We start from the raw sequence: 54406 nt of genomic DNA, 5'->3' as shown, positions 1-54406 counted from the left end.
CTGCGCCTCGCTCGCCGCGACCACCGCGTCGCGCGCCAGTCCACCCGACAGCGCCGTTCCCAGCGCCGCCTCGAGCAGGTCGCGCGCGGGGGCCTTCCCCGGCCCGGTCGCGTAATCGATCAGCACCAGCCACGGATGCCGCCCCGCCAGCGGCGCGCGCGTGCCCGGGATATGCTTGAGCACCAGATCGAGGATCCCGCCCGGGACCAGCTCGAAACTCTCGATCGCGTCGCCCGAGCGCGCCTCGAGCGACCGCAGGAGCGCGAGCGCCGCCTGCGGGCTGTCGACCGCGATCCACCCGGTCGCGCGATCCGCCGCAATCGGCACCAGCCGCAGCGTCGCCGCGGTCACCACGCCGAGCGTCCCCTCCGCGCCGACCAGCAACTGCGTCAAATCATAGCCGCGATTGTCCTTCTTGAGCGCCGACAGACCGTCCTGGATTTGCCCGTCGGGCAGCACGATCTCGAGACCCGCGACGAGCGACCGCATCGTCCCGAACCGCAGCACCTGCGTGCCCCCCGCGTTGGTCGAGACCAGCCCGCCGACGGTCGCGCTCCCGCGCGCGCCGAGCGTCAGCGGGAAGCGCATCCCCTGCGCTTCCGCCGCGTCGTGCAGGTCGGCGAGGATCACCCCCGCCTCGGCGACCGCAAGACCCGCGTCCGCGTCGATCCGGCGCATCCGGTTCATCCGCCGCAGCGACAGGATCAGCGCCGAACCGTCCGCAGGGGGCGTCGCGCCGCCGACCATCGAGGTGTTCCCGCCCTGCGGCACCAGCGGCACGCCCTGCTCGCTCGCGAGCCGCACGATCGTCGCGACGCCTGCGGTGCTGTCGGGCGACAGGATCGCCGCGCTCGCGCCGTGATAGCGCTTGCGCCAATCCTCGAGCCACGGCGCAATGTCGGTGGGATCGGTCGTCACCGCTTTCGGCCCCAACAGGGCGCGGACGGAGTCGATCAGGCGGGTCTGGGCTGGGGTCATCGTCACGCGCTTCGTTTAGCGCGATCCGGCGCAAGGGGAATTGGCTTGCGTCGGCAAAACACGGGGCGATCCTGTGCGACGCCATCGTCGCACAGGATCGCTGCGCCATTACATCGGCGGGGTCAGGCCATCCTTGCCCATCGCGACGAACTTGGCGCCCGGGGCATCGACGGTCTTCACGATGAAGACCTTCTGCCCCTTGGCCAGCATCGACCGCTGGGTCGGCTCGAACCGCACGATCGGCGTACCGGCGGGCACGAGCACCTTGGCGGTACCGCCCTTGTAGCCGATCGTCAGGCTGGTCTCGCCCGCCGTGCCGGCGGTCGAGCTGACCGTGCCGTTGGTCATCCCGCTCTGTTCCTGGACGGTGCCGTTGGTCATTCCGCTCGCGTTCTGGCCGCTCGCGTTCTGGCCGCTCTGCTGCTGAACCGTACCGTTGGTCATCCCGCTCTGATTCTGCACGGTACCGTTGGTCATGCCGCTAGCGCCACCGCCGCCGTTACCGCCGCTTGCCGCGACCACGCCTGGGACGTCCCAGCCATAATGTCCCTCGCCCGACCCACGCATCGCCTCTGGGAAGATCACCAGTTCGACCGCCCGCAGCGCGCTGTCCGGCCCGGACGTCGCGGTGCCGATGAAGTCGCCGGTCTTGAGCGTCGACAGGCTCGACCCGACGACCCAGGCGAAGCCGGTCTTGCCGTCGATCGGAACGGTGGTGGTCTTGCCGTCATAGCCCTGGATCGTCACGCCGTTGGTATCGACCGACTGGACCACGCCGCGCACCCGCGTCGCCGCCGGGGCCGCGCTGGTCGTCGTCGCGGCGGTGTCGGTCGCGGTCTTGGTCCCGCAGCCGGCGAGCAAAGTGGTCGCTCCGGCGAGCAGCACCAGTGTCTTGTTGATCATCGGGTCGGATCCTTGGCAAATCGAAGGGACGCAAGCGCACTCCATACGAGGACCGCGCCCGGCCGGTGGAAGGACTGCAACACGCCGCGCAGGCGCGCAGTGCGCGCCCGTTCGTCCGTCTTCCCGGGCCACCCCCAGCCTTTTGGTAACGCGCGATTTCCGAAAAACGTTGCGTTCCCCTGCGGACACGTCACCCCGCGCCCCAAAAGCTGCCGTCATGCTGAACTTGTTTCAGCATCCACCGCGCAACAGGCATGGTCCGGACTCGTGGAGGGCTGGATCCTGAAACGAGTTCAGGATGACGGACGTATGTGCGGCGTTCTCGCGGAGGGGGTATCCGCCTCCGAACAAAAGATTGCCTACCTCGCCCCAAAGCATCCTTGAATTGCCGTTCGTGCTGGTCCAGCCCATCTGACAGCGATGGCAACCCTCCTCGATCCCACCGCCCGCGGGCGAGTCATCCTTGTCGGCGCGGGCCCGGGCGACCCGGGCCTGCTCACCGTCCGCGCGGTCGAGGCGCTCCAGCAGGCGGATGTCGTCGTCCATGACGGGCTGATCGACCCGCGCGTGCTCGATCTCGCCCCCGCCCATGCCCAGCGCATCTCGGTCGCCAAGAAGCGCGCGCGCCACACGCTGCCGCAGGAGGCGATCAACGCGCTGATCATCGCGCATGTGAAGACCGGCAGCGTCGTCGTGCGGTTGAAGGGCGGCGATCCGTTCATCTTCGGGCGCGGCGGCGAAGAGGTCGAGGAAGTGCGTGCGGCGGGCCTGCCGGTCGAGGTCATTCCTGGCGTATCGGCGGCGCTCGGTTGCGCGGCAGAAGCGATGCTCCCCCTCACGCACCGCGATTATTCGAGCGCCGTCAGCTTTGTCGCGGGCCAGTGCAAGGGGCTGACCGACCAGGACTGGTCGGGGCTCGCGGGCAAGGGCCGGACGCTGGTGATCTACATGGGGATCGCAACCGCCACCGACATTGCCGACAAGCTGATACGTGATGGCGTCGCCCCGGAAATGCCGGTCGCGGTACTCGAGCGCGGGACGCTCGACGGGCATCGCGCGATCAAGACGCTGCTCGCCGACCTCGGTCCGATGGTCGAGCGCGAACAGGTCGCGTCGCCCGCGATCATCGTCGTCGGTGAGGTCGTCGAGTTGTCCGACGCGGAAGACAAATTGGGGTCCTGGGCGCGCATCGCCGGGACATTGGCGGAGACTGTCGCGTGAAATTGCTGACCGGAAACGATTTGCCGACGGGCGATGTGATCTGGTGGACCGGCAACGGCTGGTCGCGCCATATCGAGGATGCGGGCGACGTCACCGACCAGGGTGAGAGCATCGCGCGCGCGCAGGAAGGCGCGCAGCGCGTGACCGGCCCCTATGTGATCGACGCGACGGTGACGCCCGAAGGCCCCCGCCCCGCGCACATCAAGGACCGCGTCCGCGCGCTCGGGCCGACTGTGCGGCCGGACCTGACGCTCAAGCCTGCCGACCCGAATGCGGGGAGTTGGGTGATATGATGATTGATCACGCAAAGACGCAAAGCCGCAAAGGCTTCCTTTCGCGCCTGCCCGCAAACCGATCGTCTTCCTTCTTCGCGGCTTCGCGCTTTTGCGTGAAAACCCCTTCTGCGATCCTGCCCGGAATTGCCCATGTATAAATATGACCAGTACGACCAGTCGATCGTCGATTCCCGCGTCGAGGAATTCCGCGACCAGGTGAAGCGCCGCCTCGCCGGCCAGATCACCGAGGACCAGTTCAAGCCGCTCCGGCTGATGAACGGCCTGTATCTCCAGCTGCACGCCTATATGCTGCGCGTTGCCATCCCCTATGGCACGCTCGACGGGCGGCAGATGCGGATGCTCGGGCACATCGCGCGCAAATATGACCGCGGCTACGGCCATTTCACCACGCGCCAGAACATCCAGTACAACTGGATCAAGCTGTCCGAAGCGCCCGACATCCTCGCCGAGCTGGCGACGGTCGAGATGCATGCGATCCAGACCAGCGGCAATTGCATCCGCAACATCTCGTCCGACCAGTTCGCCGGTGCCGCGGCGGACGAAGTCGCGGATCCGCGCATCTGGGCCGAATTGCTTCGTCAGTGGAGCACCTTCCACCCCGAGTTCAGCTATCTGCCGCGCAAGTTCAAGATCGCGGTGATCGCGGCGGACGAAGACCGCGCGGCGATGCGGCTCCACGACATCGGCATCCAGCTGGTGGAGCGGGACGGTGTCCTCGGCGGGCGAATCTTCGTCGGCGGCGGCATGGGCCGCACCCCGATGATCGCGCCCGAAATCAAGGACTTCATCACCGCGGACGACCTGCTGAGCTATGTCGAGGCGTGCCTGCGCGTCTACAATCGCTACGGCCGCCGCGACAATATCTACAAGGCGCGGATCAAGATCCTGATCCACGAGCTCGGCGCGGACGAATATCGCCGCCAGGTCGAGGAGGAATTTGCGCACGTAAAATCGCTCGGGCTCGATCCGCCCAAGGCCGAATTCGACCGAATCACCGAGATGTTCGCGCCCCCCGCGTTCGTCGCGGTCGGTCCGCAGGCCGATACCGCGCCCAACCCCGCGTTCGACGCGTGGCGCGCGCAGAACACGGTCGCGCACAAGCAACCCGGCTATGCGATCGTGACGATCAGCCTGAAGCCCACCGGCGGCATCCCCGGCGATGCGTCGGCTGACCAGATCGACGTGATGGCCGACCTGGCAGAACGCTTCAGTTTCAACGAGTTACGGGTCACCCATGCGCAGAACATCGTCCTGCCGCACGTCGCTGTAAGCGACCTTCACGACGTTTGGAGCGCGCTCGATGCGGCGGGTCTGGCGCCTGCCAACGTCGACCTGATCAGCGACATCATCGCCTGCCCCGGCCTCGATTACTGCAGCCTCGCCAACGCCCGCTCGATTCCCGTCGCGCAGAAGATCGCCACCCGCTTCGCCGACCCGGAGCGCCAGCGCGACCTCGGTGAGTTGAAGCTCAAGATCAGCGGCTGCATCAACGCCTGCGGCCACCACCATGCGGGCCACATCGGCATCCTTGGCGTCGACAAGAAGGGGACCGAAAATTACCAGCTCCTCCTCGGCGGCTCGGGCGCGGAAGACGCCAGCCTCGCGCGGATCACCGGCCCGGGCTTCAGCGAGGACGGCATCGTCGACGCGGTCGAGACCGTGACCAACGTCTATCTCGACAAGCGGGAAGCGGGCGAACGCTTCCTCGATACCTACCGCCGGCTCGGCATGGATCCGTTCAAGGAAGCGCTTTATGGATAAGTCCGCCATCTCGATGGGCTCCGACGAGCCAGCGGTCACGCTCGACGCGTTCCTCGAGGACCAGACCAACGCCACCGCGGTCCGGCTCGAAGCGGGCGAAGACGCGCGCGCGCTGCTCCCGCATCTCGACCGGATCGCGCTGGTCGAGATCAGCTTCCCGAGCTTCCGCGACGGCCGTGGCTATTCCGCCGCCCGCATCCTGCGCGAGGCGGGCTACACGGGTGAACTGCGCGCGCAGGGCGACGTGCTCGTCGACCAGATGCTGTTCATGAAGCGCTGCGGCTTCGACAGCTTCGCGCCCGAGGCCGAGATCGATGCGGCAACGCTCGAGGCGGCGCTGACCCGCTACGATCATGTCTACCAGAAAGCCGCCGACGGTCAGGTCCCGGTGTGGAAGCTCCGGCATGGCTAGCACCGCACGCAAACTGGACCTGATCGACGTCGCCCCCTTCTCGCCCGCCGATGCGGCGTCGCTGGAGGCGCGTTTCGCGGGCGTCGGCACGGGCGACCTGCTCGGCGAGATGCTGACTGGCGAACTGAAGGGCCGCGTCGCCGCGGTATCGTCGTTCGGGGCGGAGAGCGCGGTGCTGCTCCACCTGATCGCGCAGGTCGATCGCGATATCCCGGTCATCTTCCTCAACACGCAAAAGATCTTCGGAGAAACGCTGGCCTATCGCGACCAGTTGTCGGAGATGCTCGGTTTCACCGACCTGCGCGTATTCCGCCCCGACCCGCACCGGCTCGCAGCGAAGGACGCGACGGGCCTACGCTGGAACTACGATCCGGACGGCTGCTGCGACCTGCGCAAGGTCGAACCGCTGCGCCGTGCGCTCGCGCCGTTCGATTCGTGGATCTCGGGGCGCAAGGGGTTCCAGGCGGGCACCCGCATCACGATGCCGCGGTTCGAGGAAGACGAGGGCCGGTTGAAGATCAACCCGCTCGCCGACTGGGACAAGACCCGGCTCGACGCCTATTTCGCCGACCACAAGCTTCCCCGCCATCCGCTGGAAGCGCAAGGGTATCCGTCGATCGGGTGCGCGCCGTGCACGTCCAAGGTCCAGCCGGGCGAGGACCCGCGTGCGGGGCGCTGGCGCGGGTGGGACAAGGTCGAGTGTGGGATCCACGTCCCCGAAAAGCCGGGCGAGGAACCGGTTTTCTGACCGTCTGCCGCTTCGTCTATTAGCCCTCCCCCGACGAGGGCCGGGCCCAGGAGTGGCCGTGCCGAAGCAGTCGCTGCGCTAACCAACACCAACCTTCGCTACTGGGTCCCGGCCTTCGCCGGGGAAGCGGAAGGGGTCGGGAAGCGCGGCGGCTGCCCGCCCCTCAATACCCCACGTAATCGCTGAACCGCGTCACGCTCGGCTCGAACTTCAGGATCACCTTGCCGGTCGCGCCGTGACGCTGCTTGGCGACGATCAGCTCGGCGAGCCCGAACACGCGCTCCATCTCGAGCGCCCATTGCGCATGATCCTCGAACACCTTCGGGTTGTCCCCCTCGACCGGGCGCTTGGGCTCGCGCGACGCGACGTAATAATCCTCGCGGAACACGAAGAACACGATGTCGGCGTCCTGCTCGATCGACCCCGATTCGCGCAGATCCGACAGCATCGGGCGCTTGTCCTCGCGGCTTTCGACCGCGCGGCTGAGCTGCGACAGCGCCATCACCGGCACGTTCATGTCCTTGGCGAGCGTCTTCAACCCGCGTGAGATTTCGGAAATCTCCTGCACGCGGTTGCCTTCGGAACTCTTGCCCGAGCCGGTCAGCAGCTGGAGGTAATCGACCACCACCAGCCCGATCTCGTTATTGTGCCGGCGCTGCAACCGCCGCATCCGTGTGTGGAGCGCAGCGATCGTCAGGCCCGCCGTATCGTCGATGAACAGCGGCAGGTTCTCAAGATCCGCCGCCGCGGCCGCGAGCTGGTTGAACTCGTTGCGGCTGATCTTGCCCATGCGGAGTGCCTCGGAGCTGATCCGCGCCTGCTCGGACAGGATACGCGTCGCCAACTGGTCCGCGGACATTTCGAGGCTGAAGAACGCGACCTTCGCGCCGACCGAGTCGGCGGGCTTGATCCCGTCCTGCATGTCGCGCATCCACCGCGCCGCCGCGTTGAACGCAATGTTGGTCGCAAGCGAGGTCTTGCCCATGCCGGGGCGCCCGGCGAGGATCATGAGATCGCTGTGATGCATTCCGCCGATCTTGGCGTTGACGCTGTCGAGCCCGGTGGTGATGCCCGATAGACCGCCGCCGCTGTTGAGCGCCTTCTCGGCATTCTTGACCGCAAGCGTCGTCGCCTGCGCGAACGACTTGATCGCGCTTTCGCTACCGCCGTCGGCGGCAACCTTGAACAGCTCCTCTTCCGCCGCTTCGATCTGCGCCCGCGGATTGACCTCCTCCGACGTGTCCATCGCACGCTCGACCAGCCCGCGCCCGACCGTCACCAAGGTCCGCAGCATCGCCAGATCATAGATCTGCTGCGCGAATTGCCGCGCGCCGATCAGCCCCGCACCGCTCCCGGTCAACTGCGCGAGATAGGCGGGGCCGCCAAGCTCTTTCATCCCCGCGTCCTGTTCGAACATCGGGCGGAGCGTCACCGGGGACGCGAGCATGTCGTTCCCGCGCAGCAATCGGATCGCGCTGAAAATGCGGCCGTGGAGCGGCTCGAAGAAATGCTCGGGCTGGAGCTTGTCGATGAGATCGTCGGCAAGCCGATTGTCGATCATCATCGCGCCGAGCATCGCTGCCTCGGCCTCGACGTTCTGCGGCAGGGAAACAGTTTCGGGAACAGCGGGGGGTGGGGATGCAAATGCGGTGGCCATGCGCGCGGTTTGGACCTGTCGGCCCTTCCGCTCAAGCCCGTTGCGCCGGACCGCTTGGCGCGCCTGTGGATAAGTCCGGGGATAAGCGCGGTAGAACCCGGTAGCCTGCGTGGAAAAGGCCGGGGCAACTCCGGCACAACGCAGGGATAACCCATGGATGAGGTGTTGGTGTCCCGTGGACAAGCTGTGGGAAAGCCCGGGACAGGCTGTGGATAAGTCTGTGGACAAGCTGAGGACAAGTCCGGCAGACGCTGACCGGCGTGACCGTCGTGCGGCCGCCGGTGATGGAATGCGTTGATTCCCCCTGCCCTTCCCCTCTACGGCTAGCGCATGGCCGATCCGCGCATCATTGCCGTTACGCTCGACGAACGCACGATCCTGTGGCGCTCCGCCGATATCGAGCAGGAACGGCGGATCGCGATCTTCGACCTGATCGAGGGCAACCATTTCGCGCCGCAGCGCGCCTATCCCGATGGGTATGCCGGGCCCTATCGAATCGCGCTCGCGGTGGAGGAAGGCAGACTTGCGATCGCGATCCATCGCGATGACGATACGCTGCTGGAAACCTACGTCCTGGGGATGGGGCGCTTCCGCCGTCCGATCAAAGATTACTTCGCAATTTGCGATAGTTACTACCAGGCGATCCGCAATGCGACGCCCGCGCAGATCGAAACGGTGGACATGGCGCGCCGCGGCATCCACAATGAGGCAGCAGAATTGCTGCGCGAGCGGCTGGCCGGCAAGATCGAAATCGATTTCGACACCGCCCGACGCCTCTTCACGCTGATCTGCGTCCTCCACATCAAAGCATAATCCAGGGGTAAATTCGTTGACCGTTCGCCGTTTGGGCAGACTGGTCGCTCTGTTCGCAAGTGTCGTCGCGGCGCTCGGGCTGGCGGCGATCGTGGCATGGGTGGTCGCCATGGGCTGGAAACCCGGCGCGCCGTACACCTTCCAAGGTGTCGATATGTCCGGCGTCGACGGGGCCGTCGACTGGTGGGCCGTCAAGCGCAGCGGCGCGGACTTCGTCTATTTGCGCGCGACGGTCGACGCCGACCGGCGCGATACGCGTTTCGAGGAGAATTGGGCGAAGATCGCCGAGACCGGGATGCGGCGCGGCGCGCTCCACCACTACTCGCTGTGCAAGAGCGCGGTGGACTAGGCCAACAATTTCAACACGACCGTGCCACGGACCGACGACGCACTCCCCGCCGCCGTGGAACTCGCCTTCACGCCCGACTGCACTGCGCGGCCCGAAACCGGGGCCATGCTGGAAGGGTTGCGGCGCTATATCGACATGGTCGAGGCGCACACCGGCAAGCCCGTGCTGCTCAAGGTCACACGGCCGTTCGATACGGCCTACGGCGTGACGGCGGCGATCCCGCGCTCGGTCTGGGCAGTGCAGGACTATTTTACGCCTGACTATCCAGCACGGCCGTGGCGGATGTGGCAGGCCAATGCCGCTTTGCATGTCGAGGGTGTCGAGAAACCGGTGCATTGGGATGTGGTGCGACCATGAAGGGGAATGGAATGACCGAGTCGGCTATCGGACTCAGCTTGATCGCAGCCGCGCGGGTGGCGGCGCGCAACGCACATGCGCCCTACTCTCGGTTCGCCGTCGGGGCGGCGGTGTTGCTCGACGATGGCGCGATCGTCACCGCCGCCAACTTCGAGAATGCGAGCTATGGTTTGTCGCTTTGTGCCGAAACCGTCGCGCTCGCGATGGTGAGCAGCGCGGGCAACCTCGCGCGGGTCGTCGCGGTCGGGGTGATCGGCGGCGCGATGGACGCGACTGGCGCACCAACCGGAACCGCGCCGGTAGGACCGTGCGGGCGGTGCCGCCAGGTCATCAACGAAGCCGCGCAGATCGGCGGTCACGACGTGATCATATGGTGTGGGGCCGCCGAGGGTGACGCAATGGAACGCTACCCGTTATCGGAGCTGCTCCCACACGCCTTCGGTCCCAAGGATCTCGGGCTCGGTCCGGTCCGTTAGCGCTTCGCCGGGGAGAACAGCGCGTCAACGTTGCCGCCGTTGGCGCGCAGACGTTCAGCGACCCGCTTTCCGCCATGATAATAGATCAGGGCGGGATGCGACACATGACGCGTTTCGAGCGCCGCTGCCGCCTCGTCGGTAAGGCTGCCGTCCCCTGCCACGACATCGCAATAGCCTTCGCGCAGCCATGCCAGATACCGCACGTCGGCGAACAGCCCATAACGCGCGCGTATGAACCCGTGCGTGCGTTCGTGCGCAATGATGCCCGAAAGCGTTCGCGTTCCACCGATTGCGGCGGCGGTATACACCTGGTCGCGCGCCAGATTGCTGCGGTTGACGACGATCGCCTCGCTGATCGGACGCGTGAAGGCGAACGCACCCGGTGTCTGAAAGGCAAGGATGTGCCACCGCCAGCCCCCATCGGTCAGGAAGATCCGCCGGCCATAGTGCGGCGAAGAGATGGCACTCCGCCGCAGCAGCCCGTCGGCGCGCGCCAGGATTTGTGGCATCGTGGCGGGCAGCGGCATCTCGGAATAGAGAATCGTGTCGCCGATCCGCTGCTGGTGCGGAAACGCCAGTGCCTCCGGAGCGAAGGTGACCGTTCCCGCCAGAACCAGCGCCAGGCCCGCAGCCAGATGCACCCATTGCGTACGTTTCATCGCAAGCCCCCGCCGAACTGTCATGCCAGGGTATCGGTCACTCGGTGGGATCGCAACAGCACGCCCTTGCCCCTGCGGCTGTTTCCGGCGAAACGGCGGGGCGGTCGTCACACCGTCACACAGGAGAAGCCTTCGCATGTCGATCATGTCCGACCGCTGGATCCGCGAGCAGGCGCTCGCGCACGGAATGATCGAGCCATTCGTCGACGGCCAGAAGCGCGATGGCTGCATCTCCTACGGCCTGTCGTCTTACGGCTATGACGCGCGCGTGTCCGACGAGTTCAAGGTCTTCACCAACATCGACAGCGTCATCGTCGACCCGAAGGACTTCGCTTCGAACAGCTTCGTCGATCGCAAGACCGATTGCTGCATTATACCGCCCAACAGCTTCGCGCTGGCCCGGACGGTGGAATATTTCCGCGTCCCGCGCGACGTGCTGGTGATCTGCCTCGGCAAATCGACCTATGCGCGCTGCGGGATCATCGTGAACGTGACGCCGCTCGAGCCCGGCTGGGAGGGGCATGTCACGCTGGAATTCTCCAACACGACGCCGCTTCCCGCCAAGATCTACGCCAATGAGGGCGCGTGCCAGTTCCTGTTTCTCGAGGGCAACGAGCCGTGCGAGACAAGCTACGCAGATCGCGCGGGCAAATATATGGGCCAGCGCGGGGTGACTTTGCCGCGGCTCTAAGCCCTATTCTCGTTGCGACCATCGGGTCGGAAACGCGGGGTTTACGACCAGAACATAACCCTCGTGGCAAGAGGGACTCCCGTGCACCGTTGAAGGTAGCAAGGGGCGGTCGCTGACATTCCTGTATCGCCCCGCTGAGCACTTGCCTGCGCCAGCGAGAGATGCCGGGAGCGATGCCGATCCCCGGAGGACCCTACGCTTTACGCCCGCTGTGCGTCAGGCTGCGCTGACCTAGCCCTCATACGGCAGGCCCACCCCCGCTATCGAGAAGAGTTCGACCGCCTCCGTTTGGCAGATTCGTCGTTGTGTCCGGCCCTGACAGCCCGGTGCAATGCACTGCTCGGTCCTCTGTCGACCGTCCGGTGCCCGAAGACAAAAAAAGGGCGGCCCCGAAGGACCGCCCGATTTGCGTACCGAACCCTGAAGAAAGATCAAAATTCGCCGCGATACTGTTCGTTGCCGATGAAGCCGAGCTTCGAGACGTTCGACCGCTTGATGATCGCAAGGACCTGATCGACCTTCTCGTACCGTGCCGCCGGATCCGGCTGGAAGTGCAGTTCCGGCTCGGGGTTGAGCTGCGTCGTCTGCGTCAGATACTGCTGCAGCGTCGCACCGTCCGTCGGGGCACCGTTCCAGAGAACCACGCCGTCGGGCGTGATGACGATCTTGTTCTTCTGCGGGTCGATCTGCGGCTTCACCTGGTTCGGGTCATTGATCGGCAGATCGACCTTCACCGCGTGCGTCTGGATCGGGATCGTGATGATGAACATGATGAGCAGCACGAGCATGACGTCGATCAACGGCGTCGTGTTCATGTCCATCATGGGCTCGCCTTCGGCGCCGCCTGCACTGATTGCCATGCTTATTACTCCTCGGTGCTAGCGCACGCTTACGATGACGGACCGCCGGTGGGGGGCGGCTCGGAGATGAAGCCGACCTTGGCAAAGCCAGCCGACTGCATCGTGTAGATCGCGCCACCGATGCACTTGTAAGGCGTTTCCACGTCGCCGCGGATATGCGCTTCGGGAAGATCCTCGGTCGTCAGGTTGGCCGCGCCACCTGCCTTGTCGACGATTTCCTTGAGCTTGTCGGTCGCCCGCTTCAGCAGTTCTTCATGCGTCACACGCGTCAGACCCCAATACACCGCGCATGCGCCGCTGGAATCCTTCGTGATCGAGAGCGAGACGTTCTCGGGCTTGGTCACGGTCGGGTCGTACCGCACGTCGGGCAGCTTGAGCTTGACGCTCTGCACAATCGCCGGAACCGTGATGAGGAAGATGATCAGCAACACCAACATAACGTCGACGAGCGGCGTCGTGTTGATGTCGGACATCGGGGCGTCTTCTGCACCACCAGTACTAATCGCCATGAAAGGCCATCCTATCCGTATCAGTCAGGCCACCCGGTACGTCCGGGCGGCGAGAAAATCGGGGCCGTCCGGCTGGACGGCCCCGGGTCGTCCTTAGACGCGCGTCTGAACGCCACCAGCCTGGCCAGCGGTCGTCGTGCCGGTTGCAGCAGGCTTCGCACCCGAAACCGGGGGAGCCTTCGTCGCTGCGCGCGATGCTGCCGGACGAACTGCGCCTTCCGAAGCAAGGTAGCCGAGAACGTCGGTCGAGAATGCGCTCAGATGCTCTGCGATCGCCTTGTTGCGGCGCTGCAGGAAGTTGAACGCGAGCACTGCGGGAACCGCGACGACCAGACCGAAGGCGGTCATGATCAGCGACTCACCGACCGGGCCTGCGACCTTGTCGATCGATGCCTGGCCAGCCTGGCCGATGCCGATGAGGGCGCGGTAAATACCAAGCACCGTACCGAACAGACCGACGAACGGTGCGGTTGCGCCGACCGTCGCGAGGAAGGCAAGACCGCCTCCGAGCTGCGAGTTGATGACGGCTTCCGAGCGCGTCAGCGAACCGTGCAGCCAGTCATGTGCCTCGACCGGATCGGTCAGGCGGCCGTGCTGCTGCTGTGCAGCAATGCCGTCGTCGACGATCTGCTTGTAGGCCGAGTTCTTCTCGAGCTTGGCAGCGCCTTCCTGCAGCGAGTTCGAGTTCCAGAAGGTCGCCCGGACGCGACGGCCCTGGTTGATGATCTTCTGCTGCTCGAAAATCTTCGTGAACAGGATGTAGAGCGTGAAGAACAGGAAGATCGTCAGGATCGCGGCAGTCGTCCACGTGACGGGGCCGCCCTGCTTCATCGCGTTCATGAAGCCGAAGTTGTCAGCAGCCGATGCTCCGGCGGCGAGGATGGTGGTCGACATTGGGGGTACTTCCTTCTCGATTATGAAGCCGTGCGGCCCGCCGGGAGCCGCACGCCTGGGATGGGTCTTATTCGGGCAGGCGCCACACGACGTTGCGCGACTGGCCACTGGTCCGCATCGGCGCACCGGTCTGATCGAGCGCGGGCGTATAACGCCCACGCCGGGTCAGTGCGCTGCAGGCTGCGCGGTCCAGCGACGAATTGCCGCTCGAAGCGACGATCGTGCAATTCTCGACGCGGCCTGCCGGGCTGATGTCCCAACGAATCTTCGTCGTACCCTGTGCCTCGGCGCTCAGCGCGTCGGACGGATAGTCGTCGTTGGTAATCCAGTCGGCAGGGTTACCCTTTGGACCGGCGGCCTTGCTGACCGTCGGAGCAGCGGGCGGCGCCGGAACGGGCACCGGTGCTGGCGCTGCTGCCCGGACCGTGATCGGTGCGGCCGGCGGCGGCGTGATGACTGTGGTGACAGGCGGCGGCGGTGCCTGCACGCGCACGATCGGCGGCGGCGACACGACCGGCGGGGTCTGCAGCTGCGGCTGTTCGGGCGGCGGGGGCGGCGGCTTGTCAGGCGGCGGCGGTGGCGGCTCGACGACGTCGAACGTGTTTAGCTTTTCGGTAACCTTCTTGATATATTTGAAGGTCAACCCGTTCACGAAGCCCCACGCGAACAGTGCGACGATGACCGAAACGATCACGATCGACACGGCGCGGCTGCCACTTGTATTGCGATCAGCGTAAGCCATTCAGAAACGAAACTCCTCTATTCCGGCACGACGGTCCAAGCCCGATCCGTAACGTCCGCTCGTTATCCGGCCTGTCATGGGTTAATGTATCCTGGACAGGTCGTAACCTCTATCGCGCCAAAAACCACGACGCAAACGCTTTGTCTGGCGCAACAAACGTACAAGCGTCGCGTGGCAGAATTATTTCTGTTTAAAACTGACACGGTCGGGTAACGCATAAGCATGATGACGGCACCAAACCGGCTGCTGGCAACGCTGTTGCTGGCCGCGTCTCCAAGTCTTGTTGCAGCGCAGCAAACTCCTCTGAAACCGCTGGATTCTGCGGTTTCGCAACAAGCAACGGCGTTACCCTATTCGGACTATGCCGACCTTGTCCTGGCGTCCCCAGTCATCCTCGATGCGACGGTTCGGAGCGAGGTCCGGCTCAAACCGGCCGAGGCACCGGGCGTCCCACAAAATGCCACGCGACTCTATATCGAGGCCGATGTGACCGCTCTGATTCGCGGAACCGGTGCCGTACCGCCGAGAATCGGGTACACGATCGACGTTCCACTCGACGCCCGCGGTCGTCCGCCGCGCTATCGCAAGATGCGCGTCTTGCTGTTCGCGCGTGGAGTCGCGAACAATCAGGGACAGGTCCAACTGGTCCGTTCGGATGCGCAGCGCAACTGGACCCCGGCGAGCGACGCTTTGACCCGGCGGATCGTCCTCGAAGTGCTCGCGCCCGATACGCCGCCGACCGTGACCGGAATCGGCAATGCCTTCTTCACTGCGGGCGATTTGCCCGGAGATGGCGAGACACAGATTTTCCTGACCACCGCCGACAACCGACCGATCTCGCTCAACGTGCTCCGCAAGGCGGGCCAGCCGCCACGCTGGTCGGTCGCGCTGAGCGAAGTCGTCGACGAAGCGGCGCCCCCCCCGGCACGGCAGACGTTGCTATGGTATCGGCTCGCCTGCACGTTGCCCGCTACGCTTCCCGACACCGCCTTGCACGGCAGCGAAGCCGACAATGCGATCGTTCGGGAGGATTATGCGACGGTGTTGAACGGGCTTGGCACCTGTGATCGAACGGTTGACGGCCCGAAGGAAGGGTCCGTACGATAGGATGATGTTGGCGAGAGCGGCTCTGGGCTCGTCACCTAGGTCATACCGGCTGGCCCTCGGCCGTCGGCAGGGAAGCAAATTTCCGAAATGCTGCAGAGCGCGCTAGTCGATCCGTAACACTTGTCCGGTGGTCGATCGCGCACCGGCGAGAAACCGTGCCGCGGTGACGACGTGTTCGGTCGGAGCGGCCTCCGCGACATCGATCGCGCAAACCCGGCGCGGGGCCAGTTCGCCCGCAAGTGGCCCGAGCGCCGCAAGCAGCATCGCGCGTTCCATCGCCGAAACGGCAGGGAGCAGCAGGATCACGACCGCCTCCCCCCCCCCCGCCGCGCGAACCGTGTCGATCACCGTCGCGGGGGTGGATTGAGCGTCCGCCACAACCAACGTGGCCGTAGCGCCCAGCGCCTCGGCGACCGCAGCGATCACCGCCGGTGCCGCGTGAGCGTGATCCCGATCGATTCCCCCGCCTCGGCGATGGCGAGCTTGACGATCGTCACCTCGACCTTCGTCACGCGTTTGTCCTGCAGGAACAGCGTTTCGCAGATGTGATCGGCAACCGCCTCGATCAGCGTGAAATGCACGCCCTCGGGCAGCGCGGTGGTCGCCGCATGCTTGAGGTCGAGGTAATTCTTGGACGCGCTCAGCGGTGTATCGGGTTCGTAGCGATCGGGCACCGTCAGATCGACCGTCAGCGAGATGCGCAGCGGTTGCGGGAGGTGCGTTTCCTCAGAGTAAATGCCGGTCAGCACCTGCACTTCGAGGTCATGCACGTTCAGCGTCAGTCGGTCGTCCAAGGGGAACCCTTCATTCGGTACGCATCGGGGGAGGCGTGGGCGGGGAGGTATGGGCGCGCGCCATAGCAGATCGGCGCCGCGGGGGAACAGCCGTCACGCGGTCGCGCTCGAACGCGCCGATGCAGCAGCGTGCCAGCGTTTGAGATCCGCTGCGCCGTCGGGCACGACGAGTTTTGCGGCCTTTGCGAAATCGACCGTAACCAGCGCGGAAATATCCGCGAAACTGTAGGAATCGGTCGCGATCCAGGTCCGCCCCGCCAGATGTGCGTCGAGCACGCCGACGAACATATCCCACAGGATCTGTCCCCGCTCCACCAGTTCGGGGATCTGCGGAATCGCGGGCCACTTCCCCGCCACGCCGCGATCGCGAAACGCCGGGCGCTGGTTGCGCAACACATAGACGACTGCGGCATACCCCTCATTCTCGATCCGCCTTGACCAGCTTTCGATCCGCGCGATGTCCAGCGCAGTCTCGCCGAACAGCGGCGACGGGTCTCCCAGCGCCTCGAAGTAACGGCAGATCGCGGCCGATTCGCACAGCATCTCGCCATCGTCGAGCTGCAGCGCTGGCACGACCCCGCGCGGGTTCAGCGCAAGATATGCCGCGCCAAGCTGCTCGTCCTGCCGCAAGTCGATCGTCTCGCGCTCGACCGAAATCCCCTTTTCCGCCAGGTAAATGCGAACACGTCGAGGGCTTGGAGCCCAATCCGCATCGAAGAGTTTCATCGCTGGGGAGTCCTTCGTTCTTGCGTTCGGCGAGGTGGAGGCTAAAGCGCGCGGCCCCTGTGGTCCATCCGGGACGTGCGGCGGCAAGGATTTGGCCCGTGATCGATATCGTGCCGATTGCCGAGATCGCCCCCGACCGGGTCGAGCATTTGCTCGACGTGGCGTTCGGATCGGGCCGTCACGCGCGCACCGCCTATCGAATCCGGGAGGGGATGGCGATGATTCCCGAACTGAGTTTCGCCGCGCGCGATGCGGGGGCGCTGGTCGGCACGATCCAGTGCTGGCCGATTCGCTTTGCAGGCGACGATGGGCGGGACGTTCCGATGGTCCAGATCGGTCCGGTCGCGGTCGATCCATCGCGCCAGCAAGGCGGGATCGGGCAACAATTGACCGCACGGGCGCTGGAGGCCGCGGCCACGCATGGCCTGGCGGACGCGCTGACGCTGATCGGCGACCCGGAATATTACGGCCGCTTCTTCGGCTTCGACGCAAGTCGTACCGAGCTGTGGCGAGTCCCCGGCCCCGTCGAGCGGCATCGCCTGCTTGCGTCTGGAACGGCGGTGCCGACCGGTGCGGGCATCCTTGCACCGCGGATCCTCGCCCTGGCCTGATTACCGCCGGTTCGGCGCGGCACCGCTTTACGCATGCCGTGCGCTGTCCTACCGCCTCCGACATGCCCATGGAGCCGATCCCCGACCTCGCGTCCCTCTCGCTCGCCGACATCGCGCGGCTCGCCGAGGAGCACAAACTTCCGCCAGTCGAGCGCTGGAACCCGACGCATTGCGGCGACAGCGAAATGCGCATCGCGCGCGACGGAACGTGGTTCCACCAGGGATCGCCGATCGGCCGCCCCGCGATGGTGCGACTGTTCTCGACGATCCTGCGGCGCGAAGCCGATGGCGGCTATGTCCTCGTCACCCCGGTCGAGAAGCTCGATATCCAGGTCGAGGACGCCCCGTTCGTCGCGGTCGAGATGAAGGTCGAACGCGTCGGCAAGGATGCGGTGCTCGCGTTCCGGCTCAACACCGGCGACATCGTGACCGCCAATGCCGAACACCCGCTCCGCTTCGAACCGCGCGAGGATGGGCCCCGGCCCTATCTGCGCGTGCGGGGCGAACTCGATGCGGTGGTCGCACGCTCGGTCTATTACGAGCTCGCGCAACGCGCGATCGAGGGTGGCGAAACGCCCCCCGGCGTTTGGAGCGCGGGCAGCTTCTTCCCGATCGAGCCCGCGGCATGACGCTCGTCGAACGTTTGCGCCATGCGCTCGCGCTTGGCCCCGCCGACGATGCGGTGCTGCTGACCGGCGATCATGTCGATCATGAGCCGATCCCCTCGGCACTCGCGCAGGCGGCGGTGCTCGTGCCTGTCACCGATCGCGTCGAACCCGGCGTGATTCTCACCCGCCGCACCGACACGATGACCCGGCACGCCGGGCAGGTCGCCTTTCCCGGTGGCCGGATCGACCCCGGCGATGCCGGTGCCATCGCCGCCGCGTTGCGCGAAGCCGAGGAGGAGATCGCGCTCCCCCGCGACGTCGTCCATGTCGTCGGCGAGGCGGATCGCTATCGCACCGTCACCGGGTTCGAGGTTACGCCGGTGATCGGCGTCGTCCCGCCCGATCTGGTGTTCACCCCCAATGCGGCCGAAGTCGCAATCGTGTTCGAGGTACCGCTCGGCTTCCTGCTCGATTCGGGCAACCATATCGAAGCCAGCGTCGAGTGGCAGGGCCGCAACCGCCATTATTACGAGATCCTGTGGGGCGAGCATCGCATCTGGGGCGCGACCGCCGCGATGATCGTCAACCTGTCGCGGCGGTTGCGATGGAACGCGTGACGCTCCCTGCGGCGGAATGGCGCGACCGGGAGGAGCTGGTCGCGCTCTGCCGCGTGCTGGGAGCTGAAGCCGGCGAAACCCGCGTCGTCGGCGGTGCGGTGCGCGATACGCTGCTGGGCGGCGCGGTCTCCGACATCGACCTCGCGTCCCGACACGCGCCCGAGGACGTGCTCTCGCTGCTTCAGCGCGCGCGGATCAAGGCGGTGCCGACCGGCCTCGCGCACGGCACGATCACTGCAGTCCTCGCCGATGGCCCGGTCGAGGTGACGACGCTGCGGCGCGACCTGTCGACCGATGGCCGCCACGCCGTCGTCGCCTTCACCGACGACTGGCGCGAGGACGCGGCGCGGCGCGATTTCACGATCAACGCGCTCTATGCCGACCCGGTATCGGGCGAGATCTTCGACTATTTCGGCGGGATCGACGATCTCGCGGCGGGCCGCGTCCGTTTCATCGGCGATCCGTTGCAGCGAATCGCCGAGGATCATTTGCGTATCCTGCGGTTCTTTCGCTTCCACGCGCGGTTCGGCGACGTGCCCGATGCCGACGGCCTCGCCGCCTGCACGGCGCGCGCGAACGACCTGATGGCGCTGTCGCGCGAGCGGATCGCGGCGGAGATGCTCAAGCTGCTCGTCGCCCCCGGTGCGGTTGCCACGCTCAATCTGATGATCGCGCACGGCATCCTGTTGCCAGTCTTGCCCGAAATCACGTCGGCTGGCGTGGCCCGTCTGTCGGACGTGGCGGACTACGAAACCGCGGCGGCGATCCTCTCGGATCCGTTGCGCCGGCTGGCTGCGGTACTGCCGCGCGACCCCGCGCTGGGCGAAGCGGTCGCCAACCGCCTCAAACTGTCGAACGCACAACGCAAGCGGATCATTTCCGCACTCGGCGCGCCGGGCGGCACACCGCCCGCGCTGGCCTATCGGCTTGGGCGCGATGGCGCGCTCGACCGCTGGCTGCTGACGACGAGCGGCAATGAGGCGATAACGGGCGCGCAAGAGATCGCGGCGTTCGAAATCCCCGCCTTCCCGCTCACCGGTGGCGCGCTGGTGCAGCGCGGCGTCGGCAAGGGGCCGGATGTCGCGCGGATGCTGCGGCAGGTCGAGGAGGCGTGGATCGCGGAAGGCTTTCCCGATGCCGATCGTACCGCCGAACTCGCGGACGCCGCGGTCGATCAGTGGCGGCAGTCGAGCAGCATCGCATAGGCCGCATCCGCTTCGAGCGGACGCGCGTAGTAATAGCCCTGCCCGAACGTGCAACCGAGCGCCGCGAGCGTCTGCGACAGCTCGATCGTTTCGATTCCCTCGGCAGTGGTTTGCATCCCCAACGCCTGCGCCAGGCTGAGGATCGCGCGGACGATCGCGATCTTGTCGCGGTCGGCGAGCATGCCGGTCACGAAACTGCGATCGATCTTGAGCACGTCGATCGGCAGTTTCTGGAGATAGGCGAGGTTCGAATAGCCCGTGCCGAAATCGTCCATCGCGATCGTGGTGCCGAGCGCCTTCAACGCCTGCATGATTCCCGCGATCCGGTCCGGATCGCTGACCAGCGCGCTTTCGGTAAGTTCGAGCGTGAAGCGATGCCCGCTCAGGCCGTTGCAGTCGAGCGCGGCCTGAACGACCGCCGCGATCGAATCGCGCTGGAGCTGGATCGCCGAGAGGTTGACCGCGAGCTTGATCGCGCAATCCCCGCCAAGCCGCGCGTCCCACCCGGCGAGCGTCGCCGCCGCTTCCTGGATCGCCCAGCGACCGAGCGGGACGATCAGCCCGGATTCCTCGGCGACAGGGATGAAATCATTGGGCGAATATTCGATCCCGTCCTCGTCGCGCCAGCGCGCGAGCGATTCGAACGCGACGAGCTTGCCGGTCGCGAGATCGACGATCGGCTGATAGCACAGCCGCATCTGTCCGCGCTCGATCGCGCGGCGAAGCGCGGTCTCGATCCCGAATTGCTCGCGCGCGATGTCGAACGCCTGCGGTTGATAGGCTTCCGACTTGCCGGTTACCTTCGACCGCTTGACCGCGAACTGGGCGTGGCGGATCAGCTCCTCGGCGTCGTCGATCGCCGCCGCGCCGAACGCGATGCCGATCGAGCACGCGACGCGAATCTCGAAGTCGGACAAGCGGAACGGCGTCGAGAGCGCGCCGAAGATGCGTTTCGAAACATGCTCCGCATCGATCGCGCCATCCTCCAGCGTCAGCAGGATCGCGAATTCGTCGCCCCCGGTGCGCGCCAGCACGTCCTGCGCACGAAGTGCGCCCTTCAGGCGACGCGCGACGGTAATCAGCAGCTCGTCCCCTGCCATCGACCCGAGGCAGGCGTTGACCCGGCTGAACCGATCGAGATCAATTACGAGGACCGCGTAGCGATCGCGCGTCAGCGGGTTCTCGATCAGCGTCTCCAGCCGGTCGCTGAACCCCGCGCGGTTGGGCAGGCCGGTAAGGCTGTCGGTCAGCATCTCGCGGCGGAGATTGTGCTCGGTCCGCAGTTCGGCGGTCTGGTCGACCAACGCGAGAATGCAGCGTTGCTCGGGGTTGCGGATCAGCCGCGCGAGCGTCGCCTGGTAATGGCGGCCATCGACCACGTCGCCAAAGTCGATCCGGAATTCGGCGCGCAGCGATTCGCCGCGGATGAAGGCGGAGATCTGCGGTTCGATCTGCGCGATCAACGATTGCCGGCGTTCGGCGGGACCGAGTCCCGCCAGATCGAACGCGCTATTGGACGCCTCGACCCGCACCCCGTCCGGTCCGAGCACCACGAGCACAGCGGGGATCGGCAACAGGTCGATCGCCCGCGAAACGAGCATCACCGATAGGGCGTTATTGTCCAACGCGGTCAGAGCACCGACCACGGGATCTTCCACCAAGACAGGATGAGTCCTGAGCGCCATTGGCCCATTGCTAGGGCCGAATAGTTAACAAGCAGCTTGCGCCCCCGTATTTCAGCCCTTTCCCAGGCTGACACCGCTGGACAGATCGCACCGTGTCCGAGCGTTCGGCGCGAGCATGCAGCCATGCGGCTCTGCATCAAATCCCTCTTCGCTGGCTGGCCAACCGCGTCCGGCTGACGAGCCCTCGTCCGGACAGGCTTGGCGGGCGCAGCTGGGCGGACCCGAGGCAGGATCAGCCGAAGCGATTGTCTCGCGGGAACCCGTTCGGCGGCATCCGGCCGGCGGCCCCGCGCGCCGCGCGCCACGGGCCGAGGTCGGTCTCGGTCCGCACCCGCCCGCTGTCGCCGCCCATCTGCCAGCTCAGTCCGCTCGCGAAGACGAAGGTGATCGCATCCGACAGACCGCCGTCGCGGAAGCGCATCAACTGCACCCCCTGCCCGCGGGTAAGCTCCGGCAGTTCGGCGATCGGGAAAACCAACAACCGGCGATTGTCGCCGATCGCGCCGACATAATCGTCCTCGACCGCGACCGGGCGGACGATCTTCAGCTTCGCGCCGAGGCGCGGGGTGACGACCGTCTTGCCCTTGCGAGTCTCGGCATGAATGTCGGCGGTGCGCACGATGAACCCGCGACCGTCGGTGGCCGCCACCAGCCAGCGATCGGACAGGCTCGCGCGGAACACCCCGACGATCCCGATATCGCCATCGAGGTCGATCATCAGCCGGAGCGGCTCGCCAAAGCCGCGCCCGCCCGGCAGCTTGTCCGCAGGGAGCGTGAAAAAGCGTCCGTTCTCCGCCGCGACCACGACCTTGTCAGTGGTCTGCGCGTGGAAATCGAACAGCGGTGCGTCGCCGTCCTTGAACTTGACCGCCGCGACCCCGGCGGGATCGACATGCCCCTTCATCGCGCGGATCCAGCCGCGTTGCGACAGGATCACCGTGATCGGCTCGCGCTCGATCATCGCGTCGAGCGGAATGTCGCGCAGCGGGGCCGCCTGTTCGATCGTCGTCCGCCGCCGCCCGAGCGTCGTCTCGGGGCCGTAGCGGTCGCGCAGCTTGCCGAAGTCGCGCTTCAGCCGCGTCCGCTGCTTCGCCTCGCTTCCGAGCAGCCCCTCGAGCCCGGCGCGTTCGCGATCGAGCGTGTCACGCTCCTTGCGCAACTCCATTTCCTCGAGCCGGCGCAATGATCGCAGCCGCATGTTGAGGATCGCCTCGGCCTGGCGGTCGTTCAGTTCGAACTCGGCGATCATCACCGGCTTGGGCTCATCCTCGGTGCGGATAATCTCGATCACGCGGTCGAGGTTGAGGTAGGCGATGATATAGCCGTCGAGCAGCTCGATCCGGTCCGCGATCTTGCGCAGCCGATGCTCGGCGCGCCGCCGCAACACGATGAACTGGTGCTGGACCCACTCGTTGAGCGCCTCGGCGAGACTCATCACGCGCGGCGTCCGGCTCGCGTCGAGCACGTTGAGGTTGAGGCTGAACCGGCTCTCTAGGTCGGACAGCTTGAACAGGCTTTCCATCAGCACGACCGGGTCGACGGTGCGGCTGCGCGGCTCGATCACGATGCGGATCACCGCGTCCGATTCGTCGCGGACGTCCGCCATGATCGGCAGCTTCTTGTCGTTGACGATCGCCGCGAGCTGCTCGATCAGCTTGCCCTTCTGCACGCCATACGGGATCTCGGTGATGATCGCGGTCCACGTCCCGCGCCCGAGATCCTCAACCTGCCAGCGCGCGCGCACCCGGAAGCCGCCGCGGCCCGTGGCATAGCTTTCGGCGATCGCGGCGGGCGAATCGACCACCAGCCCGCCGGTCGGGAAATCGGGCCCGCGGACGTGATCGAGGATGTTGAACCCGGCGAGATCGCCCGACCGGTCAATCAGCGCGATCGCGGCGTCGTAGAGTTCGGCGACATTGTGCGGCGGGATGTTGGTCGCCATGCCCACCGCGATCCCCGCCGCGCCATTGGCGAGCAGATTGGGGAAAGCGCCGGGGAACAGCTCGGGCTCCTGTTCCTCGTTATTATACGTGGGTTTGAACGCGACCGCGTCCTCGTCGAGTCCGTCCATCAGGTCGATCGCGACCTGCGTCAGCCGGGCTTCGGTGTAGCGGAAGGCGGCAGCGTTATCGCCGTCGATATTGCCGAAATTTCCCTGCCCCTCGACCAGCGGATATCGGACCGAGAAATCCTGCGCGAGCCGGACCATCGCGTCATAGACCGACTGATCGCCGTGCGGGTGGTATTTGCCGATGACTTCACCAACGACGCGCGCGGATTTCTTGAACGCGCTGCTCGGGTCCATCCTGAGCGCGCGCATCGCCCACAACAAGCGACGGTGCACCGGCTTCATCCCGTCGCGCAGATCGGGGAGCGAGCGCGCGGTGATCGTCGATAGCGCATAAACGAGATAGCGATCCGACAGCGCGCTATCGAACGGCGCGTCGGCGATCGCGTTGAAGGGATCATTGGGGTCGATGATGTCGGTCGCCATCTGTTCCGATTAGCAGGCCGGGACGGCCTACGTCCACCGCGACGCTGGGGCTTCGACAAGTGCCTGATGCCGTCGTATCGATGGCACGATGCTCAGATTCGCTTTTGCCGCCGCCGCGCTGCTCACCGCCACCGCGCTCCCCGCGCAGGAGGCGTCTAAACCGCTGCTCACATGGCCCGACCTGACCAGGCGGCCGGCGCCGCAGCCGAATGCGACGGTCGATTACGGCAGCGATCCGTACCAGAAGGTCGACGTGTGGCTGCCAGCGGGCAAGGGCCCCTTCCCGACGGTGCTGATGATTCACGGCGGCTGCTGGACGACGAGTATCGCGGACCGCAGCCTGATGAACTGGATCGCGGACGATCTGCGGCGCGACGGGATCGCAGTGTGGAACGTCGACTATCGCGGCGTCGATCGGCCCGGCGGCGGCTATCCGGGAACCTTCATCGATGCGGGCACGGCGGCGGACGCGTTGCGCGCCAATGCCCGGAAATTCCACCTCGATACCCGCCGCGTAGTGGCGGTGGGGCATTCGGCTGGCGGGCACCTTGCTTTGTGGCTCGCCGCGCGCGGCAGGATCGCGAAGACCAGCGCGCTATACCAGCGACACCCGCTGAAGATCGCGCAGGTTGTCAGTCTCGGCGGCCTGCCCGATCTGGAGGCAACCGCCGCCAGTCCGGACAATGGGTGCGGCGTCGACGTCGTCGCGAAGCTCGTCGGCGCGCCCGGTGTGCGGGGCGATGTCTATGCCGACACCTCTGTCCCGCGGCTGCTGCCCGACGGGGTGCCCCAAGATCTCGTGAATGGCCGGGACGACAAGATCATCCCGCTCCGGATGGGGACCCAATATGTCGCTGCAGCCCGCGCCAAAGGCGACCGGGCGGAGCTGCATGTCGTCGACCACATCGGCCACGTCGAACTGATCGCGCCGGAAACCGCCGCCTGGGCGGAAGCGAAGCGCCTGATCCGCCTGGCGTTGGCAAAATGACCAATCCCGTCACCTCGCCGGAGCCCGGGACCGCCACGTGGCACCTCCGGACCGTGATAGCACGTCAACACCCACCCGGCCCCGGCCTCTGCCCGGGTGACGGAAAGGCCGAAGCATGACCCCCGACGAAGCCCGCGCGCGTGACGCGGCCGATCCGCTCCGCGGCTATCGCGACGCGTTTCACCTGCCCGAAGGGGTGATCTACCTCGACGGCAATTCGCTCGGCCCGCTCCCGCGGTCGACTCCGGCGGCGCTGTCAGACATCGCGGAACGGCAATGGGGAGAACGGCTTATCCGCAGCTGGAACGAAGGCTGGATCGAGGCGCCCCGTCGGGTCGGTGGCAAGATCGCCAAACTCATCGGCGCGGCCGAGGACGAGGTGATCGTCGCGGATTCGACCTCGGTCAATCTGTTCAAGCTGCTCGTCGCCGCCCTGCGCCACGCAGCACCGAGGACCACGATCCTCAGCGAGACCGGCAATTTCCCCACAGACCTCCACATTGCCGAAGGGGCGGCAGGGTGCGTTCCGGGGGCACGGCTCAACGCCGTTCCTCGCGCTGCCTTGTCCGACGCCCTCGACGAAACCACCGCCATCGTCATGCTGACGCATACACATTACAAGACATCCGAGTGTTTCGATATGTCGGCATGGTCCGCGAAGGCGCAGCAAGCAGGCGCGCTAATGCTTTGGGATCTAAGCCATAGTGTAGGCGCGATCCCGATCGACCTGAACGCTGCAGGGGCAGATCTCGCAATCGGATGCGGCTACAAATTCCTCAATGGCGGCCCTGGCGCACCGGCCTTCCTCTTCGTTTCCCGGCGATTGCAGGACCAACTCGCCAGCCCGCTGTCGGGCTGGATGGGCCATGCCGCACCATTCGGGTTCGCCGACGCCTATGCCCCCGCGCCCGGAATGACGCGCTGGCTCGCGGGCACCCCCCCGATGCTGGGTCTCGCCGCGCTCGAGGCCGGGCTCGACATCTGGGAGGACGTCGACCAGCAACAGGTCGCGACCAAGAGCGCCGCGTTGTTCGACGAGATGGCCGAGATCGGCGCGTCGCTCGGTCTGGAGTGCGTCAGCCCCGCCGACCCCGCCCGGCGCGGCAGTCATATTTCGTTCCGCCATCCGGAGGCCTATGCGCTCTGCCAGGCGCTGATCGCGCGCGGCGTCATCGGCGACTTCCGTGATCCCGACATCCTCCGCTTCGGCCTTACCCCGCTCTATCTCGGGTTCGAAGACGTTGTCCGTGCGGGCGAGATCCTCGGCGACATCCTCGCCACGGATGCCCATCGCGACCCCGCATTCCAGCAACGCAACGCGGTCACTTGACCGCCAAGCGATCGATTGCACCCCCGGCATCGATCCGGTATAGGCGTGATCTTCCCTCCCCGGCCCGCGTGATCCGCGTTGCCGGGGCCGCTCATTTCCAGGGGTTAGCGCAAACATGGCACGCCGCCGCCAGATCTACGAGGGCAAGGCCAAGATCCTGTACGAGGGTCCTGAGCCGGGTACGCTGATCCAGTACTTCAAGGACGACGCCACCGCTTTCAACGCCCAGAAAAAGGGGACGATCAGCGGCAAGGGCGTGCTCAACAACCGGATTTCAGAGCACATCTTCACGCTGCTCGGCGCGATCGGCGTGCCGACGCACTTCATCCGCCGCCTCAACATGCGCGAGCAGCTGATTCGCCAGGTCGAGATCATCCCGATCGAAGTCGTCGTGCGCAACGTCGCGGCCGGGTCGATCTCGACTCGCCTCGGGATCGAGGAGGGCACCCAGCTGCCCCGCACGATCATCGAATATTACTACAAGGACGATGCGCTCGGCGATCCGATGATCACCGACGAGCATATCGCCGCGTTCGGCTGGGCCGGGCAGGAAGAAATGGCCGACATCGCCGACCTGGCGATTCGCGTGAACGATTTCCTGTGCGGGCTGTTCGCCGGCATCGGGATCCGCCTGATCGACTTCAAGCTCGAATTCGGGCGCGTGTGGGACAATGATTATCCCCGCGTGATCCTCGCCGACGAGATCAGCCCCGACGGCTGCCGCTTGTGGGACATGACCACCAACGAGAAGCTCGACAAGGATCGTTTCCGTCGCGATCTCGGCGGCGAGGTCGAGGCCTATCAAGAAGTAGCCCGTCGGCTCGGGCTGTTGCCCGAGGAAGCCGATGGCGCGGTTCTGGACATGGAACAGCACCGGCTCAACAAGGGGAAGTAAGCCGCTCGGCTTGCCCTATTCAGCCGCTTCCCTGGCGTAGGCCAGGGCCCAGGCGGACGGGTTTTGGTAACGGGTACATTGCCCGCCGTGACCCGCCCTCTCCCGGGCCCCGGCCTGCGCTGGCTAAGTGCTTCTGAAGATTCGCGATCCGCGACCCGCGCATCCACCCCCTTGCGACCTGCGCCGCGCGCGAGCATAGCGACCCGCATTCCCTACCGTCGCAGCAGGACATATCTATGAAGCTCCGCATCTTCGTCACGCTGAAGCCCGGCGTGCTCGATCCGCAGGGTCGCGCGATTCACAAGGCGCTCGGCGGCCTTGGCTTCGAAGGCGTCAACGACGTCCGCGCCGGCAAGCTGATCGAACTCGAGGTCGAGGACAGCGTCGACGACGCGCAGATCGACGCCATGTGCCGCAAGCTGCTCGCCAACACCGTGATCGAGAATTTCCGGGTGGAACGCGCATGAAGACCGCGGTCATCGTCTTTCCGGGCTCGAACTGCGACCGCGACGTCGCCGTTGCGCTCCGCGAGGTCAGCGGGACCGCGCCGACGATGGTGTGGCACGGCGACACCGCCCTTCCCGACGGGGTCGATCTCGTCGCCTTGCCGGGCGGCTTCTCTTATGGCGACTATCTCCGCTCCGGCGCGATCGGCGCGCGCTCGCCGATCCTGCAAGCCGTGAAGGACGCGGCGGACCGTGGCGTTCCGGTGCTCGGGATCTGCAACGGCTTCCAGGTGCTGACCGAAGCAGGCCTGCTGCCGGGTGCGCTGATGCGCAACGCCGGGCTCGATTTCGTCTGCCGCGAGGTTCCGCTGACGGTCGACAATGCGCAGAGCGCGTTCACCAGCCGCTATGCCGCGGGCGAACGGATCATCGTTCCCGTCGCGCACCATGACGGCAATTACGCCGCAGATCCCGAGACGCTCGACCGCCTCGAGGGCGAAGGCCGCGTCGCGTTCCGCTATGGCGAGCCGGTCAACGGCTCCGCGCGGAACATCGCGGGCGTGCTCAATGCAGCCGGCAACGTGCTCGGCCTGATGCCACATCCCGAACGCCGGATCGACACCGCAGCGCATGGCGGCGACGACGGCCGGCGGCTGTTCGAAGGGTTGCTCGAGACGGTCGGGGTCTAGGCCGGTTTCGTCGTGGGAAACGGAGGCGTCACTCCGGTTCCGCGCCGAACGACAAGGCTTCGGCCGGGCCGACCTGCTGCTCACCCTCGAAAATTCGGTCGAGCCGGGCTCGTACCTCGCCACGATAGCCCTTCGCCGACAACGAACGGGGTGCCGTGACGGACAGTTCGTCGGCAATCGCATCCTTGATCCGCGCCATCGCGGGATCGTCGAGCACGTTAGCGCGTCGCAGCTCCTGGCAGAGCTGCACCAGCCCGACCGCCGTGGCCTGCGCACGAAGCCCGACGTTGGTGAGATCGAAATGAAGCCTCTTTTGCTTGTCATAAGCCATTGTCATCGGGGATTCCTTCCAGCCCCGAGCCTAAGCCTCAATTCCCGCGCACGCTAGGGTGTCGGCGCGCCCTCGTCCGGCGCGCCGCACCCACCACGCCGTGACGGGAGCCTACACCCCTGCCTTGAACGGCGAAAAGTCCGTTCCGCGATCATACACGTCGATTCCCTCGCGGCGCTTGAGGAACCCGACCACCAGATAGGTGACCGGCGTCAGCAGCACCTCCCACGACACCTTGAGCACGAACTGGCTCAGCATCACGAGCAGCATCGCACTGACCGGCCAGTCCGGCGCGCCCAGGAACGCGAGTGGATAGAAGATCAGGCTGTCGAACCCCTGCGCGACGATCGTGCTGCCGATCGTGCGGGTCCACAGCATCCGCCCTTCGGTCAGGATCTTGAGCTTGGCGAGGACGAAGCTGTTGGCGAACTCCCCGACCCAGAACGCGACCACCGACGCGACGATGATCCGCAATCCCGTCGCTGCGGCGGGATCGACCAGAACCGAGCGGCCGAAGACATATTCATACGCCTGCTGGCCGCCCCACCCGGCGGCGGGGGGCAGTGCCACGACGACCTGTTCCATCACCGCAAGGAAGATCAGCGCCGCAAACCCCGCCCACACGCAGCGCCGGGCGCGCGCATAGCCATAGACCTCGGTCAATACGTCGCCGATCACATAGCTGACCGGGAAGAACAGGATCCCCGCGCCAAACGGCCACGGCCCGATCCACGGTACATCGATCACCGACCGTTTCCCCGCGCCGACCACGTTCGACAGCAGCAGGATCACCACGAAGGCGACCATCACGAAATCATAGTAGCGCAACGCCCGCCCGCCGAGATCGCGCGCGGTGATGCTCCTCGGTGTGTCCATCGATCCCCGTCCCCATCCCCTGACGCGACCTGCTATGAAGACCGTTTCGCGCCACCGCAATCCACGCTAAAGGCATCACCAGTGCGCGCCCGTAGCTCAGTTGGATAGAGCAAGGAGCTTCTACCTCCTCGGTCGGGGGTTCGACTCCCTCCGGGCGCGCCAATGCTGCTGCGCTATCTCAGTCGCTCCCGCCAAAGACGCCATAGCGGTCGCGCCAGGCGGCAACTTCGTCTGCGAGGTTCGGCGGTGCGGGGTCTCCCGTAAGAACGAAGTGCGCCACGTCCTTGTCGGGATGCATCAGCATTTTCTTTGACCCGTCGCTGAACCAGACCGGGACCAGTTGATCGCACAGCGTGTCCAGGACTTTACCGGCGAGACCGGTCGCGATCGCGTCGCTGCCGGCGAGCACGCGGATATTGATCGATACGCCTTCGAAGCAGTTTTGCGGCTCGCGAACGAAATTGAGCGAAACCAGCAGGCCGGACCGATCAGGCCGCGTTTCCTCGGTAAGGCTGGCGACCCTGCGCCACGCACAGAACCATGTCCGGCAGATCGGCGGGCGGACCGGATGGATGCCGCACCCCTTGCCCGTCAGGTGGACGCACGGTGTCCCGGCAGGCTTGGCAAATTCGGGCGTGTCGACCACGAGCGCGGTGCAACACACGGTGCAGTCGCCGCACGTGCGTTCGGCCAGGACAGGTCCCAGCAGAATCGTCTCGAGGTCGGCCTGCGTCTGCATCCGCTTCGCGCCGTGCCTCAATTGCCTTCGGAATCGACGGTGAAGACCATTGGCTTGCCGCGCGACATCGGTTCCCACCCCGCCTGCAGGGCCGCCCGAACGCCGCGGACGACCGTCGCATCGTCGATCTGCAACCGGCCGTGCGGCAGGCCTTTCAACAAGCGCTTGGGGGCGGGAAATTCCAGCAGCGCTTCCCGCCTGGCGTCCTGCTCCAGCAGCGAAACCGTCATCCCCTTCCAGCCGTCGGAATCCGACCAGTGCGGCTCGCGCTGGAGCTGCCAGTCATATCGGGTGCCGTCGACCTCAACGGTGCCGGTCGTGCTTCGGATGTTCGCCATTTCGGTGGCCATAGCATGTCTGTCGGGCAGCGCCACGCGTCGCGGCGCTCCGCCGGAGCACCGCGACACCCTCAAGGTGCCGACTCAGCGCGGCTTGACGAACTTCAGCGTAAACCGGTCGCTCTCGCCGACCGCGGCATATTTCGCACGGTCGACGTCCTTGAGTTGATAGGTCGGCGGAAGCGTCCAGACACCTTCCGGATGATCGTGGTCGTCCTTGGGGTTGGCGTTGACCGGCGATTCGCCCGCTAGCTTGAAACCCGCCTGTTCCGCCAGCCGCACGACCGTCGACCGCTTGATATAGCCGCTCGTCTTCTCGCGCGCGGTATCCATCTCCTCGGGCAGGCGGTGATCGACCACGCCCAGCACGCCGCCCGGCTTGAGCGCGGTGAAGAAGGCCTTGAACACGCGGCCAGCCACCGCGGGGTCGTCCTGCATCAGCAGATTGTGGACGTTGCGGAAGGTCAGCACGACGTCCGCACGCGCGGCCGGCATCGACGATGCGCCGGTCTTGAAGTCGATCGTCGCGACGGTCGTCGGGCCGTAGCTCGCGGTCTTCCCGGTGAAGGCGCTCCGCGTGCGATCCGCCTGCGCGGTCGGGACCAGCGCGACGTACTGCCCGCGGCCCTTCACCAATGGTGCGAGGATTTCGGCATACCAGCCACCGGAGGGCAGGAACTCGACGACGGTCTGTGTCGGCGTCACACCGAAGAAGGCCAGGGTCTGCGCGGGATGGCGGTACGCGTCGCGCGCGCGGTTGGCGGGCGTCCGCGTCGGTGCGGCAACGGCGGCGGCAATGTCCTTCGACGGCGCGGCGGACGGCGCGGCGGACTGCGCGACGGCCCCCGAGGTTACGAGCGCGGTGAGGCAGGCGATGGCGGCAAGCGGACGGTGCATATCGAAGATTCCCTCAGCGTTTCTGCCGCAATCATGCCGTGCCGGGGCGGGTTGTACAATCGCGCGTACCGTCGCCCGAAAGAGGGCGATTGCCCGCCTTGCCCCCGATCCCCCACATTCGGCGTTATCCCGCGACCTGCGAACGGACGGAAGCATCAGGCAATGCCCGCATTACACCATACCGGCGTCGATCTCCGGCGCCTCCAGCAAATTGTCTCCGGCCTGACCGAGGGCGTCATCATCGTCTCGCCCGAGCAGGAGATCCTGTGGGCGAACGAGGCGGGGCTGCGGATGCACGGGGTCGAGCGGATCCCCGATCTCGGCAAGACGGTCGACGACTATCGCCAGCGTTTCCGGCTGCGGTATCGCAACAACCACTGGCTCGACGCGCACGATTATCCGCTCGACCGCGCGGTCGCGGGCGAGGCGTTCAGCGAAGTCGTCGTCGAGGTCGTCCGCGAAGGCGAGGACGATGCGCGCTGGATCCACCAGATCCGCAGCCTCTTGCTGACCGACAGCGACGACAAGCCCGACCTGCTGGTGCTCGTCATCCAGGACGTGTCGCTCCGGTTCGAGGCGGAGGAACGGTTCGAACAGACGTTCAAGGCCAACCCCGCCCCCGCGGTGATCTGCCGCCTGTCCGACCAGCGCTTCGTCAAGGTCAATCAGGGCTTTCTCGAAATGACCGGGCGCGAGCGCGAGGACGTACTCGGGCACACCGTCTACGACCTCGACGTGCTCGCCGACGTGGACGATCCCGGCCTCGCCAAGCAGCGCCTGCGCGAGGGGCGGACGATCCCGCAGATGCAGGCGGACCTGCATTTGCCGAATGGCGGGCGCAAGCTCGTGATCGTTGGCGGGCAACCGATCGACCTCAACGAACAGCCGTGCATGCTGTTCACCTTCGCCGACCTCGAACCCCGCCGCCGGATCGAGGGCGAGTTGCGCGAAAGCGAGGCGCGCGCCCGTCGGATGTTCGCACTCGCCCCGGTCGGGCTCGCGGTTGCGACGCTCGACGGGCACCGATTCCTCGAGGGCAATGGCGCGCTGCTCGACCTGAGCGGCTTCACCGACGAGGAGTTCAAGCACCAGACCGTCGGTTCGCTCAAACTGTGGGAGAATGCGACCGTGCGCGCCGAGCTCGAACAGGCGCTCGCGGGCGACGGCGGGTTCCAGGCGCGTGATGCCTGCCTCCACCGCAAGGATGGCGAGCGGATCGACGTGCTGATTTCCGCGGGCGTCATCCCGATGCATGGCAGCAACTGCGTGCTGTGGGTGATCCAGGACATCGCCGAACGCCGCCGGTCCGAACGCGAACTGATCGGCGCGATTGAGACGGTGATGCGCGACACCAACTGGTTCAGCCGCACGATCGTCGAGAAGCTCGCCAATCTCCGCTCCCCCAGCAACGCGAACCGGGTCACCGAAGTCGCGACCCTGACCGGACGCGAACGCGAGACGTTGAGCCTGATGTGCGAGGGCCTCGACGACCAGGCGATCGCGACGGCGATGGGGGTGTCGCGTAACACCGTGCGCAACAATGTCGCGCGGATTTACGGCAAGCTCGGCGTCAACCGGCGCGGCGCGGCGATCATCTGGGCGCGCGAACGCGGCTTCCCGCTGCCGTCGTCAAGACGGGGCTGAGGGTTAACATCCCATGAATCTGCACTAAACGATTTGGTGCAGATCGCTCTAGGGCGCGCCCGTTGCGGCACTATTTCCATCGTTCGTCGAACAGACCGCTCGGTCTGCCGAGAGAAGCGAAAGGAAAGCGCGATGGACGACCGCATCGAAGGCGCCGGTAAGCAGGCGCTCGGCTCGATCAAGGAAGCGATCGGCAAGATCACCGGCGATGCCGCGACTCAGGCCGAAGGCGCTGCGGAAAAGGCGGCAGGCAAGGCGCAAAGCGAGCGCGCCTCCGCCAGCGCGCAGCATCGCCCGAAAAAATAATCAGCGAACCATGGCGTCTTCCGCCGCGCGGCGACGTCACCCCACTAAGGAAAATTCTATGGCACATGTTTACGGCGAGCCGGCGCACACTGGCGACCCCCTCCTTCCCCACGAACGCGCCGTCGGCGCGGTCGTCCACCGGTCGCGCATGTCGTGGCAGGCGGTCTTCGCCGGCGTGACGATCGCGATCGCGGTCCAGATCGTCCTCGGGCTGCTCGGCACGGGTATCGGCATGAGCCTGGTCGATCCGATGAACGGCTCGACCCCGAGCGCAAGCGGCTTCGGCATCGGCGCCGCACTGTGGTGGGTGGTCAGCACGATCCTCGCCCTGGGTACCGGCAGCTATGCCGCATCGCGCCTCGCCGGTCTGACCGAGCGGTTCGACGGTTTCGTCCACGGGCTCGTCATCTGGGGCGTCACGCTGATCATCACGCTGTACCTGCTGACCTCGGCGGTCGGGTCGATCATCGGCGGCACGTTCCGCACGATCGGCGGCGTCGCCACCGCAGCGGGCTCGAGCATCGGCGCGACCGCGCCGACGGTCGCCAAGGCCGCCGGGATCGACGTGCAGGACCAGGCAGCCGCCTATCTCGACACGGCACCGACCGACCCTGCGCAGATGACCCCGCAGGAAGCGCAGAAGGAAGTCGCCAAGCAGTTGCCGGCGATGGCCCGTGGTGGTGCCGAAGGTAACCAGGCCGAGGCCCGCGTCGTCGACATCGTCGCCGCGCAGCGCAAGATCCCCCGCGCCGAGGCCGCCGCACAGGTGACGCGCGCCAAGGCGCAGTTCGTCGCCGCAAAGGACAGCACGGTCGAGACCGCCAAGTCCGCTGCCGACGCAGGCGCCAGCGCCGCTGCCGGGACGTCGTTCACAGCCGTCATCGCGCTGTTGCTGGGCGCGGGTGCCGCAGGGTTTGCCGGGGCGGCCGCAACGCGCCGCCGTGGTGTGGAGGTCCGCCGCGCCTGATCCGCGCGGAACGGATGCGCGCCTGGCCCCCCGGGCGCGCAGGGAGCGGCGGTCGTCGCGTGTAGCGTAGCCCTGCAGCGGCCGTCGCTCCCGAACTTTCTATCGTCCCCATCTTTCAAGGAGAGCATCATGGATACGCATCAGGTTACGGGCGGGATCAAGAACACCGCCGGCGCAATCGAAGAGGGGTTCGGCCGGCTGACGGGCGACCGTTCGGTCGAGGCATCGGGCGCCGCGCGCAAGGTCGCCGGACAGATCGAAGGTGCCTATGGCGACGCGATCGACGCAACTCGCGCAACCGTCGAGCACAGCCCGCTGCTCGCGCTCGGTATCACCGCGGTCGCCGGCTTCGTGCTCGGTGCGCTGGTCACCGGCATGAGCACCCGCAAGGGCTGAGCGCCCGGACTTACAGGAAGGAACCGATCATGAAGACCAAGTCGCTTTTCGTTCTCGCTGCGGTCGCAGCGGTTTCGTTGTCGGCGTGCAACACCGTCAACGGCGCAGGCAAGGACCTGAAGTCCGCCGGTGGCGCGGTTTCGGACGTTTCGGGGCAGAACGCCAAGAAGCGCTGATCCTGTCGCCTCATGGACACCGGTGCGACGCCGTCGCGCCGGTGTTCGGCTGTCACGATTCCTTCGATCGGCCCCCCGCCATAGCCGGGGAAGTGCCAAATCGGCTTACCGCGACGCTGACCCCGCCCCCGCGAACTTGTCCGCCCGCCGCCGGCCGACCAGCAGCCCGCGCTCCAGCCGGACGCACAAAGCGGCATAATAATCGGTCAGGAAACCGCGGTCGTCGCCATCGTCGGCCAGGTCCGCCTTGCGCCGGATCGTCGCCGCCACCGTCGCGATCGCCGCATCGCTCCCGACGCGGAGCACGTCCTCCAGCGTCTGCAATTCGAACTCGCCGTATAGCGCGAGCGCTGCCTCGGGAAACACGCGATGTTTCGGCCGCTCGGCTGCGACCAGATCCGCGCCAAGCCGGTCCGCCACCGTCCGCACCACCCAGGTTCCGGCAAGCAGATCGCCGACCCGCAACCGATCGCGGTTGAACAGCGGGAAGAACAGGAAAACCCCGCTCCAGCCGAGCGAGAACAGCGTCACGAACGCGTCCGCCTGCCCCGTCATCGTCTGCTGCGCCAGGAACGTCAGCGGCAGGAACAGCTCGATCTCGCGCATCGCGTTGCGCGCGATCACCGCGCCCCCGGTCAGCCGCGCGCCGTCGCGCGCGACGACGCGCAACCCCATCATCCGCTTCCCCGGCGTCGCGCCGCGCCCGCCCATCTCGAACAGCGTGAACCATCCGTTGCGGAGCACGAAGCTGCCGAGCAGCCAGATGATCGCAAGCCCACCGCCATGCAGGGAAAAGAACAGAACCAGCAGCAGAATCGTCGCACTGACGAGGATCGCCAGGATCGCGACCGCGTCGATCAGGAACGCCGAGAGGCGAACGCCGGCGGTGCCGAGTTCAAGCCGCAAATCCACCCCTTCCGGGGTGACGAAACGGCGGCGCAGCGACGCGTGTTCAGGCCGGGGCGGTCGCATCGGCGCTCCTCGGCAGATAGAAATACAGCAGCCAGCCGACGAGCATGACGCCGCCGATCGCATAGCGCGTCACGTCGTCGGTCAACACCTGCCGCCCGATCCCTTCGAGCAGCCCCGCGATCGACAGCATCACGACCGTCCCCGCCATCGCGACGGCGCCGGTCCGCCCGGCGTCGACCGCCGCATCGCCACGCGTGCGCCGGCCGGGAAAGGCGATCGCGGTGCCGATCCGGAACCCCGCCGCGCCCGAAAGGATGATTGCGAACACCTCGGTCGTGCCGTGGATCATGATCCACCCGGTGAAGCCGACGCCCAGCCCCTTTGGCACGAACACCGCCAAGAACGCGCCCAGCATCATGCCGTTATACGTGATCAGCAGCGCAGTCGGCACCGCGAAGGCAAAGCCCAGCGCGAACGACAGGATCGCGATCTGCGCATTGTGCGTGAACAGGAACGCCGCGAACGTCGCGAGAATGTCCTGATGCTCGGTCGCATAGATCGTATTGCGCAGCGCCTCCACCGACGCCGACGGATCGCGCCCGCCCGCCATCCTGTCGCCGACGATCGCAAAGAACCACGCAGCATCGCCGCGCACGAGCAGATAGCCGACGACCGTCCCCGCCACCGTCAGCAGGAACGAGACGAGCGTCTCGCGCCAGAGCGATTGCACCGCCGCCGGCCAGCCGTGGGTAAAGAACCGCTTGAGCTGGCCGAAAGCCGATCCGGGTACGCCATAGATCTGGAAATACGCGCGGGTGCAGAGCTGCTCCAGATAGTCGACCAGGGCGCGGTCGAGCGAGGTCTCGCGCGCGACCGACAGGGACGACAGCGCGGTCCGGTACAGCAACGGCAGCGCGAGCAGATCCTCTTGCGGCACAGCGCGAATCGAGCGCTTCTCGATCCGCCGGACGATCGCATCGAGCCGCTCCCATTCGGCGGCGTGCGCGGCGCGGAAGCGGCTGGCGTTGACGAGCACGGGGGCGAGAACGGGGGCGGACGCAGTCACAACAGGTTCCTCCGTTTGAGCGCGACATATCCCGCGACGAGCCGCTCGCCGACCCGGTCGTGTTCGGATTCGATCACATGCACCCCGAGATGTTCGAGCCGCGCGAGCACCAGCCGCCGATCGTGCAGCAACGCCACCGCCGTCACCGCGCGCGTCACGTCGTCGGCGGTCGCGGGCGCGCGGTCGGCGATCGCCTCGACTTCCGCATCGCGCAGCACGACGACCAGCAGAAGATGCGTCTTCACGACCCGCATCGCTGCGCGCACGAGAAAATCGGCGCTGGTCGGGTCAGTGAATTCAGTGAACAGAACGATCATCGACCGCCGCGTCAGCCGCGTCGCGAGCGTGGTCAGTGCGAAGGTATAGTTCGTTTCCTCGGCACTATAGTCGATGTCGGCAGCAAGCCGCTGGAGGCTGGCGAAGGCGGGCATCCCCGAGACCAGCCCGCTCGCGATCCGCGGACGCGAATCGAACGCATGCAGCGCGACGCGATCCCCGAGCTTGAGCGCGATCCAGGCGGAGAGCAGCGCCGCCGAGACCGCGCGGTCGATCCGCGGCACGCCTGCGACCGGCTCCGACATCTGCCGCCCCGAATCGATTGCGAAGACGATCTGGTTGTTGCGTTCGGTGCGATATTCCTTGGCGTGGAGCTTGCTGTGGCGGGCCGATTGCTTCCAGTCGATCGCGCGCCGGTCCATCCCCGAGCGGTATTCGACGAGCGCATCGAAATCGGTCCCGTCGCCGCGATCGACCTGCATGAGCAGCCCCTCCATCGCGTGGCGGCGGAAGATCTCGGCACCCTTGTCCTTGAGCAAGCGGATATCGGGCAGGATCAAGACACGCGTCTCCGCCGCGATGCTGCGCTGATGCCACACCAGCCCGAGCCGCCCCGGCCAGCGCACCCAGACCCGCTCGATCCGCCCGGCCCCGCGCCGGAGCGCGGTCAGCGCGAGCAACACCGCACCCTTGCCGTCGCGCAGGCCGACGCGGGCGCGCGCATCGTCGTCGGTCGCGAACAGCGGGTTGACCAGTAGCGCGACCTCCGCGCCGCGCGGCGGGTCGCGCCCTTCGAGCGTGACGGTGACGGTCGCGTCGATCGTCTCGCCGACCGCAACGGTGGCGCGGGCGTCGATCTTTGCGTTTGCCCGGCGCACGCCCGTCGCCGCGTCGATCGCGGTGAGCAGCAGCACCGCCAGCGGCCACGCCAGCCCGGCGTACCAGCGCCCGGGAATCAGCACGCCGATCAGCAACGCAACGGGTGCCCCCGCCGCCGCCGCCAGCACCGCCAGGCGAGTCGGGTAGATCATGCACGCCTCGCCTGAGACAGACCGCCTCCCCTCACCGCGGCGCTTCGATCGTCTCGATGATGTTGGTCACGACATCCTCGATCGTCCGCCCGTCGATCTCGGCGGCGGGCGACAGGATAAGCCGATGGCGCAGCAACGCGGGTGCGAGCGCCTTCACGTCGTCGGGAATCACGAAGTCGCGCCCGTCGAGCGCCGCCCGCGCCCGCGCAGCGCCCGCGAGCATCGCACCCGCGCGCGGCGACGCACCGCTCTCGAGATCGGCGACGCCGCGCGTCCCCCGGATCAGCGCCGCGATATAGTCGATCACCTCGTCCGCCAGCCGCACGCCCGCAACGGTCGCGACGCCCGCTTCGATCACGTCCGCGTCGGCGCGCGCGACCACGCCCCATTCCTCGGGCGCCATCGCCTGCTGGTGCGCGCCGTGCGCCGCGATGATCCGGCGTTCCTCCGCCGCCGACGGATAATCGACCGTCTGTTTGACCAGGAACCGGTCAAGCTGCGCCTCGGGCAAGGGATAGACCCCCTGTTGCTCGATCGGGTTCTGCGTCGCCACCACCATGAACCGCGCGCCGAGCGGCAGGCTCTCCCCGTCGATCGTCACGGTGCGCTCCTGCATCGCCTCGAGCAGCGCGGCCTGCGTCTTGGGCGGGGTGCGGTTGATCTCGTCCGCGAGCAGCAGATCGGTGAAGATCGGCCCGCGCGTCAGGGTGAAGCTGCTCGTCTGGAAGTTGAACAGGTTCGCGCCGATGATGTCGCCGGGCATCAGGTCGGGGGTGAACTGGATCCGTCCGAAATCGAGCCCGACCACGCGCGCGAAGGTCCGTGCGAGCAGCGTCTTGGCGGTCCCCGGCGGGCCTTCGAGCAGCACATGCCCGCCCGAGAACAGCGCGACCAGCAAGATGTCGACGGTCGCTTCCTGCCCGACCACGGCCTTGCCGATCTCCTGCCGGATCGTCTGCGCGAGGTCGCGCACATCGTCTACCGTCACCGTGTCTTCTCCCATAACCAGTGATGCAGCGCCTGCGCCGCCGCGAGCATGTCGCGCGGATGCCGGGCGCTCCGTGCGTCTTCGGCAAGTGTGGAGAAGCGCGCGCGCCCCGCCAGCCCGTCGAGATAGCCGTCGCGCGCACCGTCGCGCAGCCGCGTGGGCACGCCGAACACGCCGACCGCGCGATCCCGCACGACCTGCACGTAGCGCTCGCCCAGACCGCCCTGCCGCCCGGCCTTGCGGACCAACGCGGCGGCATTGTCGATCAGCGCGGTCTTGCCGAACGCGATCGCGCGCGGGCGGCGGCGCGGCGGGCCGAACCGGGCGGTCGCCTGAATGCCTGCGAGCAGCAACGCCACCGCGAGCGTCAGCGTCATCGCGAGGAACGGCGGGTCGAACGCGAGCTTCAAGGGACTGGGCGAGCGCCCGAACCCGTTGAGCGTCACGTCGAACACGATCCCGTCCGCGCCGGTCGAATTGAGCCAGTCGAGCAGGTCGAGCGCAGCGCGCGCCTGCGCGGCATCGCGCATGCCGATATTGGACAGCAAGTCGGGATCGGCGAGGACATAGAGCGGCCCCTGCCCGATCTGGGCGAGCACGACATGCCCCGCCGCATCGCTGAGCAACGGCCGCACTCCCGGTCCCGCAAGGGTATAGAGTGGGCGAGGCGCAGCGAAGCGCAGCGATGGCGGCATCCACGGCAAGGCGACGAGCGGTCGGCCGCCGCTGCGATACCGGGTAACCTTGAACGGATATTGCGCGGCGAGCACCCCCATTGGCTCGCGCACCGGAAGCAAAGCGACGTAATTGACCCAGCCGCTGTGGCGTGGATCGGGGGTCGTCACCCATTTCGGCAGGATCACCAGTGTCGGCTTGACCCGGCGCAGCGCAAGCACCTTGGTCATGTCGGTTGCGGCGCGCTCCGGGGTCAGCACGACGAGGTTCTCGGTGGACAGCGCGTTCGGATTGCGGACGACCTGCGGGTTGCGCCCGGTCGCGCCCGCGAGCGTCACGATCCCGCTGAACCCGGTCGCGGCGGTCGACAGCGCATGTGCGCCGCCGTTGCGCCCGGAGCGCAACTCGGGCGCGTAAGCGCCGAGCACCACCATCCCCAGAAACGCGACGATCCCGACCGCGATCAGGATCGCGACGGTGCGGACGTCGAACGCGCCGCGCATCTCTCCGTCGGTAACCGGCACGTCGCTCATTCGCGCCACGTCCCCGGCAGGGCGAAGTCGGCATAGGCGGTGCGCGCGGCGGTCCATTCGCCCGCATCGACCGGGCGCCCGCCGAAAAGGCTGCGCTCGACCAGCGCGGCGATCCCGGCGAACAGTCCGCGTGCGGCGGGCGGCACCGCGTTGGCAGCGCCAAGCTCGCGCGCCGTCAGTGCCGGCCGCACCACACGCGGGCGTCGCCGCGCGATATCGTCGACCGAGCGGATCAGCAGCAGATGCACCGCCTCGGCATAGCGCCCCTCCGCCGCGAGCGCATCCGCCTCGCGCAGCCACGCGCGCGCCGGGGCGGATTCGGGTTGCCAGTCGGGATCGTTCTCTACCAGCGCCGCCTGGCGTGCGCGCGTGCGGGTCGGCCAGCGCCATTCGCCGTGGCGGATTCGCTGGTAGACGGCCCACAGCAACAGTGCGGCAAGGACCACGATCAGAGACCACAGAAAGATCCGGGCATAGGGGGCCGCCGGCATCTGGCGCGTGATCCAGCCGAGCAGGCGCGCGACAGGCTCGAGCACCTTCGCGAGCCAGTGCAGCACCTGCTCTACCCAGGCGGGCGGCTTGGGCCGTGCGGGCGCGAGCGACAGCGTGAACTGCACCTGCGGATCTGCCTTGAGCGCGGCATGCGCGGCGGCGAACCGGTCGCTGGCGGCGGCGGCGTTTTGCGCTGTTCCCCCGCTCACGTGGCATCCCCCGGGCCGCAATTGGCGCTACGGGGGTGAGCCTAAAGCAACCGGGGATGCGCGCAAACGGCAAAATGGGATTTGCGTTCGGTGCGATCGCCGCCACCACCACCGAATCCGTTTGCTCCGTCCCGCATCCCGCGTCAGGGTCTGCCCCGTCACACCGGGGGGTATTCCATGGCCAGCGCAGCTTCCTTGTCCGACCGCCGCATGTCGATCGGCCGGGTCTTCAACCGCGCATTCGCCGCGCTCGGTGCGAATGCCGTGACGATGTTCGGGATCGCGTTCCTGTTCAGCGCGCTGCCGATTGCGCTGCTCAACCTGTCGCAGGCCGGCAGTGGGTCGACCCGCGACTACATCACCAACGCCTCGGTGATGGGCGGGATCTACCTTGCCAGCTTCGTGCTGACCCAGCTCGCGCAGGGCGGGCTCGTCCGCGCGACGATCGCGCATAGCGACCACCGCACCGTCAGCTTCGGCGCCTGCGTCGCCACCGGCGCGCGCTACGCGCTCCCGCTGCTCGCGCTCGGGATCCTGCTCGGGCTGGGGCTGATGCTGGGTTTCGCGTTCTTCATCGTGCCCGGGATCTTCCTGTATCTTGCCTGGGCGGTTGCGGTCCCCGCTCTGGTGATCGAGCGCACCGGCATCTTCGAGGCGTTCGGACGCAGCCGCTTCCTGACGCGCGGCGCGCGCTGGAACGTGTTCGGGATCGGGCTGGTAATGCTCGTCCTCTATTATGTCCTGATCGCGGCGGTCGGGATCGTCACCGTCGCGGTGACGGGGCTCCCCGTCGCGGGGCGCGATGTCGCCGCGTTCGGGACGCTGTCCTCGGTGCTGACCGCGCTGTCGACGACGGTCAGCACCGCGGTCGTCGCGGCGATCCAGACGTCGCTCTATGTCGAGCTGCGCGACTGGAAGGACGGCCCGCAGGTCGACCAGCTGTCGGACATCTTCGCCTGACCCGCCACAGGCGCTAACGGATGCGGCCTTAATCTTGGGCGCAATCCCGGCTAGAGCCGCTCGATGACTCGGTTTCCCTCCCCGCTTCGCGCGCTGCTCTTCCTCCCGCTCGCGCCGTTCTCGATCGGCGCGGCACCGTCGCCCGGCACGCTCAACGTCCAGGTCGACAATGTCCGCGCGCAAACCGGGCGCGTCCATGTCGATCTCTGCACGCAGGCGCAGTTCCTCAAGGATTGCCCGGTCTCGGCGGACAGCCCGGCGCGCGTTGGGCTGACGACCGTCACGCTGCGCAACCTCAAGCCCGGTCGCTATGCCGTGCAGGTCTATTACGACCAGAACGGCAACGGCAAGATCGACCGCGCGCTGTTCGGCATCCCCAAAGAGGGCGTCGGTTTCTCGAACGATGCCAAGATCCGCATGTCCCCGCCCAAATGGGAGGAGGCGGTGTTCGACTATGACGGGCAGGACCGCACGATCCGACTGAAGCTGCGCTATTTCATGGGGCCCAACGCCCCGACGGCACGGCCTTAAGCGATGATCGCACGCCTGCTTCAGCGGCTCGTCGCGTTCGGCGTGCGCGCGCCGTTCGCGGTTCTCGGCCTATGTCTCGCGCTGGTCGCGGGCGCGATGGTCTATGCGGCGGGCCATTTCGCGATGACCACCGATACCGCCGCGCTCATCTCCCCCACGATCGGCTGGCGGCAGCAGGAGAAAGCGGTCGAGCAGGCGTTTCCGCAGCTCAAGGACGTGCTGCTCGTCGTCGTCGACGGCAAGACTCCCGAACTGTCCGAGGCCGCGACGGCGAAACTCACCACCGCGCTCGCCGCCGACACGAAGCATTTTCGCAGCGTCCAGCGCCCCGATGGCGGGGCCTGGTTCGACCGCGAGGGGCTGATGTTCGGCTCGGTCGCCGAAGTCCGCGCCTCGACCAAGGCGCTGATCGACGCGCAGCCGCTGCTGGGCCCGCTTGCAAGCGACCCGTCGCTACGCGGGGTCGCGGGGGCGTTCTCGACGATGTTGACCGGGGTCGAGCGCGGCGACATTCCGCTCTCGCGGATCGCGCGACCGATGCGGACGATGGCGGATGCGCTCGATGCATCGGCGGCGGGGAAACCGGCGTATTTCTCGTGGCAGGACCTGTTCGCGGACACCGGCCAGACGGCGCCGCCGGGCCGCCGCCTGATCCTGGCGCAACCGCGGCTCGATTACGGCGCGCTCCAGCCCGGCGAGGACGCGGTCGGCGCGATCGTCGCGGCGGCAGCAAAGCTCGGGCTCGATCCGGCGCATGGCGTCACCGTTCGCACGACCGGCGAGGTGCCGCTCGCGGACGAGGAATTCGCGACGCTCGAGGAGAATATCGGCTGGGTCGGTGCGGTGATGGCGCTGGCGATGCTGGTAACGCTCTGGTTCGCGGTGCGCTCGGCCAAGATCGTCGCGGCGATCCTGCTGACGATCGTCGCGGGGCTGGTCGTCACGACCGCGCTCGGGCTGCTCGCGGTCGGCGCGCTCAACCTGATCTCGGTCGCGTTCATTCCGCTGTTCGTCGGGCTGGGCGTCGATTTCGGCATCCAGATCGCGGTACGCTTCAACGCCGAGCGGCTCGAGGGTGCCACCACCGGCCCGGCGCTCGAACGCGCGGCCAGTGCGCTGGGGGCTCCATTGGCGCTTGCCGCCGGCGCAGTGTTCCTCGGGTTCGGCGCTTTCCTGCCGACCGATTATGTCGGGATCGCCGAACTGGGGATCATCGCGGGGCTTGGGATGCTCGTGGCGCTAGCGGCGAGCGTCACCCTGCTCCCGGCGTTGCTGATGCTGCTCAAGCCGGGCGCGCCCCGCCGCGAGGTCGGCTTCGCCGAAGCCGCGCCGCTCGACCGCTGGCTCCATACGCATCGCAAGGCCGTGCTGTGGGCGTTCGCGCTGTCGATGGCGGGGAGCATCGCGTTGCTGCCGTTCGTCCAGTTCGACTTCAACCCGCTGCACTTGCGCGCCAAGGACGGCCCGGCGATGCGCGCGCTCGTGGACCTGATGCGCGATCCGCTCCGCACCCCCAACACGATCAACGTGCTCGCCCCCGACGCACAAGCCGCCAAGGCCCTCGCGGCCAAGCTGTCGGCGCTGCCCGAAGTCACCGAGGCGGTTTCGGTCGACGGCTATGTCCCGCAGGAGCAGGACGCCAAGCTCGCGTTGATTCAGGATGCATCCTTGTTGCTGGATGCGACGATCAATCCCTTCGATCTCGCCGCCGCGCCGGGCGATGCCGACAACGCAGCCGCCTTGCGCAAGACCGCGAGCGACCTCCGCGCCGCCGCCGCCGCGCATCCGGGCACCGCCGCCGCCAATGCGAACCGACTTGCAACCGCGTTCGAGCGGCTTGCGGCGGGCACGGCCAAGCTCCGCACCGCCGCGACGACGTTGCTCGTCCCGCCGCTCAGCACGATGCTCGACCAGATCCGCTCGGCGCTTCAGGCCGAGGCGGTGACACGCGAGACCCTGCCGCCCGAGATCGCGGGCAATTGGGTTGCGAAGGACGGCCGAGCGCTGGTGCAGGTCTTCCCCAAGGGCGACAGCAACGACAATGCGGTGCTTCGCCGCTTCACCGCCGCGGTCCGCACCGTCGCGCCGACCGCGAGCGGCCTGCCGGTCGCGACGCAGGAAGCCGCGAAGACTGTTGCCTGGGCATTCGTCGAGGCGGGGATCCTCGCGCTTGCACTGGTCAGCGTGCTGTTGTTCGTGGTGTTGCGCGATGTCCGCGAGGTCGTGTTCACGCTCGCGCCGGTAGTGTTGTCGGGGTTCCTGACGCTGGGGAGCTGCGTGCTGATCGGGCAGCCGATCAACTTCGCCAACATCATCGCCTTCCCGCTGCTGTTCGGTGTGGGAGTCGCGTTCCACATCTATTTCGTGATGGCCTGGCGCGGCGGCGCGACCGACCTGCTGCAGTCGAGCCTCGCGCGCGCGGTCCTGTTCAGCGCGCTCGCGACCGGGAGCGCGTTCGGGAGCCTGTGGCTGTCGCACCATCCGGGTACCGCGAGCATGGGGAAGATCCTGATGATCTCGCTGGCGTGGACGCTGGTGTGCGCGCTGATCTTCGAGCCAGCACTGCTGGGGCCGCCGCGAAAAAAGGCTTGAGGGCCTGACATCGGAGGTGATCATGCCTGCGAAGGTTGCGCTACTGCCCCTCCCGTCACCCCGCCTTCGCGAGAGTGTTTACAAGCCGTCCGTCATCCTGAACGTGTTTCAGGATCCAGCCCTCAGCGAGTCCGGACTGGGCCTGCTGCACGGTGGATGCTGAAACACGTTCAGCATGACGGCAGCTCTGTGTGCAAAGGTCTCGCGCAGGCCGTGGCCGTCCATGCTGATGGCCGCTGGCGCTCCCGCGTTGACGCATAGTCACACGGCCCCGGCCTGCCTCCGGGTGACGAGTCCGCGGGATTAGCGCGGCGGGGTCGCTGGCGCGGCGCTCGCGGCTGGGTCCTGCAACGGATCGGCAAGCGGATCGACGGTCTGCGATGGCGCAGGTGCCGGGTTAGCCGCACCCGCCGTTGGATCAGCGAGCGGGTCCGCCAAGGGATCGGTCGTCGCCGCGCCGGTTGCGGGCGCACTCGACGACGCACCACTCGCGGGATCGGCAAGCGGGTCGGCCAGCGGATCGGACAGCGCCCCTGCCCCGGTCCCGCCCTTCCCATGCGTCGCGGCCACCCGCCCCGCGCGATCCTGGAGATACGACGAGCGCAGCGTCGCATACGGATCGACCGCCCCGGCCAGCAACGCCTTCAGTTCGCCGTCCGCCTCGACCCGCAGGTCGAGCCCGGTCAGCACCGCTTCGGAAACGCGATATTCCGCGCGATCGAACGGCGTTCCGATCGTGAAGGGCAATGTCTGGCTTTCGGCGATCCCCGCGCCGAGATCGCGGAAGTCGGTCGGTCCGAAGAACGGCAGGAACACATACGGCCCGGGGCCGATGCCATAATGGCCAAGCGTATCGCCGAAGCTGTTGTCGCGGTGCGGCAGGCGGAAGTCCTGCGTCTTGGCGACATCGAGCAACCCGCCGACCCCGACCGTGGTGTTGACGACGAACCGCCCGAGCGTCTGCACCGCACGCCTGGGTTTCAGCTGTAGCACGTCGTTGGCGAACACCAGCGGTTCGCCGATGTTCGAGAAGAAGTGCCGGATGCCCTTGCGTGCGACCTTGGGCACCACCGTCTTATAGGCCATCGCCACTGGCCGGAACAGGATCCGGTCGAACACCTGGTTGATCGAGAACATTACCCGATTGAACCCTTCGAGCGGATCGCCCTTGGTCCGGTGATGCCGCGCGCGCTCCGACGCCCCGGCCGGCGGGGTCCCTGTCTCGCTGACGGGTGCGGGGGCGAGCGCCGTGGCACCCGCCGGCGCGACGGCGGCCGCCTGAAATGGTCGCCCACCCGCCGCGACCGGTGTGGCGACCAGTGCGATCGCAACCGCCAGAACGCTGCTTCCCCCCCGAATCCGCACGATGGTTAGCGGCCGCTCTTGGTCGCCAGCACGTCGAGGTGCGCGATCAGGGCCTTGGCGCCGCCCTTGGCGAAGACGCTCGCGAAATCCGCGCGGCGGGTCGCGAGCTGGCTGATCGCGTTGCGATAATAGACGTCGATCACGCGCCACTTGCCGCCGCTCTGGCGCAGCCGGTAGGCAATCGGGACGGCCTCGTCCTTGGGTGCCGACAGCGTGGTGCGAACGAGCTTATCCGCGCCGCGCGTCTCGATGCGCGGGTCGATCGTGATCGTGTGGCCCGACCAGCTGCTGAAATTGGTCGCATATTGCCCCACCGTCATCCGTCGCATCGCCGCGACCAGCGCGGTCTGGTCTGCCGGTGCAACCTTGACCCAGTCGGGGCCGACCGACAGGCGCGTGATCAACGGGATGTCGAACGTCTGGTCGACCACCGGGCCGATCTTGCTCGCGCGGCCCGACGCGCCGAGGCTGCTGCCACCCTTCATGATCGCGATCAGCCCGTCGTCGAGCGTCTGCACCTGCGCGCGCGCCGGGTCGGCGGTCTGCGCCGCAGCGGGCGCTGCGATAGGCCCGGCGACCGACAGTGCGGCACCGAGCAGCGCGAAACGAAGGGAGAAAGTCATCAAGAACTCCTTGCGGGATATGGTGCCAAACCCCCGCGAAACCGTGCGCGGGCGGTAACACCGCGAGGGCGCTAGCACAAACGGCTGTAGCGCCGATGAACGTTACGGACCGTTAGCGGATAACCGCCAAATACCCGTGCCGCCGCCTAACATGATAAATTCTTCACGAATTTCCAGCTTTGCCATATGTTGCAGTGCGATTAGAATATCTATCTGGGGGCGTGCGCGACAGACCGGGCGTGTTGGCCTATGACGTCATTCCTGGGTTTGTCGCCGAGAAGGCGGACGGAAAGGTTTTTGCTTGCAAGTGATTCTCGCCAACCCGCGCGGGTTCTGCGCTGGCGTCGTACGCGCGATCGAGATCGTCGAACGCGCGCTCGATCGCTACGGTGCCCCGGTCTATGTCCGGCACGAGATCGTCCATAACCGCCACGTCGTCGATACGCTGCGCGGCAAGGGTGCGGTGTTCGTCGAGGATCTGGACGAAGTACCCGAGGGCGCGATGACCGTTTTCAGCGCACACGGCGTCGCGCGGACGGTCGAGGAAGAGGCCAAGCGCCGCAACCTCCCCGTGTTCGACGCGACCTGCCCGCTGGTGACCAAGGTGCACCTGCAGGGGCGCCGCTACGCCAAGGCGGGGCGGTCGATCGTGATGATCGGCCATGAGGGCCATGCCGAAGTCATCGGCACGCGCGGCCAGGTGGATGCCGAGGTTCATCTCGTCTCGACCGAGGCGGACGTCGCGGCACTCGACCTGCCGCTCGATACGCCGCTTGCCTATATCACGCAGACGACGCTGAGCGTCGACGATACGCGTGGCGTCATCGCCGCACTGGGCAACCGCTTCACCGACCTGATCGGCCCGGACGTATCGGAAATCTGCTACGCGACGCAGAACCGCCAGAGCGCGGTGCGCGACCTCTGCAAGGTCGCCGACCTGATCCTCGTCGTGGGTTCGGAAAACAGCTCGAACTCAAGCCGCCTGCGCGATCTCGGCGCGGACGAAGGCCTGCCGAGCTATCTCGTCGCCGACGGCAGCGCGATCGATCCGGCGTGGTTCGACGGGATCGAGCGCGTCGGCCTGACCGCGGGTGCATCCGCTCCCGACGAGCTCGTCGACAGCGTCATCGCCGCGTTGCGCCGGCTCGGCCCGGTCGAGGTCAGCCAGCTCGACGGTGTCGACGAATCGATCCAGTTCGGCCTGCCGCGCGAGTTGCGCGACGTGGTCACCCCTACCCAAGCTGCTGTAATCAGCGCATAGGAGCCGATATGAGCCTCCCCATCGCCCCGCTGGCGCGCATCGGCGCCTATACCCTCAAGAACCACATCAAGGGCGGCAAATATCCGCTCGTGCTGATGCTCGAGCCGCTGCTGCGGTGCAATCTGGCATGCCCGGGTTGCGGCAAGATCGATTATCCCGACGCGATCCTCAACCAGCGCCTGTCGTTCGACCAGTGCATGGACGCGATCGACGAATGCGGCGCGCCCGCGGTCTCGATCGCGGGGGGCGAGCCGTTGCTCCACCGCGACATGCCCAAGATCGTCGAGGGCTATATTGCCAAGAAGAAGTTCGTCATCCTGTGCACCAACGCACTGCTGATGAAGAAGAAGATCGACGACTATAAGCCGTCGCCCTACTTCACCTGGTCGATCCATCTCGATGGCGACAAGGGCATGCACGACCATGCGGTCGACCAGGCCGGGACCTATGAGGTCGCGATCGAGGCGATCGAGATGGCCAAGGCCAAGGGCTTCCGCGTCCAGGTCAATTGCACCGTGTTCGACGGCGCGGATTCGACCCGGCTAGCGGGCTTCTTCGACGAGATGGAGAAGCGCGGCGTCGAGATCACGATCTCGCCGGGCTATTCGTACGAGCGCGCCGCCGACCAGGAGCATTTCCTGACGCGCGAGCGGACCAAGAACTTCTTCCGCGACGTGTTCCGCAAGGGCGATGGCGGCAAGGCGTGGACCTTCACCAACTCGCCGCTGTTCCTCGATTTCCTCGCGGGCAACCAGACCTACGAGTGCACCCCCTGGTCGATGCCGCTGCGCACCGTCTTCGGCTGGCAGAAGCCGTGCTACCTCGTCGGCGAAGGCTATGTCGATACGTTCTCCGAGTTGATGGAGGGCACCGACTGGGATCAATATGGCGTCGGCAAGTACGAGAAGTGCTCGAACTGCATGGTCCATTGCGGGTTCGAGGGTACGGCTGCGAGCGACTCGATCCGGCATCCGCTCAAGATGTTCAATATCGGCCGCAAGGGCGTGAAGACCGAGGGGCCGATGGCACCCGACATCGACCTGAGCCACGCGCGCAAGTCGACCGACGTCCACTCGCTACACGTCGAGCGCGAGCTCGCGAAGATCAAGGCGGCCGATCCCGAGGGCTTCAAGCGCACCCAACGCGCGGCCTAATGCGCTGAACGCCGCACCGGCATCCCGGCCGGTGCGGATCAGCGCGGGGAGCTGCGCGGGGTTCCGCGCGAGCGAGGCGAGGATCGCGCCTAACGCGACGCCGCCATCGGGTTTCATGCCGACCAGTGCTGCCGGGGGTAGCGCATGGTCCGCGCTGTCCGAGATGGTCCGGACGATCGCGAACGGCAGGTTGTGACGCGCGGCGACGCGGGCGGCGATGTGCGATTCCATGTCGACCGCAATTGCGCCTGTGCTTGTGTAGAGCGCAGTTTTCTCGGCAACCGAACCGATGATGCTGTCTGCGCCGACGATCGCGCCGCGATGCGCGTCGGGAAGATTACGCGCGAGCCATTCCACCAGCGCGCCTCCCCGGCGACGGCCGGGGCCCAGTAGCGAAGGTAGCTGTAACCTCGCGCTGTCCGCGGCAACCCCGGACATCTCTACTGGGCCCCGGCCTTCGCCGGGGAAGTGCTGGGTATAGAGCTCCCCCACCACCACATCCCCCGCGCGCAACGCCGGGTCGAGCGCCCCCGCCACCCCGCAAGACAGAATCATGGAAGCGCCGCCAGCGGCCGCCTCAAGCTCGCGCTCCAACCGCGCGGCATCCCCGCCGCCCGCCACAACCACCAACCCCGGCCGCGCGATGATCGCCGCCTCGCGCACCAGCCCGCAGGCGACGAGCACGCTCACATCCCGAACGCCGGCCGCGCGCTGTTCGAGCGTTTCAAATTCCGATAGCGCGCCACCGCCCACAGCGGGAAATACGCCGGATAGCCATGATACCGCAGGTAGAACACGCGCGGAAAACCACCGCCCGTGTACATCTCCTGCCCCCACAGCCCCTCGCCGTCCTGCGTCGCGATGAGGTGCCGCACGCCGCGCTCGACCGCCGGGTGATCGACCTTCCCCGCCGCCATCAGCGCGAGCAGCGCCCAACCGGTCTGCGACGCGGTCGAGGGCGCGGGCGTGTAACCCTTGTACTCCAGCGCATAGCTGTCGCAGTCCTCACCCCAGCCGCCGTCGAGGTTCTGGATATGGATCAGCCAGTCCGCCGCCTTTCGCATCATCGGATGCTTGGGATCGATCCCGGCGGCATTGAGCGCGCACAGCACCGACCAGGTGCCATAGATGTAATTCACCCCCCAGCGGCCGAACCAACTGCCGTCGGGCATCTGTTCTTTCTCGAGGAAGCCCATCGCCGCCTGCATCCGCACGCTGTCGATCGGTTCGCCGAGTTGCGCGAGCATCGACACCACACGCGCGGTGACGTCGCTGGTCGGCGGGTCGAGCAGCGCGCCGTGATCTGCAAACGGGATGTTGTTGAGGTAGTGATAGCTGTTGTCCGCATCGAACGCGCCCCAGCCGCCGTCCTTGCTCTGCAGCCCGACGGTCCATTCGACGCCGCGTGCGATGGCGTGGTCGTAGTTCTTCCCCCCGCTCTGACGGAGAGGGGCTACACTCTCTTCTCCCCTCCCCTTCAGGGGAGGGGCCGGGGGTGGGGCCGTCTCACCTGACCCCGACGTTGGTTGCGCTGCACGGCCCCACCCCAACCCCTCCCCTAAAGGGGAGGGGCTAAGAAGACCCTGCGCCCGGTCCATCGCCATCACCACCACGGCGGTGTCATCAAGGTCCGGATAATGCGCGTTGTTATACTGGAATGCCCAGCCACCCGGCCGGACGTCCGGCTTCTCGTCCGCCCAGTCGCCCTTGACGTCGAGCACTTGCAACGGCTTGAGCCACGCCAATCCAGCCGCCGCGCGCGCCTCGGCCTCCTCGCCCCCTGCTTCGAGCATCGCATGCGCCGCGAGCGCGGTATCCCACACCGGCGAAACGCACGGCTGGCAATAGGCCTCGTCGTCCTTGATCACGAGCAACTTCTCGACCGACCGCCGCGCCACCGCCCGTGCCGGATGATCCTCGGGATAGCCCAGGCAATCGAACATCATCACGCTGTTCGCCATCGCCGGGTAAATCGCGCCCAGCCCGTCCTCGCCGTTCAGCCGCTCGGTCACGAAGGTGACGCACGCCTCGACCGCGCGCCGCCGCGTGCCCTTGGGCCATAGTGGCTCGACACCCTTGAGAACGACGTCGAGCCCGTTGAAGAATGTCGTCCAGTGCGCCTTGGTCCCCGCCGCCCTGCTCGTCAGCTTCGCGCGTTTCGCGGTGTACAGCTCGTCGACCCGCACGCCCGAAGCGTTGCGCGCGACCGGCTTCTTCGCCGCTAGCACCAGCAACGGCACGATCACGGTGCGCGCCCAATAGGACATCTTGGAGAGATGCACCGGGAACCAGCGCGGCAGCAAAATCAGCTCAACCGGTAAGGTCGGCACCGAACGCCACGGCGCGCAACCGAACAGCGCCAGCTGGATCCGCGTGAACACGTTGACCGCGGCCGCACCGCCCGCCTTGTGGATCGCCGCCCGCGCGCGCGCCATGTGTGGCGCATCCACGTCGTCGCCGATCATCTTGAGCGCAAAATACGCCTTCACGCTTGCGCTGACGTCGAACGCGCCGCCGTGAAACAACCCCCAGCCGTGATGCGCCGCCGACTGGATCCGGCGCAGGTACACGCCGATCTTGCGCTCGATCTCGGCATCGCGCGGTTCGCCGAGATAATGCCGCAGCAGCACATATTCCGCCGGAATCGTCGCGTCCGCCTCAAGTTCGAACACCCAATGGCCGTCGTCTTTCTGGCGCCCCGCCAGCGCCGCGGCGGCACGCGTCGCAGTCGCGTCGGCAGCGGCGACGAGATCGTCCCGGTCAAGGTTCAGCGTCTGTAGTCCCATAGCAGTGGCCTTAGCCGAGCGTCGCGGTCCGCGCCAAGCGGGCAGCGGTCTCGCCCGATCGAATCGCGCCCTCGATCGTCGCGGGCAATCCGGTCTGCGTCCAGTCCCCCGCAAGGAACAGGTTGCGCCAGCGGGTCTTCGCCGCCGGGCGACGCGCATCCTGCTCGGGGGTCGCGGCGAAGGTCGCGCGCTTTTCCTTGACGATCTGCCACGTCGGCATCTCGACCGGGCCGCCATGCACCGCGCGGATATCCGACCAGAAGGCGCGCGCGAGTTCGGTCCGGTCGCGGTCGACGAGATGGTCCGCCGCGCTGACGGTAATCGAGATGCGGTCGGAGAAGGCGAAGATCCACTCCGCCGTCCCGCCGAGGATACCGACCATCGTCTGCACCCCAGCAGGCGGCGCGATCGCGAAATGTGCGTTGACGATCGCGCGGAAATCGTTGGGCACGGTCAACTCGGGCACGAGGTCCGCCGCGACCCACGGCGGGACAGCGAGGACGATCGTCTCGTCAGGCGCGATCGTTTCCGCGCCGCGCCCGTAATCGAGCGCGACGACGCGGTCGCCGTCGAAGCGAAGCGCGCGCAGCCGCGTCCCGAGCGCGAGGTTGGTCCCCTCCCCCGCCAGCCACGCCAGCGCCGGATCGACGAACGCCGCCGCAAGCGACGGCTCCGCGATCTCCGGCCGCATCGCGCGCCCACCGCGCCCCAGCGTCTCGCGGATGACGCGCGAGGTCAGCACCGCCGATCCGGTCGCGGACGCGGTGTTGAGCGCCGCGAGCAAGACGGGATCGATCAACTTGTCCCACACCGGCCCGCTCGGATCGACCCGGTCCGCGACGACCTGCCCGGGCTTCCCCCCGGCGAGCCCGGCGAGACGGAGGTAGTCGCGCACGGTCGTCCCCGGCACGCGCCGTCCGTCGCGGCAGATCCACCACGGCACCGGCCCGTCGTTGATCCGCACCGACCAGCGCGAGCCCGTGGTGATGTCGGCGAAGGCGAAGTCGGCGTGGCGCGGCCCGGTCAGCCGGTCGCTCGCACCGATCGTGTCGAGATAGCGGTGGACTGCGGTGTTCCCCGACAGGACGAGGTGGTTGCCATTGTCGATCGTCCGGCCAAGCTGTGGATCATGATAGCTGCGGCATCGCCCGCCCGCCTGCGCCGCGCCGTCGACCAGCGTCGCGCGCACGCCCTCGCGCGCAAGCTCGACCGCAGCGGAAAGCCCCGCCATCCCCGCGCCGATGATCCGGACGCGTTTTGGAACCGACCCGCGCTTCAACGGAAGAGGCTGAGCCGCAGGACGGTCAGCAGCAAGGCGGGTTTGTTGACCCGGATCCGCGTCCGCGGCGCGGCCCAGCCAGCCGTCTCCATCCGCCGCAGCAGGGGTTCATAGACCGCCGCCATCAGCCGGGGTGCGAGCAAATGCCCGCGTGGTCGTGTCGCGAGGATCGCCTGCGCCGCCGCGAAATGCTCGTGCGCCTTCGCCGCGAGCATCCGGCACGCGCCCTCGATCCGCGGGTCCGCGACCAGGATCAGCGGCTCGTCGAGCGCCACCCCTGCCGCGACCAGCGGCTCGCGCGGGAGATAGACGCGCCCGATCGTCGCATCTTCGTCGATATCGCGCAGGATGTTGGTGAATTGCAGCGCGCGCCCGAGATGATAGGCGAGCTCGATGCCGGGGCGTTCCTCCATCCCGAAGATCCGCACCGACAGCCGACCGACCGCCGAGGCGACCCGGTCGCAATAGAGATCGAGCGTGTC

The 54406-nt window shown here is 66.9% G+C and carries 60 protein-coding genes and 1 tRNA gene (2 of these 61 running past the window's edge); 31 read left to right on the top strand and 30 right to left on the bottom strand.

Going from position 1 to position 54406, the window contains the following annotated elements; genetic code table 11:
* On the bottom strand, positions 1-978 hold the 5' portion of the coding sequence (locus tag RI03_RS05715; RefSeq protein WP_170318348.1) for an FAD-binding oxidoreductase. It extends 486 nt beyond the left edge of the window; 978 of the gene's 1464 nt are visible here — the first part of the coding sequence; it begins with the start codon at positions 976-978; its stop codon lies beyond the left edge, outside the window.
* A gap of 108 nt (positions 979-1086) precedes the next feature.
* Entirely contained in the window at positions 1087-1881 is a 795-nt protein-coding gene (locus RI03_RS05710; RefSeq protein WP_010215829.1) for a hypothetical protein, read from the bottom strand.
* Positions 1882-2301: 420 nt separating this feature from the next.
* Here RI03_RS05710 and cobA point away from each other — a divergent pair, with 420 nt between their 5' ends.
* The 5 genes from cobA (at position 2302) to RI03_RS05685 (ending at position 6319) form a co-directional block, all read left to right on the top strand.
* Positions 2302-3102: a uroporphyrinogen-III C-methyltransferase gene (gene cobA, locus RI03_RS05705; RefSeq protein ID WP_010215827.1), complete on the top strand. Its 801-nt coding sequence runs from the start codon at positions 2302-2304 to the stop codon at positions 3100-3102.
* Positions 3099-3395: a DUF2849 domain-containing protein gene (locus RI03_RS05700; RefSeq protein ID WP_010162832.1), complete on the top strand. Its 297-nt coding sequence runs from the start codon at positions 3099-3101 to the stop codon at positions 3393-3395. The genes cobA and RI03_RS05700 overlap by 4 nt, the downstream gene beginning before the upstream one ends.
* 132 nt (positions 3396-3527) lie before the next feature.
* Positions 3528-5159, top strand: a complete 1632-nt coding sequence (locus tag RI03_RS05695) for a nitrite/sulfite reductase (protein ID WP_010215825.1) — start codon at positions 3528-3530, stop codon at positions 5157-5159.
* Positions 5152-5571 (top strand): DUF934 domain-containing protein, encoded by a 420-nt coding sequence (locus RI03_RS05690; RefSeq protein ID WP_010215823.1) that lies wholly within the window; start codon positions 5152-5154, stop codon positions 5569-5571. The genes RI03_RS05695 and RI03_RS05690 overlap by 8 nt, the downstream gene beginning before the upstream one ends.
* Positions 5564-6319: a phosphoadenylyl-sulfate reductase gene (locus RI03_RS05685; protein WP_010215820.1), complete on the top strand. Its 756-nt coding sequence runs from the start codon at positions 5564-5566 to the stop codon at positions 6317-6319. Before RI03_RS05690 ends, RI03_RS05685 begins: the two co-directional genes overlap by 8 nt.
* A 163-nt stretch (positions 6320-6482) precedes the next feature.
* On the opposite strand, the gene RI03_RS05680 is transcribed toward RI03_RS05685, so the two are convergent.
* The gene (locus RI03_RS05680) at positions 6483-7976 is read right to left on the bottom strand and encodes a replicative DNA helicase (protein WP_026046482.1); all 1494 of its coding nucleotides are present in this window, start codon (positions 7974-7976) and stop codon (positions 6483-6485) included.
* A 330-nt stretch (positions 7977-8306) separates the two neighbouring features.
* On the opposite strand from RI03_RS05680, the gene RI03_RS05675 reads away from it, so the two are divergent.
* Genes RI03_RS05675 through RI03_RS05665 form a run of 4 tightly spaced genes read left to right on the top strand, consistent with a single transcriptional unit; the run spans position 8307 to position 9971 of the window.
* Positions 8307-8789, top strand: a complete 483-nt coding sequence (locus RI03_RS05675; RefSeq protein WP_010215815.1) for a UPF0262 family protein — start codon at positions 8307-8309, stop codon at positions 8787-8789.
* A 16-nt stretch (positions 8790-8805) separates the two neighbouring features.
* The gene (locus RI03_RS24545) at positions 8806-9138 is read left to right on the top strand and encodes a GH25 family lysozyme (protein WP_238542286.1); all 333 of its coding nucleotides are present in this window, start codon (positions 8806-8808) and stop codon (positions 9136-9138) included.
* A 21-nt stretch (positions 9139-9159) separates the two neighbouring features.
* Positions 9160-9495, top strand: a complete 336-nt coding sequence (locus RI03_RS24540; protein WP_010215812.1) for a hypothetical protein — start codon at positions 9160-9162, stop codon at positions 9493-9495.
* An 11-nt stretch (positions 9496-9506) separates the two neighbouring features.
* On the top strand, positions 9507-9971 hold the full coding sequence (locus RI03_RS05665) for a cytidine deaminase (protein WP_010215811.1): 465 nt from the start codon (positions 9507-9509) through the stop codon (positions 9969-9971).
* Here RI03_RS05665 and RI03_RS05660 read toward each other — a convergent pair.
* Positions 9968-10630: a hypothetical protein gene (locus RI03_RS05660; RefSeq protein WP_010215809.1), complete on the bottom strand. Its 663-nt coding sequence runs from the start codon at positions 10628-10630 to the stop codon at positions 9968-9970. The two genes, RI03_RS05665 and RI03_RS05660, sit on opposite strands and share 4 nt — an antisense overlap.
* 136 nt (positions 10631-10766) lie before the next feature.
* Between RI03_RS05660 and dcd the strand changes: the two genes are divergently transcribed.
* The gene (dcd, locus tag RI03_RS05655) at positions 10767-11321 is read left to right on the top strand and encodes a dCTP deaminase (protein ID WP_010162822.1); all 555 of its coding nucleotides are present in this window, start codon (positions 10767-10769) and stop codon (positions 11319-11321) included.
* Positions 11322-11752: 431 nt separating this feature from the next.
* Here dcd and RI03_RS05650 read toward each other — a convergent pair whose 3' ends face one another.
* From RI03_RS05650 to RI03_RS05635, 4 genes are all read right to left on the bottom strand, one after another.
* On the bottom strand, positions 11753-12181 hold the full coding sequence (locus tag RI03_RS05650; protein WP_010162821.1) for an ExbD/TolR family protein: 429 nt from the start codon (positions 12179-12181) through the stop codon (positions 11753-11755).
* Between the two features lie 29 nt (positions 12182-12210).
* Entirely contained in the window at positions 12211-12690 is a 480-nt protein-coding gene (locus RI03_RS05645) for an ExbD/TolR family protein (protein WP_026046481.1), read from the bottom strand.
* 93 nt (positions 12691-12783) lie between these two features.
* Positions 12784-13584, bottom strand: a complete 801-nt coding sequence (locus RI03_RS05640) for a MotA/TolQ/ExbB proton channel family protein (RefSeq protein WP_010162819.1) — start codon at positions 13582-13584, stop codon at positions 12784-12786.
* Between the two features lie 67 nt (positions 13585-13651).
* The gene (locus RI03_RS05635) at positions 13652-14326 is read right to left on the bottom strand and encodes an energy transducer TonB (protein WP_026046480.1); all 675 of its coding nucleotides are present in this window, start codon (positions 14324-14326) and stop codon (positions 13652-13654) included.
* Between the two features lie 222 nt (positions 14327-14548).
* Here RI03_RS05635 and RI03_RS05630 point away from each other — a divergent pair, with 222 nt between their 5' ends.
* Complete coding sequence (locus RI03_RS05630) at positions 14549-15433, top strand: hypothetical protein (RefSeq protein ID WP_010215805.1); 885 nt, start codon at positions 14549-14551, stop codon at positions 15431-15433.
* 102 nt (positions 15434-15535) lie between these two features.
* On the opposite strand, the gene RI03_RS05625 is transcribed toward RI03_RS05630, so the two are convergent.
* From RI03_RS05625 to RI03_RS05615, 3 genes are all read right to left on the bottom strand, one after another.
* On the bottom strand, positions 15536-15859 hold the full coding sequence (locus RI03_RS05625; protein ID WP_010215803.1) for a Rossmann fold domain-containing protein: 324 nt from the start codon (positions 15857-15859) through the stop codon (positions 15536-15538).
* A complete protein-coding gene (locus tag RI03_RS05620) occupies positions 15856-16227 on the bottom strand; it encodes a dihydroneopterin aldolase (RefSeq protein ID WP_010162814.1) in 372 nt (123 codons plus the stop codon). Before RI03_RS05620 ends, RI03_RS05625 begins: the two co-directional genes overlap by 4 nt.
* 93 nt (positions 16228-16320) lie before the next feature.
* Complete coding sequence (locus RI03_RS05615) at positions 16321-16953, bottom strand: glutathione S-transferase family protein (protein ID WP_010215802.1); 633 nt, start codon at positions 16951-16953, stop codon at positions 16321-16323.
* A gap of 98 nt (positions 16954-17051) precedes the next feature.
* Here RI03_RS05615 and RI03_RS05610 point away from each other — a divergent pair, with 98 nt between their 5' ends.
* From RI03_RS05610 to RI03_RS05595, 4 genes are all read left to right on the top strand, one after another.
* Positions 17052-17564 (top strand): GNAT family N-acetyltransferase, encoded by a 513-nt coding sequence (locus RI03_RS05610; protein ID WP_010215800.1) that lies wholly within the window; start codon positions 17052-17054, stop codon positions 17562-17564.
* 62 nt (positions 17565-17626) lie between these two features.
* Positions 17627-18193, top strand: a complete 567-nt coding sequence (locus RI03_RS05605) for a DUF1285 domain-containing protein (protein ID WP_081504205.1) — start codon at positions 17627-17629, stop codon at positions 18191-18193.
* Positions 18190-18789 carry a CoA pyrophosphatase gene (locus RI03_RS05600; RefSeq protein ID WP_010215797.1) on the top strand — a complete coding sequence of 200 codons (600 nt, stop codon included), beginning with the start codon at positions 18190-18192 and terminating at the stop codon, positions 18787-18789. The genes RI03_RS05605 and RI03_RS05600 overlap by 4 nt, the downstream gene beginning before the upstream one ends.
* Positions 18777-19994, top strand: coding sequence for a CCA tRNA nucleotidyltransferase (locus RI03_RS05595; protein WP_010215795.1), 1218 nt, complete (start codon positions 18777-18779; stop codon positions 19992-19994). Before RI03_RS05600 ends, RI03_RS05595 begins: the two co-directional genes overlap by 13 nt.
* On the opposite strand, the gene RI03_RS05590 is transcribed toward RI03_RS05595, so the two are convergent.
* Both RI03_RS05590 and parC read right to left on the bottom strand, forming a co-directional pair.
* Complete coding sequence (locus RI03_RS05590; protein WP_026046479.1) at positions 19964-21679, bottom strand: EAL domain-containing protein; 1716 nt, start codon at positions 21677-21679, stop codon at positions 19964-19966. The two genes, RI03_RS05595 and RI03_RS05590, sit on opposite strands and share 31 nt — an antisense overlap.
* A gap of 232 nt (positions 21680-21911) precedes the next feature.
* On the bottom strand, positions 21912-24173 hold the full coding sequence (gene parC / locus RI03_RS05585; RefSeq protein ID WP_010215791.1) for a DNA topoisomerase IV subunit A: 2262 nt from the start codon (positions 24171-24173) through the stop codon (positions 21912-21914).
* An 88-nt stretch (positions 24174-24261) separates the two neighbouring features.
* Here parC and RI03_RS05580 point away from each other — a divergent pair, with 88 nt between their 5' ends.
* The 5 genes from RI03_RS05580 to purQ all read left to right on the top strand — a co-directional run bounded on the left by RI03_RS05580 (position 24262) and on the right by purQ (position 28521).
* A complete protein-coding gene (locus RI03_RS05580; protein ID WP_010215790.1) occupies positions 24262-25161 on the top strand; it encodes an alpha/beta hydrolase in 900 nt (299 codons plus the stop codon).
* Positions 25162-25276: 115 nt separating this feature from the next.
* Positions 25277-26491 (top strand): kynureninase, encoded by a 1215-nt coding sequence (gene kynU, locus RI03_RS05575; RefSeq protein WP_010215789.1) that lies wholly within the window; start codon positions 25277-25279, stop codon positions 26489-26491.
* A 115-nt stretch (positions 26492-26606) separates the two neighbouring features.
* Entirely contained in the window at positions 26607-27386 is a 780-nt protein-coding gene (purC, locus tag RI03_RS05570) for a phosphoribosylaminoimidazolesuccinocarboxamide synthase (RefSeq protein WP_010162803.1), read from the top strand.
* A 236-nt stretch (positions 27387-27622) separates the two neighbouring features.
* Positions 27623-27853 (top strand): phosphoribosylformylglycinamidine synthase subunit PurS, encoded by a 231-nt coding sequence (gene purS / locus RI03_RS05565; protein ID WP_010162802.1) that lies wholly within the window; start codon positions 27623-27625, stop codon positions 27851-27853.
* Entirely contained in the window at positions 27850-28521 is a 672-nt protein-coding gene (gene purQ, locus RI03_RS05560; protein WP_010215788.1) for a phosphoribosylformylglycinamidine synthase subunit PurQ, read from the top strand. Before purS ends, purQ begins: the two co-directional genes overlap by 4 nt.
* 28 nt (positions 28522-28549) lie before the next feature.
* Here purQ and RI03_RS05555 read toward each other — a convergent pair whose 3' ends face one another.
* Both RI03_RS05555 and RI03_RS05550 read right to left on the bottom strand, forming a co-directional pair.
* On the bottom strand, positions 28550-28858 hold the full coding sequence (locus tag RI03_RS05555) for a hypothetical protein (RefSeq protein ID WP_026046477.1): 309 nt from the start codon (positions 28856-28858) through the stop codon (positions 28550-28552).
* A 105-nt stretch (positions 28859-28963) separates the two neighbouring features.
* On the bottom strand, positions 28964-29728 hold the full coding sequence (locus RI03_RS05550) for a queuosine precursor transporter (RefSeq protein WP_010215787.1): 765 nt from the start codon (positions 29726-29728) through the stop codon (positions 28964-28966).
* Between the two features lie 85 nt (positions 29729-29813).
* Between RI03_RS05550 and RI03_RS05545 the strand changes: the two genes are divergently transcribed.
* Positions 29814-29890: transfer RNA gene (locus tag RI03_RS05545), tRNA-Arg, on the top strand.
* A 16-nt stretch (positions 29891-29906) separates the two neighbouring features.
* Here RI03_RS05545 and RI03_RS05540 read toward each other — a convergent pair.
* From RI03_RS05540 to RI03_RS05530, 3 genes are all read right to left on the bottom strand, one after another.
* Positions 29907-30467 (bottom strand): YkgJ family cysteine cluster protein, encoded by a 561-nt coding sequence (locus RI03_RS05540; RefSeq protein WP_010215786.1) that lies wholly within the window; start codon positions 30465-30467, stop codon positions 29907-29909.
* Between the two features lie 17 nt (positions 30468-30484).
* A complete protein-coding gene (locus tag RI03_RS05535) occupies positions 30485-30817 on the bottom strand; it encodes a hypothetical protein (protein ID WP_010215785.1) in 333 nt (110 codons plus the stop codon).
* A 72-nt stretch (positions 30818-30889) separates the two neighbouring features.
* Positions 30890-31702: a class I SAM-dependent methyltransferase gene (locus RI03_RS05530; protein ID WP_010215783.1), complete on the bottom strand. Its 813-nt coding sequence runs from the start codon at positions 31700-31702 to the stop codon at positions 30890-30892.
* A 162-nt stretch (positions 31703-31864) separates the two neighbouring features.
* Here RI03_RS05530 and RI03_RS05525 point away from each other — a divergent pair, with 162 nt between their 5' ends.
* The 5 genes from RI03_RS05525 to RI03_RS22620 all read left to right on the top strand — a co-directional run bounded on the left by RI03_RS05525 (position 31865) and on the right by RI03_RS22620 (position 35191).
* Positions 31865-33346 (top strand): PAS domain S-box protein, encoded by a 1482-nt coding sequence (locus RI03_RS05525; protein WP_010215781.1) that lies wholly within the window; start codon positions 31865-31867, stop codon positions 33344-33346.
* 132 nt (positions 33347-33478) lie between these two features.
* Positions 33479-33652, top strand: a complete 174-nt coding sequence (locus RI03_RS05520; RefSeq protein ID WP_010215780.1) for a CsbD family protein — start codon at positions 33479-33481, stop codon at positions 33650-33652.
* A gap of 58 nt (positions 33653-33710) precedes the next feature.
* Positions 33711-34619, top strand: coding sequence for a hypothetical protein (locus tag RI03_RS05515; RefSeq protein WP_010215778.1), 909 nt, complete (start codon positions 33711-33713; stop codon positions 34617-34619).
* 129 nt (positions 34620-34748) lie between these two features.
* Positions 34749-35015, top strand: a complete 267-nt coding sequence (locus tag RI03_RS05510) for a CsbD family protein (RefSeq protein ID WP_010162791.1) — start codon at positions 34749-34751, stop codon at positions 35013-35015.
* Between the two features lie 29 nt (positions 35016-35044).
* Positions 35045-35191 (top strand): entericidin A/B family lipoprotein, encoded by a 147-nt coding sequence (locus RI03_RS22620; protein ID WP_010162790.1) that lies wholly within the window; start codon positions 35045-35047, stop codon positions 35189-35191.
* Positions 35192-35296: 105 nt separating this feature from the next.
* Here the strand turns inward: RI03_RS22620 and RI03_RS05505 are convergent, their stop codons facing one another.
* The 6 genes from RI03_RS05505 to RI03_RS05480 are packed head-to-tail and all read right to left on the bottom strand — an operon-like array spanning position 35297 to position 41373.
* On the bottom strand, positions 35297-36163 hold the full coding sequence (locus RI03_RS05505) for an RDD family protein (RefSeq protein WP_010215777.1): 867 nt from the start codon (positions 36161-36163) through the stop codon (positions 35297-35299).
* Complete coding sequence (locus RI03_RS05500; RefSeq protein WP_010215776.1) at positions 36144-37169, bottom strand: stage II sporulation protein M; 1026 nt, start codon at positions 37167-37169, stop codon at positions 36144-36146. The genes RI03_RS05505 and RI03_RS05500 overlap by 20 nt, the downstream gene beginning before the upstream one ends.
* The gene (locus tag RI03_RS05495) at positions 37166-38476 is read right to left on the bottom strand and encodes a DUF58 domain-containing protein (RefSeq protein ID WP_010215775.1); all 1311 of its coding nucleotides are present in this window, start codon (positions 38474-38476) and stop codon (positions 37166-37168) included. The genes RI03_RS05500 and RI03_RS05495 overlap by 4 nt, the downstream gene beginning before the upstream one ends.
* Before the next feature lie 31 nt (positions 38477-38507).
* The gene (locus RI03_RS05490) at positions 38508-39479 is read right to left on the bottom strand and encodes an AAA family ATPase (protein WP_010215774.1); all 972 of its coding nucleotides are present in this window, start codon (positions 39477-39479) and stop codon (positions 38508-38510) included.
* Positions 39461-40672 carry a hypothetical protein gene (locus tag RI03_RS05485; protein WP_010215772.1) on the bottom strand — a complete coding sequence of 404 codons (1212 nt, stop codon included), beginning with the start codon at positions 40670-40672 and terminating at the stop codon, positions 39461-39463. The genes RI03_RS05490 and RI03_RS05485 overlap by 19 nt, the downstream gene beginning before the upstream one ends.
* Positions 40669-41373, bottom strand: coding sequence for a DUF4129 domain-containing protein (locus tag RI03_RS05480; protein WP_010215771.1), 705 nt, complete (start codon positions 41371-41373; stop codon positions 40669-40671). The genes RI03_RS05485 and RI03_RS05480 overlap by 4 nt, the downstream gene beginning before the upstream one ends.
* 177 nt (positions 41374-41550) lie before the next feature.
* Here RI03_RS05480 and RI03_RS05475 point away from each other — a divergent pair, with 177 nt between their 5' ends.
* The 3 genes from RI03_RS05475 (at position 41551) to RI03_RS05465 (ending at position 45456) form a co-directional block, all read left to right on the top strand.
* Positions 41551-42333 carry a hypothetical protein gene (locus RI03_RS05475; protein ID WP_238542285.1) on the top strand — a complete coding sequence of 261 codons (783 nt, stop codon included), beginning with the start codon at positions 41551-41553 and terminating at the stop codon, positions 42331-42333.
* A gap of 63 nt (positions 42334-42396) precedes the next feature.
* On the top strand, positions 42397-42864 hold the full coding sequence (locus tag RI03_RS05470) for a DUF2141 domain-containing protein (RefSeq protein ID WP_010215769.1): 468 nt from the start codon (positions 42397-42399) through the stop codon (positions 42862-42864).
* A 3-nt stretch (positions 42865-42867) separates the two neighbouring features.
* Complete coding sequence (locus RI03_RS05465) at positions 42868-45456, top strand: MMPL family transporter (protein WP_010215768.1); 2589 nt, start codon at positions 42868-42870, stop codon at positions 45454-45456.
* Between the two features lie 303 nt (positions 45457-45759).
* On the opposite strand, the gene RI03_RS05460 is transcribed toward RI03_RS05465, so the two are convergent.
* Positions 45760-46821: an MlaA family lipoprotein gene (locus RI03_RS05460; RefSeq protein WP_010215767.1), complete on the bottom strand. Its 1062-nt coding sequence runs from the start codon at positions 46819-46821 to the stop codon at positions 45760-45762.
* Positions 46822-46826: 5 nt separating this feature from the next.
* Positions 46827-47444, bottom strand: a complete 618-nt coding sequence (locus tag RI03_RS05455; protein WP_010215766.1) for an ABC transporter substrate-binding protein — start codon at positions 47442-47444, stop codon at positions 46827-46829.
* Between the two features lie 301 nt (positions 47445-47745).
* Between RI03_RS05455 and ispH the strand changes: the two genes are divergently transcribed.
* Entirely contained in the window at positions 47746-48705 is a 960-nt protein-coding gene (ispH, locus tag RI03_RS05450) for a 4-hydroxy-3-methylbut-2-enyl diphosphate reductase (protein ID WP_026046474.1), read from the top strand.
* An 8-nt stretch (positions 48706-48713) separates the two neighbouring features.
* Positions 48714-49859 (top strand): adenosyl-hopene transferase HpnH, encoded by a 1146-nt coding sequence (gene hpnH, locus RI03_RS05445; protein ID WP_010162775.1) that lies wholly within the window; start codon positions 48714-48716, stop codon positions 49857-49859.
* Here the strand turns inward: hpnH and RI03_RS05440 are convergent.
* The 4 genes in view from RI03_RS05440 to hpnD are tightly spaced (at most 10 nt apart) and all read right to left on the bottom strand, a layout consistent with a single transcriptional unit that may run on beyond the window.
* Positions 49782-50543: a phosphorylase family protein gene (locus RI03_RS05440; RefSeq protein ID WP_238542284.1), complete on the bottom strand. Its 762-nt coding sequence runs from the start codon at positions 50541-50543 to the stop codon at positions 49782-49784. The two genes, hpnH and RI03_RS05440, sit on opposite strands and share 78 nt — an antisense overlap.
* 2 nt (positions 50544-50545) lie before the next feature.
* Complete coding sequence (locus RI03_RS05435; RefSeq protein WP_010215761.1) at positions 50546-52645, bottom strand: terpene cyclase/mutase family protein; 2100 nt, start codon at positions 52643-52645, stop codon at positions 50546-50548.
* A gap of 10 nt (positions 52646-52655) precedes the next feature.
* Positions 52656-53924, bottom strand: coding sequence for a hydroxysqualene dehydroxylase HpnE (gene hpnE / locus RI03_RS05430; RefSeq protein ID WP_010215760.1), 1269 nt, complete (start codon positions 53922-53924; stop codon positions 52656-52658).
* Positions 53921-54406 carry the 3' portion of a presqualene diphosphate synthase HpnD gene (gene hpnD / locus RI03_RS05425; RefSeq protein WP_010215759.1) on the bottom strand. Its footprint extends 354 nt past the window's final position, so 486 of the gene's 840 nt are visible here — the last part of the coding sequence; the start codon falls outside the window, past its right edge; its stop codon occupies positions 53921-53923. Before hpnD ends, hpnE begins: the two co-directional genes overlap by 4 nt.

This window comes from Sphingomonas sp. PAMC 26621 (assembly GCF_000251145.1).
Taxonomy (GTDB): Bacteria; Pseudomonadota; Alphaproteobacteria; order Sphingomonadales; family Sphingomonadaceae; genus Sphingomonas.
This window is presented reverse-complemented; position numbering and strand designations above follow the sequence as displayed.

Excerpts from the sequence above, each read along its gene's own strand:
- RI03_RS05595 (WP_010215795.1), top strand. The coding sequence starts at position 18,777 with ATGGAACGCGTGACGCTCCCTGCGGCGGAATGGCGCGACCGGGAGGAG.
- RI03_RS05600 (WP_010215797.1), top strand. The coding sequence starts at position 18,190 with ATGACGCTCGTCGAACGTTTGCGCCATGCGCTCGCGCTTGGCCCCGCC.
- RI03_RS05690 (WP_010215823.1), top strand. The coding sequence starts at position 5,152 with ATGGATAAGTCCGCCATCTCGATGGGCTCCGACGAGCCAGCGGTCACG.
- RI03_RS05485 (WP_010215772.1), bottom strand. The coding sequence starts at position 40,672 with ATGAGCGACGTGCCGGTTACCGACGGAGAGATGCGCGGCGCGTTCGAC.
- RI03_RS05710 (WP_010215829.1), bottom strand. The coding sequence starts at position 1,881 with ATGATCAACAAGACACTGGTGCTGCTCGCCGGAGCGACCACTTTGCTC.
- kynU (WP_010215789.1), top strand. The coding sequence starts at position 25,277 with ATGACCCCCGACGAAGCCCGCGCGCGTGACGCGGCCGATCCGCTCCGC.
- hpnH (WP_010162775.1), top strand. The coding sequence starts at position 48,714 with ATGAGCCTCCCCATCGCCCCGCTGGCGCGCATCGGCGCCTATACCCTC.
- RI03_RS05495 (WP_010215775.1), bottom strand. The coding sequence starts at position 38,476 with ATGATCTACCCGACTCGCCTGGCGGTGCTGGCGGCGGCGGCGGGGGCA.
- cobA (WP_010215827.1), top strand. The coding sequence starts at position 2,302 with ATGGCAACCCTCCTCGATCCCACCGCCCGCGGGCGAGTCATCCTTGTC.
- RI03_RS05630 (WP_010215805.1), top strand. The coding sequence starts at position 14,549 with ATGATGACGGCACCAAACCGGCTGCTGGCAACGCTGTTGCTGGCCGCG.
- RI03_RS05525 (WP_010215781.1), top strand. The coding sequence starts at position 31,865 with ATGCCCGCATTACACCATACCGGCGTCGATCTCCGGCGCCTCCAGCAA.
- RI03_RS05650 (WP_010162821.1), bottom strand. The coding sequence starts at position 12,181 with ATGGCAATCAGTGCAGGCGGCGCCGAAGGCGAGCCCATGATGGACATG.
- RI03_RS05505 (WP_010215777.1), bottom strand. The coding sequence starts at position 36,163 with ATGCGACCGCCCCGGCCTGAACACGCGTCGCTGCGCCGCCGTTTCGTC.
- RI03_RS05515 (WP_010215778.1), top strand. The coding sequence starts at position 33,711 with ATGGCACATGTTTACGGCGAGCCGGCGCACACTGGCGACCCCCTCCTT.
- RI03_RS05685 (WP_010215820.1), top strand. The coding sequence starts at position 5,564 with ATGGCTAGCACCGCACGCAAACTGGACCTGATCGACGTCGCCCCCTTC.
- RI03_RS05590 (WP_026046479.1), bottom strand. The coding sequence starts at position 21,679 with ATGGCGCTCAGGACTCATCCTGTCTTGGTGGAAGATCCCGTGGTCGGT.
- purS (WP_010162802.1), top strand. The coding sequence starts at position 27,623 with ATGAAGCTCCGCATCTTCGTCACGCTGAAGCCCGGCGTGCTCGATCCG.
- RI03_RS05555 (WP_026046477.1), bottom strand. The coding sequence starts at position 28,858 with ATGACAATGGCTTATGACAAGCAAAAGAGGCTTCATTTCGATCTCACC.
- RI03_RS05680 (WP_026046482.1), bottom strand. The coding sequence starts at position 7,976 with ATGGCCACCGCATTTGCATCCCCACCCCCCGCTGTTCCCGAAACTGTT.
- RI03_RS05510 (WP_010162791.1), top strand. The coding sequence starts at position 34,749 with ATGGATACGCATCAGGTTACGGGCGGGATCAAGAACACCGCCGGCGCA.
- dcd (WP_010162822.1), top strand. The coding sequence starts at position 10,767 with ATGTCGATCATGTCCGACCGCTGGATCCGCGAGCAGGCGCTCGCGCAC.
- RI03_RS05470 (WP_010215769.1), top strand. The coding sequence starts at position 42,397 with ATGACTCGGTTTCCCTCCCCGCTTCGCGCGCTGCTCTTCCTCCCGCTC.
- RI03_RS05580 (WP_010215790.1), top strand. The coding sequence starts at position 24,262 with ATGCTCAGATTCGCTTTTGCCGCCGCCGCGCTGCTCACCGCCACCGCG.
- RI03_RS05605 (WP_081504205.1), top strand. The coding sequence starts at position 17,627 with ATGCCCATGGAGCCGATCCCCGACCTCGCGTCCCTCTCGCTCGCCGAC.
- RI03_RS05455 (WP_010215766.1), bottom strand. The coding sequence starts at position 47,444 with ATGACTTTCTCCCTTCGTTTCGCGCTGCTCGGTGCCGCACTGTCGGTC.
- parC (WP_010215791.1), bottom strand. The coding sequence starts at position 24,173 with ATGGCGACCGACATCATCGACCCCAATGATCCCTTCAACGCGATCGCC.
- RI03_RS05540 (WP_010215786.1), bottom strand. The coding sequence starts at position 30,467 with ATGCAGACGCAGGCCGACCTCGAGACGATTCTGCTGGGACCTGTCCTG.
- RI03_RS05645 (WP_026046481.1), bottom strand. The coding sequence starts at position 12,690 with ATGGCGATTAGTACTGGTGGTGCAGAAGACGCCCCGATGTCCGACATC.
- RI03_RS05675 (WP_010215815.1), top strand. The coding sequence starts at position 8,307 with ATGGCCGATCCGCGCATCATTGCCGTTACGCTCGACGAACGCACGATC.
- RI03_RS05530 (WP_010215783.1), bottom strand. The coding sequence starts at position 31,702 with ATGCACCGTCCGCTTGCCGCCATCGCCTGCCTCACCGCGCTCGTAACC.
- RI03_RS05550 (WP_010215787.1), bottom strand. The coding sequence starts at position 29,728 with ATGGACACACCGAGGAGCATCACCGCGCGCGATCTCGGCGGGCGGGCG.
- RI03_RS05520 (WP_010215780.1), top strand. The coding sequence starts at position 33,479 with ATGGACGACCGCATCGAAGGCGCCGGTAAGCAGGCGCTCGGCTCGATC.
- RI03_RS05435 (WP_010215761.1), bottom strand. The coding sequence starts at position 52,645 with ATGGGACTACAGACGCTGAACCTTGACCGGGACGATCTCGTCGCCGCT.
- RI03_RS05465 (WP_010215768.1), top strand. The coding sequence starts at position 42,868 with ATGATCGCACGCCTGCTTCAGCGGCTCGTCGCGTTCGGCGTGCGCGCG.
- RI03_RS05475 (WP_238542285.1), top strand. The coding sequence starts at position 41,551 with ATGGCCAGCGCAGCTTCCTTGTCCGACCGCCGCATGTCGATCGGCCGG.
- RI03_RS22620 (WP_010162790.1), top strand. The coding sequence starts at position 35,045 with ATGAAGACCAAGTCGCTTTTCGTTCTCGCTGCGGTCGCAGCGGTTTCG.
- RI03_RS05660 (WP_010215809.1), bottom strand. The coding sequence starts at position 10,630 with ATGAAACGTACGCAATGGGTGCATCTGGCTGCGGGCCTGGCGCTGGTT.
- RI03_RS05640 (WP_010162819.1), bottom strand. The coding sequence starts at position 13,584 with ATGTCGACCACCATCCTCGCCGCCGGAGCATCGGCTGCTGACAACTTC.
- RI03_RS05535 (WP_010215785.1), bottom strand. The coding sequence starts at position 30,817 with ATGGCCACCGAAATGGCGAACATCCGAAGCACGACCGGCACCGTTGAG.
- RI03_RS05490 (WP_010215774.1), bottom strand. The coding sequence starts at position 39,479 with ATGGGAGAAGACACGGTGACGGTAGACGATGTGCGCGACCTCGCGCAG.
- purC (WP_010162803.1), top strand. The coding sequence starts at position 26,607 with ATGGCACGCCGCCGCCAGATCTACGAGGGCAAGGCCAAGATCCTGTAC.
- purQ (WP_010215788.1), top strand. The coding sequence starts at position 27,850 with ATGAAGACCGCGGTCATCGTCTTTCCGGGCTCGAACTGCGACCGCGAC.
- RI03_RS05665 (WP_010215811.1), top strand. The coding sequence starts at position 9,507 with ATGACCGAGTCGGCTATCGGACTCAGCTTGATCGCAGCCGCGCGGGTG.
- RI03_RS05615 (WP_010215802.1), bottom strand. The coding sequence starts at position 16,953 with ATGAAACTCTTCGATGCGGATTGGGCTCCAAGCCCTCGACGTGTTCGC.
- RI03_RS05635 (WP_026046480.1), bottom strand. The coding sequence starts at position 14,326 with ATGGCTTACGCTGATCGCAATACAAGTGGCAGCCGCGCCGTGTCGATC.
- RI03_RS05695 (WP_010215825.1), top strand. The coding sequence starts at position 3,528 with ATGTATAAATATGACCAGTACGACCAGTCGATCGTCGATTCCCGCGTC.